Source organism: Streptomyces sp. HSS9-12, assembly GCF_054963655.1.
The window spans coordinates 171,593-227,281 of record NZ_JBUEGC010000003.1; the positions used below are offsets into that span (position 1 = coordinate 171,593).

The window sequence follows — 55,689 nt, forward strand, 5'->3', positions numbered from 1 at the left end:
GCGAGCGCTGGGTAGGCGGCCGGCGGCGGGGTCTGGCCCAGCCACAGCGCCGCGATCAGGGCCGCTCCCGGCGTCTCCAGCAGGATCGCGGTGGAGGTGACCGCCGGGCCCAGGCCCCGTACCACCCGGTTGATCAGTGAGTGCCCGAGCAGCTGGGCGGAGACGGTCAGCAGCGCCAGCTTCAGCCAGGTCTCGCCGTCGTACCCGGCGAGCGCCGAGCCCGAGACCAGGCAGGTGAGCAACAGCAGCACGGCGGTGGTGGCATAGCAGAGGTACGTGTACGCGGTCGTGCTCACCGCGCGCCGCACTTCGGCGCCGATCAGCACATACCCGGCCGCGGCCATGCCGCCCGCCAGCGCGAGCGCGTCGCCCAGCAGCGCCCGCGGCGACAGCGACAGATCCACGCCGGTGAGCACGACGACGCCGAGGAACGCGACGGCCGTCCCCGCCCAGACCAGCGCCGGGGGCCGGTGCCCGCGCAGCCGCAGCAGCAGGGTCGTCCAGATCGGAGTGGTGGTGACGAGCGCGGTGGAGGAGGCCACGGATGTCATGTGCAGGCTGGGCAGCCAGAGCGCGAAGTGCAGCGCGAGCAGCGCGCCGGCCGCGACCGACAGCAGCACCGCACGGCGGCCCATGCCCAGCAGCTCGGCGCGGTGCCGTACGAGGGCGACGGGCGAGAGCGCGCCGACCGCCATCGCGTTGCGCCAGAAGGCGATGGCGAGCGCGGGGGCGGCGGTGGCGGCGATGAGGGGTGCGGAGAGGGAGATGCCGGAGATCGCGACAGCGAGGAGGAAGAAGTCCAGGCGCGGGTGTGCACCGAGGCCCCCCGCGTGGAGCGCGGTCGCGCCTGCGGAGGGCGCGTGAGCCGCGCGGGGCTGGGCCGGGGGCGTGGGCACGGGGCTCCTCATGAGGCGTTCGAGACGTACCCGCCCATCGTAAGGTCCGTGCACCGGCCATGTACCTGCCCATCCGCGGGGCAGCCGGGAGCCGGCCTCACTGGTGAAGGACCGGCGCTGAGCGGCCCTGCCGGCGAGGCATAAGCTGAGCGCATGACACAGACCCCCGCCCTGATGGACCGCGCCCTGATCGAGGAGGCCACGAAGAGGTCCGGCCTCATCTGGGTCCAGGGCAGCACCGGCCCGGCGCGCGCCCTGTGGCATGTGTGGCACGACGGTGCCGCCTGCATCGTCGGCGACGGGACGGGCGAGCAGCCGATTTCCGACCTCGGGCTGGCCGACGGGGGAACCGCCACCGTCACCGTACGGAGCAAGGACAAGGGCGGCCGGCTCGTCACCTGGCAGGCGCGCGTCGCCCAGCTCGCGCCGGGCAGCGAGGCCTGGCAGGCCGCCGTCGCCGAGCTCAAGGCGAAGCGGCTCAACGCGCCCGATGCCGAGCAGATCACCGAGCGCTGGGCGCGCGAGTGCCGCGTGCTGCGGCTGGAGCCGGTCGGTACCACCGGCGAGCTTCCGGACGGCTCGCTGGCCACAGCTCCGCTGCCGAGCCCGGCCGTTACCCGCCGTCCGATCCCGGCGGCGCTGCCGAAGCTGCTGGGCCGCGGCCGCAAGCGGGCGTAGCCCCCAGGGCCGTCAGCCCGCTGTCGTGATCTGTCGGCCGTAGTCGACGATCTGGTCGCTGTCCGGGGTCTTCAGCGCGAAGTCCTTGTTCCAGTCCGCGAGTTGGACGACGCCGGCGTCCCCGGCTCGCTGCATTCGCAGCGGATACGGCGTGCCCTCCAGCGAGACGTCCAGGGTCCCGCCGGCGCCCCCGCCGGCGGTGAGCTGGATCGTACGGGTGCCGCCGACCGTGCCGCGCGCCCCCTTGGCCAGCTTGCCGTGCAGCCCGAGCAGCCAGTCGAGCAGCACGTCTTTGTACGTGAAGCCGCTGAACTGCTTGTACGCGCGGTCGCCGCTCGGCACCCGGACGTACTTGCCCTCCAGCTTGCCGGCCGCTGCCGCACCCGCTTCGGAGCTGCTCCCCTCCTGACGCTTCCAGAAGTCGGCCTGGGCCTTCACATACAGGTCGTTCTTGACGCGCAGCAGCTCGAAAGTGGCGTCCTTGCTGGTGACTCGGCCGGTCCCGCCGTCCTTCTTCAGCCGCAGGTCGAGTTTGTACGTACGCCCCTTGCTGACGAGGCTGCCCGACAGCCGTACCGCGCCGGCCCCGTCGACGGCCCTGCGCACCTTGCTCTCGATCTTCTGGGGGGAGAACTTTCCTATGCCGTTGGTCCCGGCGTCGGGGTCGTCCTGGCCCGCGCATCCCACCAGTGCCGCGGCCAGACCCGCGCACACCACTCCGACGAGCGCCGCGTTCCGTGCGCGGTGGAATGCACTCACGTCTGCTCTGCCTCCTGGATGCCGTTGACCTGGACAGCAGTACGGCAGCGTACCTGTGCCGTCCAGGGCGGTTGGACGGCAGGCGTAACCGGACCGCGCGGACGGACGCCGCACGGATGCCGCCACCGCAGCGCCCCCGGCCCCGGCACGTTAGCCTGAATCCGTTATCACCCTGTTTGCCCTGCTCGAAGGAGGCGCGCGACATGCCGTCAGGCGCTTCCCGGGTGTTCGTCTCGCACCTCGCCGGCGTCCCGGTGTTCGACCCCAACGGTGACCAGGTGGGCCGTGTCCGCGATCTGGTGGCGATGCTGCGCGTGGGCCGCCAGCCGCCGCGGGTGCTCGGGCTGGTCGTCGAAGTGGTCAGCCGCCGCCGGATCTTCGTCCCCATGACGCGGGTGACCGGTGTCCAGTCCGGACAGGTCATCACCACCGGTGTGGTCAACATGCGCCGCTTTGAGCAGCGCCCCGCCGAGACGCTGGTGCTCGGCGAGCTGCTGGACCGGCGTGTGCGCCTGGTGGAGACCGGCGAGGAGGTCACGGTCCTCGATGTGTCGATGGCGCAGCTGCCCGGCCGGCGCGACTGGGAGATCGACAAGGTGTTCGTACGGCGCGGCAAGGGCGGTCGGCTGCGCCGGCGCGGCGAGACCCTGACCGTGGACTGGTCCGCGGTCACCGGCTTCTCGGTCGAGGAACAGGGACAGGGCGCGGCCAACCTTCTGGCCACCTTCGAGCAGCTGCGCCCCGCCGATCTGGCGAACGTCCTGCACAACCTCTCCGCCAAGCGCCGCCTCGAGGTCGCCTCGGCGCTCGACGACGACCGGCTCGCCGACGTCCTGGAGGAGCTGCCCGAGGACGACCAGGTGGAGATCCTCGGCAAGCTGAAGGACGAGCGGGCCGCCGACGTCCTGGAGGCCATGGACCCGGACGACGCCGCCGACCTGCTCTCCGAGCTGCCGGAGGACGACAAGGAGCGGCTGTTGACCCTGATGCAGCCGCAGGAGGCCGCCCCGGTGCGACGGCTGCTGACGTATGAGGAGCGGACCGCCGGCGGCATCATGACCACCGAGCCGATCGTCCTCCGGCCGGACGCCACGGTCGCCGACGCCCTCGCGCGCGTGCGCGACCCGGACCTCTCCCCCGCGCTTGCCGCCCAGGTGTACGTGTGCCGGCCGCCGGACGAGACGCCCACGGGCCAGTTCCTGGGGACGGTGCACTTCCAGCGGCTGCTGCGTGATCCGCCGTTCGCCCTCGTCGGAGCCATCGTGGACACCGACCTGCAGCCCCTGCCGCCGGACGCCCCGCTGCACACGCTGACCAGCTACCTGGCCACCTACAACATGGTCGCAGCGCCGGTTGTCGACGCGGGCGGGCATCTGCTGGGGGCAGTGACGGTGGACGACGTGCTGGACCATCTGCTGCCCGGGGACTGGCGGGAATCCGCCGCCCACGACGTCTCCGGCCTGAGCGTCCCCTGGGAGGCCGCCCGTGCCCGCTGAGCGCAGAGGCCCGGACCGCGCGGATCAGCGTGCGGAACGCCTCGAACGCAGGGACCGCAGGGACAGGGACCGCGCGGAGCAGCGCATCGAGCGCATCGACCGGATGGAACGGGTGGAGCGCACCCGTCGGCTGGACCTTCCCCAGGTGCGCCGGCGCAGCTTCTTCCCGGAGTACGACCCCGAGGCCTTCGGCCGCCTCTCCGAGCACATCGCCCGCTTCATCGGCACGGGCCGCTTCATCGTCTGGATGACCGTCGTCATCACCGCGTGGGTGCTGTGGAACACCGCGGGGCCGAACAACCTCCGCTTCGACGAGTTCCCGTTCATCTTCCTGACCCTGGTGCTGTCGGTGCAGGCCTCCTACGCCGCGCCGCTGATCCTGCTCGCCCAGAACCGCCAGGCCGACCGCGACCGCGTCAGCGTCGAACAGGACCGCCAGCGGAACGAGCGCAGCATCGCCGACACCGAGTACCTCACCCGTGAGATCGCCGCCCTGCGGATGGGCCTGGGTGAGGTGGCCACCCGGGACTGGATCCGCTCCGAGCTGGTGGATCTGGTCAAGGCGCTGGACGAACGACGCAGCCGGGTCCCTGCCGAAGGTGACGAACGCGACCGCTGAGACACTTCCCGCGGTGTCGGTTGGGCGCCGTACCATCGGTGCATGGCTACTGACACGTCCGCCGTCGACAACGCCGGCCCCGCCGAGGAGGCGGTGCGCGCCGCGCTCGCGACGGTCAACGACCCGGAGATCCACCGTCCCATCACCGACCTGGGGATGGTCAAATCCGTGGAGATCGCGGCAGACGGCGCTGTGGCGGTCGCTGTCTATCTGACGGTGTCCGGTTGCCCGCTGCGGGAGACCATCACCCGGACGGTGACCGAGGCGGTCGCCAAGGTCCCCGGCGTGACGCGGGTCAGCGTCGAGCTGGATGTGATGAGCGACGAGCAGCGGCGCGAGCTGGCGGCTTCGCTGCGCGGCGGGCAGGCCGAGCGCGAGGTACCGTTCGCCAAGCCCGGCTCGCTGACCCGGGTGTACGCGGTGGCGTCCGGCAAGGGCGGCGTCGGCAAGTCCTCGGTGACGGTCAACCTGGCCGCCGCCATGGCAGCGGACGGGCTGAAGGTCGGCGTCGTGGACGCGGACATCTACGGCCACTCCGTGCCGCGCATGCTGGGCGTGGACGGCCGGCCCACCCAGGTCGAGAACATGATCATGCCGCCGTCGGCGAACGGCGTGAGCGTGATCTCCATCGGCATGTTCACCCCGGGCAACACGCCGGTGGTCTGGCGCGGTCCGATGCTGCACCGAGCGCTGCAGCAGTTCCTCGCCGACGTCTGGTGGGGCGATCTGGACGTGCTGCTGCTGGACCTGCCGCCGGGCACCGGAGACATCGCGATCTCCGTGGCGCAGCTGGTGCCGAACGCCGAGATCCTGGTGGTGACCACGCCACAGCAGGCCGCCGCCGAGGTGGCGGAGCGGGCCGGCTCGATCGCCGTCCAGACCCACCAGAAGATCGTCGGCGTCGTCGAGAACATGTCCGGGATGCCCTGCCCGCACTGCGACGGGATGGTGGACGTGTTCGGCACGGGCGGCGGCCAGCGGGTCGCCGAGGGCCTGAGCAGGACGACGGGCACGAATGTCCCGGTACTGGGCGCCATCCCGATCGACGTCCGGCTGCGGGAAGGCAGCGACGAAGGCAAGCCGGTCGTCGTCACCGATCCCGACTCCCCGGCCGGCAGCGCACTGCGGGCGATCGCGGACAAGCTCGGCGGGCGGCCGCGCGGCCTGTCCGGCATGTCGCTGGGGCTCACCCCGCGCAACAAGTTCTAAGCCCTGAGCGGGCGTTCTGCGGCACAGCTCACAAGTCGGGCCCGGGTCCAAGTGGACCTGGGCCCGGCTCACAGTCCGCGGTACCCCGGGTCAGCTCTCGTCGATGCTCTCGTCGACGTACTCGGCGAAGTCCTTGATCACTGAGAAGCCCAGGCCGTAGGCGCTGATCCCGCGCCCGTACGCCCCCAGGTGCACCCCATGGTGGCCCGAGCCGGCGAGCACCCAGCCGTACTCGGACTCGCGGTAGTGGAACGGCGTGGGCACGCCGTCCACCGGCAGCGTCAGCATCGTCCAGTCCGGTCCGGACAGATCGTCAGCCAGATCCCACGCGATCGCCGTCTGCTGCTCCAGCCAGTCGTCGCGCAGCGTCAACTCCATCTGTGTGGGCCAGGTGCAGGAGAGCAGGCCCGAGCCGGCCAGCCAGGCCGCCGACGACACCGAGGTGGCCTCCAGGACGCCCGTACCGTCCGCGCTGCGCCGTACCGGGCGGCTGGCGACGGTGACGACGACCGCGAAGCGCTGCTGATGCTGCCCGGACTCCATCCGTAGCGAGGGCTCCTCGCCGTGTCCGGTCGCGCCGTGCTCCACGATGCCGTCGGCGGCGCAACCCACCTGCATCAGCCAGCGCGGCCCGGTGAAGGCCTCATCCAGCCCGTACCAGGGGAAGTTCGCCCGTCTATAGTCGTCGACCGCCTGGCCGGAGGCCGAGTCCTCCGCTGCTGTTCCGGCCTCCACGTCATCAGACGTCCTGAGCGCACTGGGCGTTTCCTGCGCCCCTACCCGACTCGTCGTCTCCATGTGCGTGGTGCCTCCTCGTTGCCCCGTCGTCTTGGAGGACCCGCCCCCGGACGACCTCACCCTGGACACTTGGAGGATAGCCACACTGGTCGGTCCAGTCGGACATACTGAGGATCATGTGGCGTCGGCGTCGAAGGGCGGATGCTCGCCCGGGCCGGTCTGATCATGCTTACGGAGCAGATCGGAGCCGCCGGAACCGGCCTCGGTGGACTTGCTCAGAGTGACGCTCGAGGAGGTGCCGCCGGACGCGTCGTCGCGGTGGTGCACCGCGTCGGCGACCTCGGACATCTCCTTGCGGAGATCGAAGCCGTTGCGGATCTCCTGCAGCCCCAGCTCGTCGTTGTTCATGAGCTGCTTGCGCACGAACGTCCTGGGGTTGAGGTCCTCGAACTCGAAGTCCTTGAATTCCGGGCCGAGCTCGGAGCGGATGTCGGCCTTGGCGCTGTCGGAGAATTCGCGGATCTTGCGGATGAACCGCGAGACATCCTGCACGACCTTCGGCAGCTTGTCGGGGCCGAAGACGAGTACCGCAAGGATCACGAGCGCGACCAGCTCGAGTGCGCCTATGTCATTGAACACCTTGCAGCTCCTTGAGATGTCCACGCCCCGCAGGTCGGATGGCGTCTTCCCGCCGAAGGAGGGGACGGGTCGGGGCCCGGTCCACGGTACCTGCCGGCGCGGCGTGGACGGTACCGCGAGGGGATCCGGGCGGGGCCAGGGACGCCCCGCCACAGGATTTCATCGGCCCGTACAGCGGCCGTAAGCCTGCCCGGGGGCCTGATGCGGGGCCAGGGGTCGTCGGTCGCCGCTCATCGGTCGCCGCCGCTCGCGGAGCCGAGAGTCAGCTGCACGGTGTGCCGCTTGCCGGCGCGCTTGAGGGTCAGCGTCAGCTTGTCTCCGGGGCGGTGGCTGCGGATCTTGACGATCAGCTCCTCGCCGCTGTGTACCGGCGTCCCGTCCACCGCGGTGATCACGTCGCCCGGCCGGATGCCCGCCTTGTCGGCGGGGCCGCCGGGGGTCACCGGCGTGTTGCCGTTCCCCTTGGTGCTGACGCGGGCGCCGTCACCGGTGTAGCCCATGTTCAGGGTCACGCCGATCACCGGGTGCGTCGCCTTGCCCTTGCTGATCAGCTCCTCGGCCACCCGCTTGCCCTGGTTGATCGGGATGGCGAAGCCGAGACCGATGCTGCCGCCCTGGCCGCCGCCGAAGCCCGAGCCGTTGTCCGCCGCCCGAATGGCGCTGTTGACCCCGATGACGCGCGCGTTGGAGTCCACCAGGGGACCGCCGGAGTTCCCGGGGTTGATGGGCGCGTCGGTCTGCAGGGCGTCGACATAGCTGACGTCGCTGCCGCCGCCGGTCTCCCCGCCCGCGGTGATGGGCCGCTGCTTGGCGCTGATGATCCCGGAGGTGACGGTCCCGGCCAGGTCGAACGGGGCACCGATCGCGACGACCGGATCACCGACCTGGACCGAGTCGGAGTTGCCCAGGGCGAGCGGCTTGAGCCCGGAGACGCCGGAGACCTTGACGACAGCCAGGTCGTATCCGGCGTCGCGGCCGACGACCCGGGCCTTGGCCACATCTCCGCCGTTGAACGTCACCGATATCTCGCCGCTGGACCCGGCGGCCGGCTGCACGACGTGGTTGTTGGTGAGGATGTGGCCCGTCCTGTCCAGCACGAAGCCGGTGCCGGTGCCCTGCTCGCTGCCACCGCGGACATGGATGGTGACCACGCCGGGCAGCGCCTTGGCGGCGATTCCGGCGACGCTGCCGGGGGCGCGGTTCTGGGACTGCAGGGGGGCCTGCGGCAGCTCGACCGGCGAGACCCCGCCGCTGCGCTCCAGGGACGCCCCGATGCCGCCTCCGATGCCGCCGGAGACCAGGGCGAGGACCAGTGCCCCCGCGAGCAGATTGCCGCGGGACACTCGTCGGCCGCCGCCCGTATCCGGCGCTGTACGGGGCGGGGACCACGGGTCGTACTGCTGCCAGTGCCCGGTCGGGGCCGGGGGCTGGGTGGGGGCCGGCGGGACGTACGTACCGTGCGGGGGTGTCGGCCCGGGCCGCTGCACGGGCGGCGCGGGAGCCCACGGGCCGGGCCGGCCGTACGGGGGCGTCGCGTACGGATCCGGCTTGTGCAGCGGCTGCCCTGCCTCGGAAGATGCGTCGCCGGGGCCTTCGGGCAGCTCACCCTGCGGGCTTTGACCGGACTCGGGCAAGCCCGCCTCCGGCTCCGCACCGGTGTCTACGGGCCCCTGCGGATCCGGCTCCGGAGCTGCGCCCTCGCGTGCCTCCGGCTGCGATGCGGCGTCCGCGCTCACCGGCGAGTCCGGTGCCGGTACCGGGCCGTCGGCCGATCCCGCGGCAGAGGGCGCTGCCGCGGGATCCACGCCCGGGGAGTCGGGTTCGGCGGCCGGCGTGTCCCAAGGCTCGCCCGCAGCCGGCGGAAGGCCGGAGAGCGGCGTCGGCGCGTGAGTGGTGTGCGCCTCGCTGGTCGTCGCCTCCGGGGTCTCGTCCGCGGCCGCGTCAGGCTCCGGCCGGGCGGTGTGCGCACTGTCCGTCGGCCGGCCGTCGAGGCCACGCCGCGGACGGCTCCACCACCTCGGCGGCTTCGGCCCGGCGTCCTTCCCCTCGTCCATGCTCTCCCCAGAGTTCGCCCGTGCACGGCGCGGGCTGGGCCACCTCGCGGCCGCGACCCGCCCGCGCGGGAGATCACGGTCCACAGGCGATTCAACCAGGTCCGTGCTGACCCTCGCAGTGCGCCATCAGTGCGCGGAGGCCGTCCTGGAGGCAGCAGGGGTGGTGGCGTCGGCGATCGGGGATGCCCGGTCGGCCCGGTAGGACTGGCCCGTCGGCTCCGTCGATGCGGATGTCTTCGCCCCGCCCGCCGGCGTTGGGCCGAATGGGGCACCCTGCCCCAGCAAACCTGCCTGGCCCATGAGCGGCGCGAGTGCCGTCGCCGTCGGCAGCATCGGCGCGGTGTAGGGGGCCAGCGGGGACGTCGGGGCACTGGTCGCCGCCGGAGACAGCGGTATCGCACCCGTCGTGGGCGCGCTGAGCAGGAAGGGACGCACATCGTCGCTGACGGCCAGCACTCCGGAACCGCCGCTCACGATCCCCGCGCGGTCCGCCGAGGCCGTGGCCAGCGGTATGGCCGCGGCGCCCGCACCGTCCGCGCGCCCGCCGGGAGACTCGATCGCGGCCTCCAGCGGAAGCGCGCCGCCGAGCGCGAGAGCCGCCAGCGATACCGCACCGGCGGCCGCGAAAGCGAAGCGGCGGCCGCGCGACGACGACCGTTCGACGTCGTGGATCCTGAAGCCACCGGCCCGGCCACCGGCCAGAACGCCCGCGGAGTGGCCTCGGCTCGGGACGTACGCGAAACCGGTCATGCGGCCACCCGAGCCGGCCCATGCGCCGAACGGGCCGTCCCTGCCGTCCCCGCTCTCAGCGCCGCCCTGTGCGTCCCCGCCGGTACCGTCGCCCGAAGCGGGCAGGCCCTGCAGCCGGGCCAGCAGCCCTTCCGAGGGCGGCGGCGGGGCCACCGTGGCGAAGACGCTCTTGAGCTGCCGCTGCGCATCGGCCTCGGCTTTGCACTTGCTGCAGGTCACCAGGTGTGCCAGGACGCGCTCGCGCGTGTCGTGCGCCAGCTCTCCGTCGACCAGCGCGGCGAGGTGGTCCCCCAGGTGCTGCTCGGCGGGACTGGGGCCGCCAGATCCGGTCACGCCGTTCCGCCCTCTCCTGCGAAGTCCGGGACGACGGCGGCGAAGGTGCGCTGCTGCTCCGCGCGGGCCTCGGGCGACCGGTGCTTGAGCGCCTTGCGCAGATGCGAGCGACCGCGGTGGATACGGCTGCGCACCGTGCCGAGCTTCACGCCGAGCGTCGCGGCGATCTCCTCGTACGACAGTCCCTCGATGTCACAGAGCACGACCGCCGCGCGGAACTCGGGCGCGAGGGTGTCCAGGGCCTGCTGCACATCGGCGTCGAAGTGGCTGTCGTGGAAGTGCTGCTGGGGCGAGGGCTCCCGGCTGGGCAGCCGCTCGGCCGCGTCCTCGCCGAGCGCGTCGAACCGGATGCGCTGCCGGCGGCGGACCATGTCGAGAAAGAGGTTGGTGGTGATCCGGTGCAGCCAGCCCTCGAAGGTCCCGGGCGTGTACGTGGACAGCGAGCGGAACACTCGGACGAAGACCTCCTGCGTGAGGTCCTCGGCGTCGTGCTGATTCCCCGTCAGACGGTAGGCGAGACGGTAGACGCGGACGCTGTGCGTGCTGACGATCTCCTCCCAGGTGGGAGGGGCCCATGCCGGCGATTCCGACGCATCACCGAAAGACGCAGTCGACGCAGGAGCGGCAAAGGTCGCGGTGGTGGGGGCGGAGTCGGTGGCGGGGGAACGGTCAGCAGTGTCGGTCACGGATTTCGGCTCGCCGGCCGACCTGCGAAAGCGCCTCAGCACTCCCCGGTCACCGGCCGCAGCCGCACCTCCCCTGTCGGCTCTGGTGGTGTCCAGTAGAGCCCCTACCATAGCCACCTCGCCCGTTAGCTCCAGATAAGGATCTTTGACCCTCTTTTTGGCCACCCCTGCGCTCCCCGATCTCTGTTCCCCACCCCCCATTTAACGCCCGGTCCCATCTGCGGGTTCCCGGGCCAGCGGATACAGTCACGGTTGCGTCAACTACGGGGACAGGAGAGGGCCATTACCGGCAACCGGCAGACGAGCTGGGCATTCGCGGACGCGTTCGCCGATGCCTTCGTCGCCGAGGACGAGGCGCTGCACTGGGCCCGCGAGCGCGCCCGGGAGGCAGGCCTGCGCGCGGTGTCGGCCGCCACCGGTGCCGCACTGCGCCTGCTCGCCGCCGCCGTGGACGCCAAGGCCGTGGCCGAGATCGGTACCGGCACCGGTGTGTCCGGAATTCATCTGTTGCACGGGATGCGCCCCGACGGGGTGCTCACGACCGTGGATCTCGAGCCGGAGCGGCAGCAGTTCGCACGCCAGGCCTTCCGCGCGGCCGGCTTCGCCTCGAACCGCGCCCGCTTCATCCCAGGCCACGCGCTGGACGTCCTGCCCCGGCTCGCGGACGGCGGTTACGACCTGGTTTTCTGCGACGGCGACCGGATGGAGTGCCTGGACTATCTCGGCGAATCGTTGCGCCTGCTGCGCCCGGGCGGTCTCGTCGCCTTCGAAGGGGTCTTCGCGGACGGCCGCACCGTCGACGCCTCACTCCAGCCGGCGGAGGTGCAGCGGCTGCGTGAGCTGCTGCGGACCGTACGGGAGAGCACGGCGGTGGTGCCTTCCCTGCTGCCGGTGGGGGACGGGCTGCTCTGCGCCGTCAAGCGGGGCTGATCCTGCGCCGCGGGCGCGGTCCCGGTCGTGCGCCGCGGATACGGGCCCCGGTCCTGCGCCCGCGGGCACGGCCCCGGTCCTGCGCCCGCGGATACGGGCGCCAACGTGCCACTGCCCCGGCAGCCCCCGCGCGCCGAAGTACGCGGGGCCTGCCGGGGCAGTGCACGTGATGCTCCGGTCGAGCGCCTCAGCCGACGACCTTCTTCAGGGCGTCGCCGAGCGCATCGGCCTCGTCCGGGGTCAGCTCGACGACGAGCCGACCGCCGCCTTCGAGCGGAACGCGCATGACGATGCCCCGCCCCTCCTTGGTCACCTCGAGCGGGCCGTCGCCCGTCCGCGGCTTCATGGCCGCCATGCTCGTTCCCCTTCCTGAAACCAGCTCATCGTCAGCCGACGACCACATACAGGCACCGTGTCACCGGCATCGAACACATTGCTTCCAGGCCATTATCCCGCATCGCAGGACCCGATGACCAACATCGGTAGGCATCGCTTGTACAACGCGCAAGCCCAAAGCCACCCAATTCGGGGATCGGGCTGTGATACTGCGCAGCCGTCGTCCTCGCGGAGGACAGCAGATCATTTGACGCAGCTCACATGTCGGGCGTCGATGATCTCCGCCATGCTGTCCCCTGGCTGTCGGACGACAGCCCGAGCCGCTACCGAGGGGACCCCGCCATGGCCGACACCGTGCTCTACGAGGTGACCGACGGACTCGCGACGATCACGCTCAACCGTCCCGACGCGATGAACTCGCTGAACACCGACACCAAGGCCGCCCTGCGGGACGCCCTGCGGCAGGCCGCGGACGACCCGGCCGTACGGGCCGTGCTGCTCACCGGCAGCGGCCGGGCCTTCTGCGTGGGCCAGGACCTCAAGGAGCACGTCAGCTTGCTGGCCTCTGACATCGAGGCCGGCACCAGGCACACCATGAAGACCGTTCGGGAGCACTACAACCCGATCGTCGAGGCGATCGCCGGCATGCCGAAGCCGGTGGTCGCGGGCGTCAACGGGGTGGCGGCGGGTGCCGGGGCAGGCTTCGCCTTCGCCGCCGACTACCGCGTCGTCGCCGACACGGCCTCCTTCAACACCTCTTTCGCCGGAGTCGCGCTGACCGCCGACTCGGGCGTCTCGTGGACCCTTCCCCGGCTGATCGGCCACGGCCGCGCCGCTGACCTGCTGCTCTTCCCCCGCAATGTGACCGCGCAGGAGGCGCTGGAGCTCGGCATCGCGAACAAGGTGGTCCCGGCCGCGGACCTCGCCGCCGAGGCGGAGTCGGTGGCACGGCGGCTCGCCGAGGGCCCGACCAGCGCCTATGCCGCGATCAAGGAGTCGCTGGCCTTCGGCGCCGCGCACGGGCTGGCCGAGACCCTGGCGAAGGAGGACGAACTGCAGACGCGGGCCGGCTCCTCCGAGGATCACCGGATCGCGGTGGAGGCCTTCGTCCGCAAGGAGAAGCCCAACTTCCTGGGCCGCTGACGATACGCGGCCGCCAGGCCGCATCTGGGGCCCTGACCGACCTCCCCCAAGCCACCACTCGGGGAGGTGCCCCCAACCTCCGCCCCAGTCAGCTCGCTTGCGGCGAGCCTCTCCCCTGACCCGCCCTCCCCCTGGAGGCACTCCCCCAGGCTGGGGCCACCCCCACCCGGGCCGCCAGGCCCAGGGGACTACCGCTGGGAGGTACGCCCACCCCGAAACCGGGGCTCCGCCCCACACCCCGGTCCTCAAGCCCCGGACGGGCTGAATCTCAGCCCGTCCGGGGCACTCCCCAGCGGTGGGTGGGGGAGCTTGAGGACAACGCCCGTAGGGCGTTCGGGGCCTGGGGACCTGCCCCCTTTCGGGAAGCGGGGCAAGCCCCCGGCGGCCTACGCGTACGTGTCGCGGACGAAGCAGTCCGCGAGGTGGTCGTTGACCAGGCCGCAGGCCTGCATCAGCGCGTAGGCCGTGGTGGGGCCGACGAAGCGGAAGCCCCGCTTCTTGAGGTCCTTCGCCAGCGCCGTCGACTCGGGCGTGACCGCCGGCACGTCCGCGATGGTCCGAGGCGCGGGCCGGCTGCCGGAGACGGGCGCGTACGACCAGATCAGCGCGTCCAGCTCGCCCTCGCCCAGCTCGGCCGCCACCCGCGCGTTGGTGATCGCGGCCTCGATCTTGGCCCGGTTGCGGATGATCCCGGTGTCCGCCAGCAGCCGCTCCACGTCGGCCTCCGTGAACGCGGCGACGGCCGCGATCGAGAAGTCCTTGAAGGCGGCGCGGAAGCCCTCCCGCCGCCGCAGGATCGTGAGCCACGACAGGCCGGACTGGAACGCCTCCAGGCACAGCCGCTCGTACAGCGCCTCATCGCCGTGCACCGGGCGGCCCCACTCGGTGTCGTGGTAGGCGGTGTACTCCTCGGCGGACAGGCCCCAGGCGCAGCGCAGCAGCCCGTCCGGGCCGGGTACGGCGCCGCTCATCGCGCCTCACCGCCGAAGCCGCCCGCTCGGCCGTCCAGGCGGGGAGCGGCGTTCCACCGAGGACCCGTGTCCGCTTCCCGGCCCTGGTACGGGTCACCGTTCCCGTGCACCGCGCCGCCGTCCGTGGCGGGGGCAGCGGCGCCGGCAGCCCCCGGGCGGCCGGCGCCCCGCCCGCTCTCGGCCACGGGCGACGACCCCAGCGCCGCGGCCTGGGCGCCGGCGAGCGCCGCCTCGAGTTCGGCGATCCGGGCGTCGCGCTCGGCGAGCTCCGCGCCGAGCCGGCCGAGCACGTCGTCGACGTCCGTCATGCGGTAGCCGCGCGCCGTCATCGGCAGGCGCAGCGCCTCAAGGTCGGCGCGGCCGACCGGCCGGTCGGCAGGCAGCGCGGCGTCGAGCCGGTCCGGCTGCGCCTCGGGCAGCACGACTCCGTCGTCGCCTCCGACCACCACCAGCGTGACCGCGGCGACGACCACGACCAGCGCCACGAGCAGGAACCAGAACACGACCATCTCCCCAAGGTCTGTACGCGACGGGTGCGCGATGCGTCTGCCCCGATCGTGCCACGCCCTGCCGTCTGCCGGTCCGCGCGGCCGCTAGGGTCGTGACAAAGGGGCCCCGCCGCGGACGGTCCGGGCGGCCCGAGGAGGATACGGACAACGTGGTGCTGCGGCTGGGACGGCGCGAGTTCGGCGAGCACGAGCCGGTGATCATGGCGATCGTGAACCGGACACCGGACTCGTTCTACGACCAGGGCTCGACCTTCAGGGACGAGCCCGCGCTCACCCGCGTCGAACAGGCGGTGGCAGAGGGTGCCGCCATCATCGACATCGGCGGGGTGAAAGCCGGCCCCGGCGAGGAGGTGACCGTCGAGGAGGAGGCGCGGCGCACGGTCGGGTTCGTCGCCGAGGTCCGCCGACGGCATCCGGACGTGGTGATCAGCGTCGACACCTGGCGGCACGAGGTCGGCGAGGCCGTCTGCGCGGCGGGCGCGGATCTGCTGAACGACGCCTGGGGCGGGGTCGACCCCAAGCTGGCCGAGGTCGCGGCCCGCTACGGGGCAGGCTTGGTGTGCACGCACGCGGGCGGGGCCAAGCCGCGTACGCGCCCGCACCGGGTCGCGTACGACGACGTGATGGCGGACATCCTGCGCGTGACGGCCGGGCTGGCGGAGCGCGCCGTCGAGCTGGGCGTACGGCGCGACGGAATCCTCATCGACCCGGGGCACGACTTCGGCAAGAACACCCGGCACTCGCTGGAGGCCACCCGGCGGCTGGGCGAGATGACCGCCACCGGCTGGCCGGTGCTGGTCTCCCTCTCCAACAAGGACTTCGTCGGCGAGACCCTCGACAAGCCGGTCAAGGAGCGGCTGCTGGGCACGCTCGCCACGACCGCGGTCTCGGCCTGGCTCGGCGCGCAGGTCTACCGCGTGCACGAGGTGGCCGAGACCCGGCAGGTGCTGGACATGGTGGCGTCGATCGCGGGTCACCGGCCCCCGGCGGCCGCGCGCCGGGGACTGGCGTAGCGCCGCACCGAGCCCCTGGAGGCCCCTAGAGGCCGGTCTCCTTGGTGACCAGGGAGACGGCCTCCTCCACATCGTCGGTGAGGTGGAAGAGCTCCATGTCATGCGGCGAGGCCTTGCCCTGGCCGACCAGCGTGGCCCGCACCCAGTCGATCAGGCCCTGCCAGTAGTCGGAGCCGAACAGGACGATGGGGAAGCGGGTCACCTTCCGGGTCTGGACGAGGGTCAGCGCCTCGAAGAACTCGTCCAGCGTGCCGAATCCGCCCGGCAGCGCCACAAAGCCCTGCGCGTACTTCACGAACATCGTCTTGCGGACGAAGAAGTAGCGGAAGTTCACGCCGATGTCGACGAAGCGGTTGAAGCCCTGCTCGTAGGGCAGCTCGATGCCGAGGCCGACCGAGACGCCACCCGCCTCGCAGGCACCGCGGTTCGCGGCCTCCATCGCGCCCGGCCCGCCGCCGGTGATCACCGCGAAGCCGGCCCTCACCAGCGCCTTCCCGAGCCGTACACCCACCTCGTACTCGGGCGAGCCCTCGGGCGTACGGGCCGATCCGAACACACTGATCGCGGGCCCGAGCTCGGCCAGCGCGCCGAATCCCTCCACGAACTCCGACTGGATGCGCAGGACCCGCCACGGGTCCTCATGGACCCAGTCCGTGGGCCCCTGGGTGTCCAGCAGCCGCTGGTCGGTCGTGGTGGGCGGGACCTGCCCACGACGGCGGACGATGGGGCCGAGGCGCCGCTCCATCCAGTGGTCCGGGTACTCTTCCCGGTCCGTGCAGCCCAGAGCCGTGTCGTCCTGAGCGGTGTCCTCTTGAGCGCGCCGGTCTCCCTCAGCGTTGTCAGTGGTCACGTCTCGCTCCCTCCGCATGAGGCCTCCCCGCCGGAAGGCAGGGGTGGATCGTTCAGTGCAGCGTACGCACCCGGCGGTGACGAAAAGCGGAATTCAGCTGGTCAACCAGGCATGCAGTTTCTGTTCAGCCTCCAGCACGGCTGCGACCTCCACATGCTCCTCCCGAGTGTGGGCCAGCTTGGGGTCGCCCGGCCCGTAGTTGACCGCCGGCACACCGAGGGCCGAGAAGCGCGCCACATCGGTCCAGCCGTACTTGGGCGCGGGTTCGGTGCCGATGGCCTCGGTGAACGCGGCGGCGGCGGGGTGGGACAGGCCGGGCAGCGCACCCGGGGCCGAGTCGGTGAGGACCACCTTGAAGCCGTCGAAGACCTCGCGGACGTGCTCCAGGGCCTCCTCCTCGCTGCGGTCGGGCGCGAACCGGAAGTTCACGGTCACGGCGCAGCTGTCGGGGATGACATTGCCCGCGTGGCCGCCCTCGATCATCACGGCGTTGAGGCCCTCGCGGTAGGTGAGGCCCTCGATGTCGACGCGGCGCGGCTCGTACGCGGCGAGGCGGGCGAGGACCGGCGCGGCCTTGTGGATGGCGTTGTCGCCGAGCCAGCTGCGGGCGGAGTGCGCACGCCGGCCCGTGGTCTCCACCCGTACCCGCAGGGTGCCCTGGCAGCCGCCCTCGACCTTGGCGTCGGTGGGCTCCAGCAGCACCGCGAAGTCGCCGGCAAGCCAGTCGGGGTGGTTCTCCGCCAGCCGCTTCAGACCGTTGAGCTCGGCCGCCACCTCCTCATGGTCGTAGAACACGAAGGTCAGGTCGCGGTTGGGCGTGGGAACCGTGGCGGCGATGCGCAGCTGCACGGCCACGCCGGACTTCATGTCGGAGGTGCCGCAGCCCCACAGCACGCCGTTCGCGTCGAGCCTGGAGGGCACGTTGTCGGCGATCGGCACGGTGTCGATGTGCCCGGCCAGAACGACCCGCTCGGGCTTTCCCAGGTTCGTACGGGCCACGATCGCGTCGCCGTCGCGGTCAACGGTCAGGTGCGGCAGGTCGCGCAGGGCCGCCTCGATCGCGTCGGCCAGGGGCTTCTCCTCGCCGCTGACGGACGGGAAGTCGACGAGCCGGGCGGTGAGCGCGGCGGCGTCCAGGGACAGATCGAGCGTCGGGTGGTCGTCCATATCCGCGACCTTAGCCCGTCAAGGCCGCGGCTCGGGGTGCCCGGTACGGTGGGCCCGTGTCCGAACCCACGTCCTCCGCCCGTCGCGGCCGGCTGCTGCGAGTCGCCGCTGCCTGCGCCGTGCTGCTGGCGCTGGCCGGGTATCTGTACGTGCACTTCGCCACCGGCGGCAAGGCCGCGCCACGCTGCACCGTAAGAGGCGCGGGCCAGGACGGCGGTTCTTACGAACTGCAGCCGGAGCAGGCGATGAACGCGGCCACCATCGAAGCGGTGGGCTCGGCACGCGGGCTGCCGGAGCGGGCGATCACCATCGCGCTCGCCACCGCGATGCAGGAATCGGAGCTGCGTAATATCGACTACGGCGACCGTGACTCGCTGGGCCTGTTCCAGCAGCGCCCCTCGCAGGGCTGGGGCAACGAGAAGCAGATTCAGGACCCGGTGTACTCAGCCGGGCGATTCTACGACCATCTGGTGAAGGTTCCCGGCTATTCGCGGCTGCCGCTCACTGTGGCAGCGCAGAAGGTACAGCGCAGCGGTTATCCGCAGGCCTACGCCAAGCACGAGCCGGAGGCCTTGCTGCTGACCGCCGCGCTCACCGGCCGCAAGGCCGCTGCCTTCAGTTGTACGACGGCCTCGGGCGGCGGCACGCCGGGCGACCCGGGCCGGGTCCGGGAGAGGCTCGTGAAGGAATTCGGCCCGGACGTCCTGCCGCGGCCGCAGGCGGCGACCGGCGGGCAGCAGGCCGCCGGCGGCCGCGACAAGGGCGTTTCCGACCCGACGGTGGCGGTGCCGGTGGCACCGGCGGCCGACGGCGGCGGTTCCGCCCGGCGCGGCTGGGAGCTGGCGCACTGGGCCGTGGCGCACTCGTCCGAGCTGGGCATCGCACAGGTCTCCTACGGCGACCGGATGTGGAGTTCGACGGATTCCGGGAAGGGCTGGCAGCAGGCGGACGCGAATTCCGCGGCAGAAGAGGCACGGGCCGCAAGCCAGGTAGTGATCACCACCGCGCAATAGTGCGACCACTCCCCCGACAGAGGCATCCGCGTCAATTTCCGGTGACGCTTTCCCCGGGACGGCGATGCGGTCGGCAATGAACCGGCAATCGCCTTGGAATTGCTGGGCAGTGACGATTCGGCAGGCGGCCGCACAACTTCACGTTTGCCCGTTTTTATCCACAGCCGATAATGCGACACATTGCGAACTCTTTACCCGCAGCGCCGCAACCTTCCCGCTTCTCGCGCGGTAGTCACTGCGTCCGCCCGGCGGACATGTCACACCCGTCAGAAGTCCCAGCCTTCTCCGTCAAAGGAGCACAATGTCCCTCCCCTTCACGCGTCGGATCGCCCGAGCCGCGCTGCTGGTCGCAGCGGGCGCCGCTCCCATCGTCGGCGCGGTCGGTTCGGCGAACGCCGCTGAACTGCCGACCTCCGGCCTGAGCGGGATTGCCAACCTCGACGGCGCCGGCGTCGGGGACTCCGTCGAGCACGCTTCGCGGAGCGCCACCGACAAGGCCGGCACCACCGGCGGCCACGCCGTGAAGTCCACGCTGCCGAAGGCCGGCAAGACGGTGGGCGGCGTCGGCAAGAAGGCCGCCCCGGCCGCTGAGAAGACCGCGGGTACGGCCGAAGGCCTGCTGGGCGAGGCCGCTCACAAGGCCACCCGTAACGCCCCGAAGGGCGGACTGCCCACGCCCGGCGCCGCGAACGGGCACCTCCCCACCGAAGCCGTGACCGGCAGCCTGCCCACTGGCGGAAACCTGCCGGCCGGCCACGTGCCCTCCGGCAACCTGCCGGTCGGCGGCATCGGCTGACGCTCCGGGCCGAACACGGGGCGGGGCCCGGGGAACTTCTCCCCGGGCCCCGCCGCGCATGCCGGTATCTCTGCCCTGCCGGGCTCCGGACGCATCGCATTTCCGGCGCGCCGGCCGGCCGTACTGCCCGTGCGGTCCCGTCGGCTCGCCGTCAGGCGAGGCGGCGCACCGCCTCCTCCACGCGCTCGTCCGTGGCCGTGAACGCCACCCGTACGAACCGCTCACCCGCCGGCCCGTAGAACTCGCCGGGCGCCACCAGGATGCCCCGCTTCGACAGGTCCTCGACCGTGTCCCAGCACGGCTCGTCGCGCGTCGCCCACAGGTAGAGGCTCGCCTCGCTGTGCTCGATGCGGAAGCCGTTCGCCTCCAGCGCGCCGCGCAGTGCCGACCGCCGGGCCGCGTACCGCGCCCGCTGCTCCGCGACATGCGCATCGTCGCCGAGCGCCGCGACGGTCGCGGCCTGCACCGGGGCCGGCACGATCATTCCGCCGTGCTTGCGGATCTGCAGCAGCTCGCCCAGCACCGCCGCGTCACCGGCGACGAACGCTGCCCGGTAGCCCGCCAGGTTGGAGCGCTTGGACAGCGAGTGCACCGCCACGATGCCCTCGTAGCTCCCGCCGCACACGTCGGGGTGCAGCACCGAGACCGGGTCCGCCTCCCAGCCCAGCTCGAGGTAGCACTCGTCGCTGAACACCAGCACGCCGTGCTCGCGCGCCCAGACGACCGCTGCGCGCAGCTCCTCCGGGCTCAGCACCCGGCCGGTGGGGTTCGACGGCGAGTTGAGCCACAGCAGCCGCAGCCCGGCCGGATCCAGGTCCGTCACGGAGTCGTAGACGACCGGCTCCGCCCCGGCCAGCCGCGCTCCCACCTCGTACGTCGGGTAGGCCAGCCGCGGGTAGGCCACCCGGTCGCCGGGGCCGAGGCCCAGCTGGGTGGGCAGCCAGGCCACCAGCTCCTTCGAGCCGACGACCGGCAGCACATTCGTGTGCGCCAGGCCCTGCGCTCCCAGGCGCCGGTGCGCCCAGCCGGTGATCGCGTCACGCAGCGCCGCCGTGCCCCACACGGTCGGGTAGCCCGGGCTGTCGGCCGCGGCCACCAGCGCGCGCTGGATCAGCTCGGGAACCGGGTCGACCGGGGTGCCCACCGAGAGGTCCACAATGCCGTCCGGGTGGGCGGCGGCGGTCGCCTTGTACGGCTCGAGCCGGTCCCAGGGGAAGACGGGAAGGCGGGTGGAGACTGCGGGCACGGTGCTCAACTTCTCTCGTACAGATGGTGCGGGCTATATGCCTCGGTCCCGTACAGCCGGTGGCCGTACGGGACCGAGGCTCCCTGAAGCCTTACTGGTTCTGCGGCGGCAGCGCGGCGATGAACGGGTGGTCGCGCTCGATCAGCCCGAGCTTCGACGCACCACCGGGGGAGCCGAGCTCGTCGAAGAACTCGACATTCGCCTTGTAGTAGTCCTTCCACTCCTCAGGAGTGTCATCCTCGTAGAAGATGGCCTCCACGGGGCAGACCGGCTCGCAGGCCCCGCAGTCGACGCACTCGTCCGGGTGGATGTACAAGGACCGAGAGCCCTCGTAGATGCAGTCGACGGGGCACTCCTCGATGCACGCCTTGTCCTTGACGTCGACACAAGGCTGCGCGATGACGTAGGTCACGCTGTCGTTCCTCCTCGTTAGGGCTGGGCGGACCGATATGTGGCTCCGCCGCGGGCGCGCGGGAGCGCGGCGTCGTCGATGCCCGCATCTAGTATCTCCGTTCCGGCTCACGAGACGAACAGGAGGGGCGGGCACAGCTGTGGATTTCACCACCGGCGGACGACTCGAAGTCCGTATCACCGCTGCTGACGTGGGAAAAAGGGTATCGGTACGGTCTCTGAGCGGGGCTGGAGTGTCGGGTGAGAAGTTCACCGACACGGTCGGCGTGCTCACTTCGTGGGACCGCGGAGTGCTACGGATCACACGCCGGACCGGTGAGACCGTCCACATTCTGGAATCCGCCCTCGTGGCGGGCAAAGTGGTGCCCCCGGCTCCGGCCCGCCGCCGGGGCCCCGCGGCCACCGCGGCGGAGCTGGACCGGGTCGCGGCCCGGGCCTGGCCACCCGTGGAGAGCGAGCGACTCGGGGACTGGCAGCTGCGGGCCTCCGGCGGGTTCACCCGGCGCGCCAACTCCGCGCTCGCCCTGGGCGACCCCGGCCGGCCGCTGGACGAGGCGCTGCGGTACGTAACCCAGTGGTACGCCGCCCGGGAGCTGCCCGCCTATCTGCAGGTGAGCACCGGAGCCGAAGGGACGCAGGAGCGGCTGGCCGCCGAGCTGGAGTCGCGCGGCTGGATCCGGGAGGTCACCGCGGACATCCGTATCGCGGCGCTGGCTCCGGTCGCGGACGCCGCCGAGGACGTGTCCTCGGTGGTGCCGGCCCGGTCGGTGGACGAGATGTGGCCGGCCCGCTACCAGCGGTTCGAGGCGCCGGGCCCCGAGGTGCTGAAGGTGCTGGGCGGCGGGCCGTCGGTGTGGTTCGCGACCGTGCCGGGTGGCGCGGAGGGAGCACCCGCGGCGATCGGGCGGTGCGTGGTGGACGGTCGCTGGGCCGGGTTCACGGCTGTCGAGGTGGATCCCGGGCGCCGGCGGCAGGGCCTGGCCACCGCCGTGATGGCCGCGCTCGCCGGCAAGGCCCTGGAGGAGGGCGCCTCCGCCGCGTACCTCCAGGTCGAGGAGGACAATGGTGGAGCCCGTGCCCTCTACGACGAGCTGGGCTTCAGCACACACCACTCCTATTCCCACTGGCGGGCTCCGGAGGGTACGAACGAGTTGGCGGGCGGCCACTGAGCGGGTACGAGGCTCGTATGCAGGACAGTGCGGCCAGGCGGCGGCAATTCGCGGAGGCGGCGCGCGCGGAGCGCTCCGACCTGGCGCTGCTGTGTCTGCTGGTGGGTGCGGAGGCCGATCCGGCGCTGGGCGAGGCGGGGATCGACGAGGCGCAGATCGAGTTGGACCGGCTGGCCGGGATGCTGCCGTTCCGGCCGGCGGGGGGGCCGAGGGGGTGGGCGCACGCCGTCGGCGAACTCCTCGGCGACCGCTGCGGCTTCCACGGCACGCCCGCCGACTACCGGCGGCTGGAGTCTTCGCTGCTGCACCGGGTGCTGCGGCGGCGCCGCGGCCTGCCGATCCTGCTGTCGGTGGTGTGGATGGAGGTCGCCCGGCGGGCGGGCGCGCCGGTGTACGGGGTGGCGCTGCCGGGTCACTTCGTGGTCGGCTTCGGCGATCCGGGCGCCGCGGACGGGCCTGTGCTCGCCGACCCGTTCGCGGGGGGCCGTGTGCTGACCGGGGCGGACGCGGAGCTGCTGGTCGTGGGCGCGACCGGCGCGCCGCTCACGCCCACGATGCTCTCCCCCGCCCAGCCGCTGGAGATCATCCTGCGGGTCCTCAACAACATCCGGGCCTGGGCGGCGGCCCGGCCCGAGCGCTCGGACGTCCAGCTGTGGGCGCTTGAGCTGTCCCTGCTGCTGCCAAGCCACCCGGCGCGGCTTCGGTACGAGCATGCGCAGCTGCTCGTACAGCGGGGGGACTTCACGGGCGGCGCGGACGAGCTGGATGACTACGCGGACGTTGTCGCTGCGGTGGATCCGCAGACGGCGGCGTCCGTCCGCCACCAAGCACTCGCCGCGCGGTCCATGCTGAACTGACCCGGCGTTTCTCCCGCCCGCCCCTTCGGAAAGGGGGGCGGGGGCGGGCTACTGCGGGTTGGTCTGGATCACGCCGACGCGCTCAGCGGGGGTCTTCCCCTTCAGGGCCTGCCGTAGGGCGCCGACCACATCCTGCGGCGTCACGGGCGTCTTCTGCCCGTTGGCCCGCTGGATCAGCACGCCGTCGAACGTGCCGCCGTACAGCTTCTCCAGGACCTTCAGGTTGTAGGTGTCGACCAGCTTGCCGTTGACGGCCTTCATCGACAGGAACTTCGGCAGCGAGTTCTCCGGGCTGAAGGCGATCTGGTGCGCCGCATCGGTCTGGACGGTGACCAGCCCGGACATCGCCGGCTCGGCGAACTGCTTCATCGCCCGGGCGATCTCGGCGTCATTGACCGACGGCTTCTGCATGCCGACCGGCAGCACGACGGACGCCGTGCGGCCGGTAGCGGCCCGCTCGCGGTACGCCTTGCCGACGGCCGCGACGGCCTGCTTGACGTTGATCGCCTTGTGCGTCTTGCCCGGTACGGGGACGGCCTTGCCGCCCACGAACTTGATCCCGCCGTCCTGGCCGGCGCCGGTCTCCCCGGCGACCGCCTTCAGCGCGGCCGCCATCTTCTCCTCGTCGACCGTGATCTCCGGCTCGGCCTCGCGAGTGCCGCCGAAGAGTGAACCGATCACCGAGACCGGGTTGTAGTCGCGCCCGGCGGCCTTCTGGACGGTCGTCTCGATGTCGATGTCCAGGCCCGCCGCGGTCGGCTTGAGCTGCTGCTCCTTGCCGTCGACGGTCACCTTCAACGGAGCGTTCGTGCGGACGCTGAGGCCGTTGTCGAGCTTTCGGACGGCCTCTTCCTTGGAGGTGCCGCCGATGTCGATACCGAGGACGGTGGTGCCGTTGGGGACGTCCGCGTGGTCGAGCAGCAGGCCCGCGCCGTACGCCACGCCGACGATGCCGAGCAGCCCGGCGCCGGCGAGAACCAGCTTGGAGCGGCCCTTCTTCGCGGCCCGCGGGGCGGGCGGGGCAGACGGCTCCGCGTAGGCGTCGTCGCCGCCGGAGCTCGGCGGCGGGGGGAACGGCGAGCTGCTGCTGGACGGCACCGCGGGGATGCCGCTGACCAGCGTGTCGCCGGAGACGTGGTGGGGCTCGCTGAACTCGGGGGCGCTGATCGGACCGGAGGCGGGGGTCGTCCCAGGAGCGGGGACGGGTCCAGTGCCGGGGCCGGCGAAGCCGCCGCTGACCGCCCCGATGCCGGGGGCCGGGGGCTGCGTGGGCACCTGGGCACCGCCACCCGAGAGGAACGCCCCGGGAAGGTTCGGAAGATCCCCCGTGCCGCCGGGGCCACCCTGGCCGGGGCCACCCTGGCCGGGGCCACCCTGGCCGGGGCCGCCGGGACCGGGGACACCGGGACCGCCCTGGCCTGGGACGCCAGGACCACCAGGGCCGCCCGGACCGCGGAAGTCGGGCGGCGTGACCTGGGGTCCACCTTCCCGCAGACCGGGTGCGTCACCGCTGGCCGGGCCGGTGGTCGGCCCGGCAGGGCCGGATCCGATGCCCGCGCCGAACGGTGGGATGGAGCCGTGGGGGCTTCTCCCGGCCTCGGCCCCGAGGGACCCCGCGGCTGCGTCGGGGGAGCCTGCGCCCTCCGAGAAGTACGGCAGGTCGGAACGCTGCCGGTCCCCTTCGGCCGGAGCGGAAGGCCCGGCGGAGGCGCCCGGGTTGCTCGACGGCACCGACGGAGAAGGAGATGGAGCAGGAGTGGCGGTGGACGGCTTGCGCGGCGCGAACCAGTCGCTGGTCTTCGGCCGCTCACCCCCGCCCTCGGGGGCGGTCCTGGGCTTCGGAGGTTTCTGCGGGGCCGGGGCGGACGTGGGCGCGCCGACGACACCCGAGGCCCTCGTGGTAGCGCCCGTTGCCGTGCCGTCCTGCCCGGCAGCCCCCTCCTCGACCGGCTTGCGCATCACCAGCGGCGGGATGGGCCGCGACCCCGGGATGTTGATGCGGACCCGGGTGGTCAGCGTGGTCTCGGTTCTGGGCTCCTCCGGCGCCGGCGCCCGCTCGGCCTCTGCCGCCTCGCGGCCGTCGTACGCGGCGTCCTGCGGGTGCAGCGACGGGTACTGGCGGGATCCGTACGGCGGGGTTCCCGAGGGATATGCGGCTCCACCGCGACCCTGGGCCCCGGAGGACGAACTGTCAGATTCACGACTCAAGGCAGGTTCTCCCGGTTAGCTCCGCCGCCTGTCCGACCGTGCGCAGGGATTCCCCATTCCGGAGTCCACTGCCTTTCCGGTATGGGGTAGCCCAAGGAAGCTCGGCGGCGCGCACCACCATACTGGCCACCGTCGTATGTCAACCCGGGGCTGCTGAACCGCAGACCCCGGCAGATGGTTCAGCCGGCACGTACGTATGGTCACGTCACTTGCCAAGCCGCACGCCAGGCCCGCCCGGTGGCGGCAGATGCGGCAGCGTGGCACACATCACAGCGATCAGCATGCCACCCAGCAGGAAAACGTAGGAACCCATGCCCGCGCCGAAGAGGAAGTCGCCCTCCGGCCTCGAGGTGGTGAGCAGCAGCACGGCGAGCAGCCAGCCACCGGCGGCCGCGGCCGCGCCGACCCGGGTCCCGGTCGCCTTGACGGCGGCGTAGCAGAGCGAGCCGATGGCGAGCAGCGCGAGCAGCAACCCCACCGGGAACCAACCGGCTTGGATAAGCGCGCCCGCGCCGCCGACCAGCGCCCCGACGACAGCGAACCCCACATAAGCGCCGAAACGTGCCTTCGTGTGCATCATGCGACCACCCCGGCGAACAGGTCGTTCTCCGGCAGTCGATCGCCCGGCTTGCCCTGCACCAGCCGGTAGTGCTCCACCACGAAGAGCGGCTGGCCCAGGTCGTTCGAGAGCGCGAAGAAGGGGCCGTCGACGGCGATCTGGGTGGCGTGGGCGCGCATCGCGGCCGCCTTCTTGGCCGCGTACGGTCGTCCGTCGATCGCCGCGGTCACCTCGGCGTCGTCGACGACACCCGGCAGGTCGTCGGGGTCCGCGACGCCCGGGAAGGAGCTGCCCATCTCGCGCAGCCGCTGGAACCCGGCCTCGACCGCCGAGCGCGGAAGGCAGTTCCAGTACACCTTCTGCACCTCGTGCGGCTCGCCGAGGTCGCGCCGGAAGGCGCGCTCACCCGCGAGTTCGACGGCGCGCATCGCCACCCGGTGGGCCTGGATGTGGTCGGGGTGGCCGTAGCCGCCGCCCGGGTCGTACGTCACCAGCACCTGCGGCCGGACCTCGCGCAGGACCTCGACGAGGTACGCGGCCGCCTCGTCGACATCGGCCTGCCAGAAGCACTGCGGGCGGTCGTTCTGCTCGGCGCCCATCATTCCGGAGTCCCGGTAGCGACCGGGGCCGCCCAGGAAGCGGTGGTCGGTGACACCGAGTTCCCGCATGGCCGCGGCGAGTTCGCCCAGGCGATGGGCTCCGAGGGTGTCATCGCGGTCGGAGGCCAGATGCGCGAGCTCGGCCGGGATGACTTCGCCCTCCTCGCCCAGCGTGCAGGTCACCAGGGTGACCTGGGCCCCCTCGGCCGCGTACTTGGCCATGGTCGCGCCGTTGTTGATCGCCTCGTCGTCCGGGTGCGCGTGCACCAGCAGCAGACGACGGGAGGGAACGTCGGTCATGCCTACAGCGTACGAGCCGGGGGTCGGGGCCGGCGTCAGAACTTGATGTCGCCGATCATGCCCGCGATGTTGGTGGTCAGTTCGCTGATCGTCGGGGCGACGGACGAACTGGCCATGTAGAAGCCCAACAACATGCAGACGATGGCATGTCCGGCCTTCAGCCCGGCTTTCCGGATCAGCAGGAAGACGATGATCGCCAGCAGCACCACCGCCGAAATCGAGAGTGCCACGGCGGTTCACCTCCAAGTACGTCGGTCGGGCAGGCGGACGGACAGGAAACATATGCCCCGGGGTTCATACCCACGGCGCGCGACTGATCATAACTTTCCGTGCCTGTGCATGAATCGGGGCACGGAAGCAGAGGGGGGCGCACGGGCCGCCTCGCCGGCGAGGCGGCTCCGCGGCGTCCGTCCTCCGCCCCGGCCGGATCCTTTCTGCCCACCCACCCCGGCAGCGCAAACCCGCACCTCAGGCACCAGGCGGGCGCCCACCCAGCAGGCGAAAACCCTGTCCCTCGAGAGGCCTCGGAAGACCCGCCCAGCGAGCGGACGAGAAGTTCGCCACATTGCGACGCCACACCGAACTGACCGCGTAGCAAGGGCGGTTGGAGGAGTTGGAGGGGGAACCCGGCCCCGGGCCGAAGGCGCCTGGCGCTCGGCTCGCGTAAACGCCCGGAGGCTCGCTCGCGGGGCGGCAGCCGGGACCGCCCGCGGTGCCAGACCCAAGCCGTCCGGAAAACCCGCGCAGCGGGAATTGCACGGCGGAGCGCGTGACCCGTGTGCGCGGACGCGGGCCCCGCATAAGGTCAGGCCATGACCGGACAGCTCTCCTTCCCGCGCCAGCACGCCCGCACCCAGCGCTTCACCCTCGGCGCCCCGCGCGCCTTCACCGTGTCGCCGGATGGCACCCGCGTCGCGTTCCTCCGCTCCCGGACCGGCACCGACCGCGCGAACCTCCTGTGGGTTCACGACCTCGATGCCGCACAGGAGCGCATCGCCGCCGACCCGGTCGCCCTGCTCGGCGGCGCGGACGAAGAGCTCTCCCCCGAGGAGCGGGCTCGCCGCGAGCGCAGCCGGGAAGGATCCGCCGGTGTCGTCGGCTACGCCGTCGACGATGCCGTCGAGCTGGCCGCGTTCGCGCTCTCCGGCCGCCTGTTCACCGCCGAGCTGCGGGCCGGCACCGCCCGCGAACTCCCCGTCCCCGGGCCCGTTGTGGACCCCCGGCCGTCCCCCGACGGGCGCCGTATCGCCTACGTCGCCGCCGGCGTACTCCGCGTCGTCGACGCCGACGGTACGGGTGACCGGGCCCTCGCCGCACCCGGCGACGGTGACAGCGAGCGCACCACCTACGGCCTCGCCGAGTTCATCGCCGCCGAGGAGATGCACCGCTCCCGCGGCTTCTGGTGGTCCCCCGACAGCGCCCACCTGCTGGTCGCCCGCGTCGACGAGTCCCCCGTCCAGCGCTGGTGGATCGCCGACCCCGCCAACCCCGGCCAGCAGCCGGCCGAGGTGGCCTACCCCGCGGCCGGGACCGCGAACGCCGACGTGCGGCTCATCCTGGTCGGCCTGGACGGATCGCGCACCGAGGTGCAGTGGGACCGCGCGCGCTACCCGTATCTCGCGCGCGTGCACTGGTCCCCCGCCGGCCCCCCGGTCCTCCTCGTCCAGGCCCGCGACCAGCGCAGCCAGCTCTACCTGGCCGTGGACACCGAGACCGGCCGTACCCGCCTGCTGCACGCGGACGAGGACCCGGTGTGGCTGGAGCTGTTCCCGGGCGTGCCCGCCTGGACCCCGGACGGCCGGCTCGTACGGATCGCCGACGAGGGCGGGGCGCGCGTGCTCGTGGTCGGCGACCGGGCGCTGACCGGCCCCCAGCTGCACGTACGCGCCGTACTGGACGTGGCGGACGACGACGTCCTGATCTCGGCGTCCGGGGGCCCCGAGGCGGCCGCGCCGGAGACCGGTGAGATCCATGTGCTGAGGGTCAACGAGCTGGGCAGCGAGCGGATTTCGCACGGCCAGGGCGTGCACGGAGCGGTCCGCTCCGGGCCGGTCACCGTCCTCACCTCCACCTCGCTGGCTTCCAGTGGCGCCACCGTCGACGTCCGCCGTGACGGCAAGTCGGTCGCCTCCATCGCCTCGTTCGCCGAGCAGCCGGTGCTGACGGCGCGGCCGCGGCTGGCCGAGGTGGGCGCGCGCCGCATCCCGTGCGCCGTCCTGCTCCCGACGGGCTACCGCGACGGCGACGGCCCGCTGCCGGTCCTGATGGATCCGTACGGCGGCCCGCACGGCCAGCGCGTCGTCGCCGCGCACAACGCGCACCTGACCTCGCAGTGGTTCGCCGACCAGGGCTTCGCGGTGCTCGTCGCCGACGGCCGCGGCACGCCCGGCCGCTCGCCCGCCTGGGAGAAGGCGGTCGCTCACGACTTCGCGGGCGTGACGCTCGAGGACCAGATCGAGGCGCTGCACGCCCTGGCCCCGCACTATCCCCTCGATCTCGGGCGGGTCGGCATCCGCGGCTGGTCGTATGGCGGCTATCTCGCGGCACTCGCGGTGCTGCGCCGCCCGGACGTCTTCCACGCGGGCGTGGCGGGCGCGCCGGTCACCGACATGCGGCTGTACGACACGCACTACACGGAGCGCTATCTCGGCCACCCGGACGAGCAGCCCGCGGTGTACGCCAGGAACTCGCTGGTGACGGACGAGGGACTGTCGGGCGCGGCCGGGCAGAACCGCCCGCTGCTGCTCATCCACGGCCTGGCGGACGACAACGTGGTCGCGGCGCACACCCTGCGCCTGTCCTCGGCGCTGCTGGCGGCGGGCCGCCCGCACGAGGTCCTGCCGCTGTCCGGGGTGACCCATATGACGCCGCAGGAGCAGGTGGCCGAGAACCTGCTGCTGCTCCAAGTCGCCTTCCTCAAGCGCTCACTGGGACTTAGCTGACGCGCCATCAGCAAGATCCGGCAGCAGCGGACAGATAACCGGCCGGAGCGTGGCAAGCGCACACGCTCCGGCCGGTCACGGCACCCGCACGGCCGTACGCTCTCGAGTGTGCATCGTTCGTATATCGGTGTTGCGTCAATGAAGTTGCCTATGTGTTAAAGAGGTTGAGGGGCATTTAAGCCGGAAAATCCGGTAAGGCCGCACGCTGTCAAGCACGCCCAGACGTCAATCTGCGAAATCTTCGCTCAAGAAGCGAACGACCGTCACATCTGGGCTCATCACCCCCTTGACTGAGGCGTAAGTCACTTGCCAAAGTCCGGGCCATCAGCGGTGCTACACGCGTCGCATCGCATTCCACGAGGATCACGAGAACCCAGTGCGGGGGGCACACGCATGCCGAGTCCATCCCAGGCTGCAGCGGCCGGGACAGGGACCTCCCTGTCCGCCGATGACAGCGGCATAGCCAAGGCCGCCGCGGCCGGTCCGGGTGAGGAGCTCACCGGCCGGTCGCCCGGCCGGCTGATGTGGATGCGCTTCAAGCGGGACCGCACCGGTGTGACCTCCGCTTTCATCGTGATCTTCTTCTTCGCCGTGGCCGCACTGGCCCCGGTGATCTCCTGGGCTTACGGCAAGGACCCGTATACGCTCTATGCGCAGGAGCCGGACTACCCCGGCCTGCTGAACGACTTCGGCATGCCGGCCGCTCCGTTCGGCGGCGTCTCCGGCGACTTCTGGTTCGGCATCGAGCCCAACGTGGGCCGCGATGTGTTCACCCTGCTGATCTACGGCATGCGGACCTCGCTCTTCATGGCGCTGGCGGTCACCCTGACCACGGTGCTCACCGGCGTCGTCATCGGCCTGGTCGGCGGCTACATGGGGGGCAGGGTCGACTACTGGCTGGGCCGTGTCACCGACTTCTTCCTGGCCTTCCCGCAGCAGCTGTTCTTCATCGCGTTCATGCCCGTGGTGACCGCGCTCTTCGTCTCCCCGAAGGACGAGACGCCGGTCTACCTCCGGGTCGTGGTCATCACCCTGGTGCTCTGGTTCCTCGGCTGGATGAGCATGGCCCGGCTGGTCCGTTCCACCGCACTCAGCCTGCGTGAACGGGAGTTCGTCGAGGCGGCCAAGGTGTCCGGAGCCTCGCCCGGGCGGATCGTCCGCAAGGAGCTGCTGCCCAACCTGGTCACGCCGATCCTGGTGCAGGGCACCTACATGCTGCCCAACAACATCCTGACGATCGCCTTCCTCTCCTTCGTCGGCGTCGGCTTCGTGGAGCCGACACCCGACTGGGGCCGGATGTTCGCCATCGGTGCCGACATCTACGAGCAGGACCCGGCGTTCATGTTCTTCCCAGGCGCCGCGATGGTGATTTTCGTCCTCGCCTTCAACCTTCTCGGCGACTCGGTGCGGGACGCGTTCGACCCCAAGACCGGACGGTGACCGTCCATTGGTGGGGGGTGGCTGCCGCCCCCGCGCCGGGAGACCGGATGCGTCAGGCAGCGCACATGGATAACAACCAACAGGTAGGTGGGACAGTGAGACCCATTCGATCGCGCCATGCGCGCGCCATAGTGGTCGCCGCCGTGGCCGGCGCCCTCGCTCTGACCGGCTGCTCCGGCAAGAGCGGTGACACCTCGGACAAGTCCGCGAAGCGGGAGGAGGCTGCGAAGCAGCAGCAGCCCGTGAAGTACGGGGACGAGGCCGCTTCGACCGGCCCGGCCAAGCCGGTGCCCGGCGCCAAGGAAGGCGGCACGATCACCGCCTACATGCAGTCGGACTTCTCCCACCTGGACCCGGGCCAGATCTACGTCAGCGACGCCAACCAGCTCGGCAACCTGATCCACCGCGGCCTGACGAACTATCAGCAGGACAAGGACGGCAACCTGACGGTCGTCGGTGACGTCGCCGCCGACTCCGGGAAGTCCTCCGACAACGGCAAGACCTGGACGTTCACCATCAAGAAGGGCGTCAAGGACGAGGACGGCAACGTCATCACGTCCAAGGACGTCCGCCACACGATCGAGCGCCTCTACGCGAAGTTCATCTTCGACGGCCCGACCTACGTCCAGACCTGGCTCTCCGGCGACGACTACCGCAAGGCCCTTCCGGACGGACCGTTCAAGGGCAAGCACCTGCCGGACTCGGTCCTGGAGACGCCGGACGACAGCACGGTCGTCTTCCACTTCAAGCAGCCCCGGCCGGACCTCCCGCAGGCCCTCGCCATGCCCGGCTACTCCATCGTGCCGGAGAAGCAGGACACCAAGGAGAAGTACGACAAGGCACCCGCCGCCCTCGGCCCGTACAAGATCGCCGAGTTCAAGCCCGGCAAGTCCATGAAGCTGGTCCGGAACACCCAGTGGGACCCGAAGACCGACGCGGTGCGCCACCAGTACGTCGACGGCTACAACTTCCCGCTGACCGTCGGCATCCCCAGCCAGACCAAGCGTCTCCTCGCCGACCAGGGCGAGGCCAAGAACGCCATGCAGTTCATCGACATGGTGGACACGGCGCAGATGCAGGAGGTCGTCACCGACAAGACCGCCTACGCGCGGACCGTCAGGGGCTACCAGCCTTACGTCTGGCAGATGAACTTCAACCTCTCCAGCGACAAGATGAAGGACAAGAAGGTCCGGGACGCCATCACCTACGCGATCCCGAGCGCCTCCATGGTCCAGGCGGACGGCGGCAAGTACGGCGGTGAGGTCGCCGGTGGTCTGCTGGCCCCGACCCTGCCGGGCTTCGACTCCACGTACGACCCGTACGGCAAGCTCAAGAAGCCGGCCGGTGACCTGGCCAAGGCCAAGCAGCTGCTGAAGGAGGCGGGGGTCAAGCCGGGCACCAAGCTGACCTACGCCTACTCCAACACCCCGCGTGGCCAGAAGCAGATGGTCATCATCCGCGACATGCTCAAGAAGCTCGGCTTCGACCCGCAGACCAAGGAGATCGACCGGGCCACGTTCTACGAGCAGGTCGGCAAGATCAAGAACCCGTACGACCTCTACATCACCGGCTGGGGCCAGGACTGGCCGTCGCCGTCCACCGTCATCACCCCGGTCTACGACGGTGACCTGATCTCCGACGGCGGCTCGAACTACTCGCACGTCGACGACGAGATCGTCAACAAGGGCATCGACGAGGCCACCGCGCTGAAGCCCGAGGCGGCCGCGAAGAAGTGGGAGGAGATCCACCACCGCATCGTGGAGGAGCTCAACCCGGCCGCTCCGATCTACTTCTCCAAGACGATCCAGCTGTTCGGATCGAACATCGGAGGCGCTCGCTACGACCGAGAGGCGAGCAACATCGACATCAACGATGTGTACCTGAAGAAGCCGTAACCGGTCCCAGGTTCGGCCCGTCCGCGGGGGTGTGCGCCAGGCGGAGCGCACCCCCGCGGACCCGCACCCCCCATGACTCTCCCGCCTCCTTAAGAGAGCAGCAGCCCGCCATGCTTCCGTTTCTGATCCGCAGGGTGACCGGCGCCGTCGTCATCATGTTCCTGATCGGCGCCTTCACGTTCTTCCTGTTCTATTCGATCCCGCAAGACTTCGCCGAGCTCGCCTGCGGCAAGAACTGCAGCCCCCAGAACATCGCGGTGATCCGCGAGAACCTCGGCCTCGACAAGCCCATCACCACCCAGTTCTGGGAGTTCATGGCGGGAATCGTGGCCGGCCGTGACTTCCCGCAGGGCCACTGCCCGGCGCCCTGCCTGGGCGTCTCCTTCGCCAGCGGGGACTTCGTCTGGGATTCGATCATCGACCGTTTCCCGCTCACCCTGTCGCTGACCATCGGCGGCCTGATCATCTTCCTCCTCTTCGGTCTCGGCACCGGCCTGGTCGCCGCCTGGAAGCGCGGCACCGCCGTCGACAAGGTCCTCAGCGGCGCCTCGATGGTGCTCAGCTCCTTCCAGATCTACCTGCTCGGCCCGATCGTGCTGGGCCTGCTGGTCTACAGCACGGGCTGGATGGAGAACCCCAGGTACGTCTCGCCCTTCGACGATCCTGTCGCGTGGTTCATCGGGATGCTGATCCCCTGGGCGGTCATGGCGACGATCTTCACCGCCCAGTACACCCGTATGGCGCGCTCCACGATGATCGAGCAGCTCCAGGAGGAGCACGTCCGTACCGCGCGCGCCAAGGGCATGGCACGGAAGTACGTGTTCTTCCGGTACGCCTGGCGCGGCTCGCTGATCCCCATCGTCACCATCATCGGCATGGACCTCAGCTCCCTGCTCTCCGGCGCGGTGGTCACCGAGTTCACCTTCGACCTGGCCGGAATCGGCCGTCTCGCGGTGCAGTCCTCTCTGACCAAGGACATCCCGCTGACGATGGGCGTGATGCTGTTCGGCGCCTTCTTCATCCTGCTCCTGAACATCGTCGTGGACCTCGCCTACGCCTACATCGACCCGCGCGTGCGGCTGTCCTAGGAGAACGACCGTGACCACACTCACCAAGACCGAGGGCGCTGCGGCCCCGACCGGGTCGGACCCCTTCCTCTCGGTGCGCGATCTGTACGTCCGGTTCACCACCGAGGACGGCATCGTCAAGGCCGTGGACGGCCTGTCGTTCGACCTGGAGCGCGGCAAGACCCTGGGCATCGTCGGCGAGTCGGGATCCGGCAAGTCGGTGACCAACCTCACCGTGCTGGGTCTGCACAACCCGAAGACCACGCAGATCGCGGGCGAGATCATCCTGGACGGCCAGGAGCTCACCGGGGCCCGCGAGCGCACCCTCGAGGCGCTGCGCGGCAACAAGATGGCGATGATCTTCCAGGATCCGCTGACGGCCCTGTCGCCGTACTACACGGTGGGCCGCCAGATCGCCGAGCCGTATATGAAGCACACCGGCGCGAGCAAGCGCGAAGCCCGGCAGCGGGCCATCGAGATGCTCACCAAGGTCGGCATCCCGCAGCCCAACCTGCGCGTGGACGACTATCCGCACCAGTTCTCCGGCGGTATGCGGCAGCGCGCGATGATCGCGATGGCACTGGTCTGCAACCCCGAGCTGCTGATCGCGGACGAGCCGACGACGGCGCTGGACGTGACCGTCCAGGCGCAGATCCTGGATCTCCTCAAGGACCTCCAGCAGGAGTTCGGATCCGCGATCATCCTGATAACGCACGACCTGGGTGTGGTCGCGAACACCGCGGACGACATCCTGGTCATGTACGCGGGCCGGGCCGTCGAGCGCGGTTCCGTCAGGGAGGTCCTGAGTGCGCCCCACCACCCGTACACCTGGGGGCTACTGGGGTCGATGCCGCGACTGTCCTCCACGGTGGACGAGCCGCTGATCCCCATCCCCGGCGCCCCGCCGAGCCTGCTCACGCCGCCCTCCGGCTGCCCCTTCCACCCGCGTTGCGGTTTCACTGCGGAGGTGGGCGGCACCCGGTGCGCCGACGAACGTCCGCTGCTGCCGCCCGGACGCGGCGCCGCCTGTCATCTGACGGCCGAGCAGAAGCAGCAGTTCTTCGCCGAGCGGATCAAGCCCCGCCTGGGCTAGGGAGAGACAGACCATGAAGGACACCAACGTCACCCTGCCCGCACCGCGCGACACTGCCGCGGGGAAGGACGAGCCGTTGCTCGTCGCCGAAGGGCTGGTCAAGCACTTCCCGATCATGGGGGGCTTTCCGATCAAACGGAAAGTCGGCGCGGTGCAGGCCGTCGACGGTATCGATCTGGCCGTGAACGCGGGCGAGAGCTTCGGCCTCGTCGGCGAGTCCGGCTGCGGCAAGTCCACCACCGGCCGGCTGCTCACCCGGCTTATGGAGCCCACCGCCGGGAAGATCCTCTACCGGGGCCAGGACATCACGCACGCGGGCCGCAAGAAGCTGGCACCGATCCGCTCCGAGATCCAGATGATCTTCCAGGACCCGTACTCCTCTCTGAACCCGCGGCAGACCGTCGGCACGATCATCGGCGGCCCGATGGAGATCAACGGGATCAATCCGCCGGGCGGTCGCGAGAAGCGCGTGCGCGAGCTGCTGGAGATCGTCGGTCTCAACCCCGAGCACTACAACCGCTTCCCGCACGAGTTCTCCGGCGGCCAGCGGCAGCGCATCGGCGTGGCCCGCGCCCTGGCGCTCGAACCGAAGCTGATCGTCGCCGACGAGCCGGTCTCCGCACTCGATGTCTCCATCCAGGCCCAGGTCGTCAACCTGCTCCAGGAGCTCCAGCGCGAGCTGGGCATCGCCTTCCTCTTCATCGCCCACGACCTGGCCGTGGTACGGCACTTCTCGCACCGCGTGGCCGTGATGTACCTGGGCAAGGTGGTGGAGGTCGGCGACCGCGACTCGATCTACAACCGGCCGCGGCACCCGTACACCCATGCCCTGCTGTCGGCGGTGCCCGAGGCGTCGCTCAACGACGCGGAGGACGGGGAGGGCGGCGAGCGTCGGGAGCGGATCCGCCTCGCCGGCGACGTGCCCTCCCCGATCAATCCGCCCTCCGGATGCCGGTTCCGAACCCGGTGCTGGAAGGCACAGGACCGGTGTGCGGAGGTAGAGCCGCCCCTGGTAAAAATCGAGGGCAACCAGGAAGGGCACCTGACCGCGTGCCACTTCCCTGAAGAGCCGACGACCGCCGCCCGCGGCGAGGACGTCATCCTCGACCCCGCACTGGCCGCGATCGAGGAGGCGTCCGACTCCCATTGACCCGAGTCGCAGCGGCCTCCGCTCGGGCCGGAACCCGCGTCCATACACCCCAGTTCCACACGGGCGCGGGTTCCGGCATTTTCCGGGGCCGGTGCGCTGCGCCTGCGGCGGGCTCTCTCCCCTACCCCGCCCCTTCCCGTAACTGCGGGCACCCCCAGACCCCGAACTCCCCCTACGCCCGCAGGGCGTAGGGGGAGTGTCCTCAAGCGCCGGAGGGGCTGAATCTCAGCCCCTCCGGGGGTACCTCCTGGGGGCACCCCCAGCGGTGGCCGGGGGAGATTGAGGACCAGGGCCCGGGGCGGAGCCCGGGTTACGGGAAGGGGCGGGTAAGGGGAAAGACCCGCCTACGCGCTGGACTGCTCAGTCCGCATCTCCCCCGGGTCCGCACGCCCCAGCGGCAGCGTCTCCGCGAAGTGGCACGCCGACGCGTGCGCGACCGGGCCCCGCACGGAGCGGAACTCCGCCGGCACCGCCAGCCGCGGCACCTCCACCGCACACCGCTCCTGCGCTTTCCAGCAACGCGTACGGAAGCGGCAGCCCGATGGCGGATCGGCCGGCGACGGCACATCCCCGTACAGCAGGATCCTCCCCCGCCGCTCGCGGGCTTCCGGGTCGGGTACGGGGACCGCGGACAGCAGCGCCTGCGTATAGGGGTGCGTCGGGTGCTCGTAGATCTCCTCGTCCGTGCCGATCTCGGCGAAGCGGCCCAGGTACATCACCGCCACCCGGTCGGAGATGTGCCGGACGATCGACAGGTCGTGCGCGATGACGATGTACGACAGACCGAACTCGTTCTGCAGCCGCTCCATGAGATTGACGACCTGCGCCTGCACCGAGACATCCAGCGCGGAGACCGGCTCGTCCGCGACGATGATCTCCGGGTTCAGCGCCAGCCCCCGAGCGATACCGATGCGCTGCCGCTGCCCGCCGGAGAACTGGTGCGGATACCGGTTGATGTACTCGGGGTTGAGACCGACCACATCGAGCAGTTCCCGCACCTTGCGCCGCCGGTCGCCCTTCGGCGCGACCTCCGGGTGGATCTCGAAGGGCTCGCCGATGATGTCGCCGACCGTCATCCGCGGATTGAGCGAGGTGTACGGGTCCTGGAACACCATCTGGATGTTGCGCCGTACGGCCTTCAGCGCACGGCCCGACAGCCGGGTGATGTCCTCGCCCTTGTACCGGATCTGCCCCGACGTCGGCTGCTCCAGATGCACCAGCATCTTCGCCACGGTGGACTTGCCGCAGCCGGACTCCCCCACAATGCCCAAGGTCTCGCCGCGCCCCAGCTCAAAGGAGACCGTGTCAACCGCCCTGACCGCCCCGACCTGCTTCTTGAGCAGCACCCCGCGGGTCAGCGGATAGAGCTTGGCCAAGTCCCGTACTTCGAGGATCGGCTCAGAAGGCATTCAGCTGGTCCTTCCAGAAGTGACAGGCACTGGCGCGGCCCGGAATCGGCGTGCCGTCGTTCTCCGCGACGGGATACAGCTGCGGGCGGTCCGTACGGCAGAGGTCCCGGGCTCGCGGGCAGCGGGGGTGAAAGGGGCAGCCGGAGGGGATGGCCATGAGATTCGGCGGGAGGCCCTTGATGGCGTAGAGCTCCTGGCCCTTCTGGTCCAGGCGCGGGATGGAGTCCAGCAGACCACGCGTGTACGGATGCGCCGGCCGCTTGTACAACTCGAAGACCGGGGCCGCCTCCACGATCCGCCCCGCGTACATCACCGCGATCTTGTCGGCCACATCCGCGACTACACCCAGATCATGAGTGATCAGGATCAGACCCATGTTGTACTCGCGCTGCAACTCCGCGAGCAGGTCCATCACCTGCGCCTGCACCGTCACATCGAGCGCCGTGGTCGGCTCGTCCGCGATGATCAGATCCGGCTCCAGCGCCAACGCCATCGCGATCATGATGCGCTGCCGCATACCCCCACTGAACTGGTGCGGATAATCATTCACCCGGTTGCGCGCCGCGGGGATCCGTACCCGGTCCATCAGCTCAACGGCCCTGGCCCTGGCCTCTTTACGGGACAGGCCCCGGTGCACCTGGAACATCTCGCCGAGCTGCGCGCCCACCGTGTGCACCGGATTCAGCGCGGACAGCGCGTCCTGGAAGATCATCGCCATCTTGGCGCCGCGAAGGCTCCGGCGCTCCTCAGCGGGCATCGTCAGCAGATCCCGGCCCTGGAAGACGATTTCGCCGCCCGTGACAAAGCCGGGCGGGCTGTCGAGAATGCCCATGATCGCCTGCGCGGTCACCGACTTGCCCGAGCCGGACTCGCCCAGCACGGCCAGGGTTTCGCCCGCGCCGACGCTGTAGGAGACACCGTTCACGGCCTTGACGACACCGTCCCGCATCCGGAATTCGACGTGCAGATCGCGTACGTCCAGCAGCGTGGTCACCTAGGCCCTCCTCAGCGCAGCTTGGGGTCGAGGGCGTCGCGTACGGCGTCGCCGAGCATGATGAACGCCAGCACGGTGATGCTCAGCGCGCCCGCCGGCCACAGCAGCATGTGCGGCGCGTTGCGGATCTGCGGGGCGGCGTTGGAGATGTCGATGCCCCAGGAGACGGTGGGCGGGCGCAGCCCGACACCCAGGAAGGACAGTGTCGCCTCCAGAGCGATGTACGTACCGAGCGCGATCGTCGCCACCACGATCACCGGGGCGATGGCGTTGGGGGCGACATGGCGCACCAGCATCCGGGCGTTGCCGGCGCCGAGGGCCCGGGCGGCCTGGACATAGTCGTTCTGCTTGGCGGTGATCACTGATCCGCGGGCGATGCGCGCGACCTGCGGCCAGCCCAGCAGCACGATGAAGCCGACCACCGGCCACACCGTGCTGCCGGTGACAACGGAGAGGAAGACCAGTCCGCCGAGGACGACGGGGATGCCGAAGAAGATGTCCGCGACCCGGGAGAAGAGGGCGTCCCACCAGCCGCCGAAGAAGCCGGCCAGGCCGCCGATCAGGCTGCCGAGGAGGGCGGCGCCGAGCGTGGCACACACGCCGACGGTGACCGAGGCACGGGCGCCGTACACCGTGCGCGTGTACACGTCGCAGCCCTGGGTGTCGAAGCCGAAGGGGTGCCCGGGCACCGAGCCTTGCTGGGACCGGGCCAGATCGCACTTCAGCGGATCGCGGCTGGCGATCAGCTCGGGCCAGATCGCGATCAGGACCAGAAAGACGATCAGCAGCCCGGAGATGACGAAGACGGGGTTGCGGCGCAGCTCGCGCCAGGCGTCCGACCACAGGCTGCGCGGCCGGGCGGCCGGGCCGTCGGGGACCTGGCCGGTGCCGGGTGCTTGCTCCAGCGTCTGTGCCTCGCTGAGGGCGAGGTCCATGGGGCCACCGGTGCCGGTCGGCGCGATGGCTTCCCGGTCGTAGTGCGCGTCAGGCATAGCGGATCCTCGGGTCCAGCACGGCGTAGAGAAGGTCGACGACGAGGTTCGCCAGCAGGAAGACGATCACCAGGATGGTGACGAAGCCGACGACGGTCGGGGCGTTGTTGCGCAGGATGCCCTGGTAGAGCTGGTAGCCGACGCCGTGGATGTTGAAGATCCGCTCGGTGACGATGGCCCCGCCCATGAGGGCGCCGATGTCCGTACCGATGAAGGTCACCACGGGGATCAGCGAGTTGCGCAGCAGATGACGGGTGATCACCCGGCGCCGGGGCAGGCCTTTCGCGATGGCCGTCCGTACGTAGTCGGCGCGCACGTTCTCCGCGATCGCGGTCCGGGTGAGACGGGTGACGTACGCCAGGGACACCAGCGCCAGCACGACACCGGGCAGGATCAGCTCGTCCAGCCGTGCCTCTGAGGAGACAGACGGACGGACGAGGCCCCACTTGACGCCGAAGACGAACTGCAGCAGATAGCCGGTGACGAAGGTCGGGATGGAGATGACGATCAGGGTGAGGAAGAGCACCGTGGTGTCGACCGTCCGGCCCCGGCGCAGCCCGCCGACCACGCCGAGGACGATGCCCACGATCATCTCGATGACGATGGCGACGATGGTCAGGCGCATGGTGATGGGCCAGGCGTTCGCCAGCAGCTCGGTGACCGGCTGGCCGTTGAAGGCGGTGCCGAAGTCGCCCTGGAAGATCTGCCCCATGTAGTGGAGGTATTGCATCCACAGCGGCTCGTCGAGCAGAAGGTCCTTACGGATCTGCGCCGCGGTGGCGGGGTCGGGGGCGCGGTCGCCGAACAGGGCGGCGACCGGGTCTCCGAGCGCGTACACCATGAAGAAGATCAGGAAGGTGCTGCCGATGAACACCGGGATCATCTGGAGCAGCCGCCGGATCACATAGCGTCCCATGGGGGCTCCGGGGGTCGGGGACGGCGGGTCAGCTGACCTTGATCTCGTTGTAGACGGGCACGCTGAACGGGTTGAGGGTCACGTCGGAGAGGCGGTCCGACCAGCCGGCGCTGCCGTTCTGGTACCACAGCGGGATGGCGGGCATCTGGTCGGCGAGGATCTTCTCGGAGTCCTGGAACGTCGCGATGGCTGCGGAGCTCTTGGTCTCGGCGTTGGCCGCGTCGATGAGCCGGTCGAACTTCTTGTTGCTCCACTTGCCGTCGTTGGACGAGGCGTTGGTGTAGTACAGCGGCTGCAGGAAGTTCTGGATCAGCGGGTAGTCCATCTGCCAGCCGGCGCGGAACGGGCCGGTCATCTTGTGGCTGTGAATCCTGTTGCGGTAGTCCGCGAAGGTGCCGACCGGGCTGACCCTGCACGCCCGGTCGTTACGCAGGGCGTTGTTGATGCTGTTGCAGACGGCGTCCATCCACACCCTGTGGGAACCGGTGTCGACGTTGGAGGTGATCGTCACCGTGCCGCCGGGGAGGCCGCCGCCCTTCTTGATCAGCTTTCTCGCCTCCGCCGGGTTGTATTCGCACGCCGTGTTGCACAGCCCGGCCTTGTAGCCGCCGTCCTTGCCGAGGACCGGGGAGGTCCAGTCGCTGGCGGGGGTACGGGTCTGCTGGAAGATCTGATCGGTGATCTGACGGCGGTTGATCGCCATCGACAGCCCCCGGCGGATCAGCTCCTTGCCCGCGCCCCAGTTCTTGTCGTACGAGGGGAAGGTGAGGGTCTGGATGATGCCGGCGGGCTGGTTGAGGTAGCGGTCGCCGAGGTCGGACTTCACGTTCTTCAACTGGGAGGCGGGGATGTCGTCGACGAGGTCCAGGTTCCCCGCCTGGAGGTCGGTGTAGGCGGTGTTGCTGTCGGTGTAGACCTTCAGATCGACGCCGCCGTTCTGCGCCTTGTCATCGCCCGGGTAACCGTCCCAGGAGCGCAGCTTCATCTGTGAGCCCTTGGTGTACGACTCGATGGCGTACGGGCCATTGCCGATCGGCTTGCGCAGCCAGGCCGCGTGGTCGGTGTAAAACGCCCGGGGCAGCGGGACGAAGGCGGCGTATCCCAGGGTGTCGGGCCAGGTGGAGAACTTCTGGGTGAGCTGGACGGTGAAGGTCCGGTCGTTCTTGACCTCGAGCCCGGACATCGTCTTGGCGCTCGGGCTGCCGGACTCCGGGTGCACCTGGTCGTAGCCCTTGATGGCGGAGAAGAAGGGTGCGTTGCGCTGTTTGTTGGAGAGGAGAGCCCCGTAGTTCCAGGCATCGACGAAGGACCGTGCGGTGACCTTCTCGCCGTTGCTGAAGGTCCAGCCCTTCTTGATCGTGACGGTGAAGTTCTGCGAGTCCTTGGTCTCGATCTTCTCGGCGAGCATGTTCTCGGCCTGGCCGGTCTTCGGGTTGTACCGCTTGAGCCCGCGGAAGACCATGTCGAGGACCTTGCCCCCCTGCACCTCATTGGTGTTGGCGGGCTCGAGGGGGTTCTGTGGGTCGCCCCACGAGGCGCTGAGGATCCCCTCACTGTCACCGCCCCCTCCGCCGCACGCCGTCGTCGTCGCCAGCAGGGCGACGGCCACCGCGCGGGCGGCCCACCTGGCGTGCGTGGCTCCGCGCATGGGGTGCCTCCTCATGAGTGCCGGGTCATCAGTAGACCCAGATAACACCCCGAACCGCCCCATATTGCGTCATATCTTCAGAACAGCCCCCAGAACCGCCCGAACGCGTGACACGGCACGCGGCGGGACGGTTTTCCCGTGCCGGATGCGGGCAGTGCCGCCCGAAAGGAAGCGGAATGCTTCCGCCGGATCGCTTACTCCGCCAGGTGATCGAATTCGCCCGCCTTCACGGCACGGATGAACACGCCGAGCGCGGGGGGATGTGGTGACGACCGTGTCGGGGTCGTCGCTCGCCGTCGTCCCCGAGGAACTGGCCAAAGGCGGAGACGCCCTGCTGCCTGACCAGACACTCCTTGTGGTGGAGGTGACCTCCGAGTCCAACGGCGAGACCGGCCGCGTCGCCAACAAGCGGAAGCGGTACGCGGAGTACGGCGCTCCGATGTACCTGCTGGTGGACCGGCAGGAGCGGAGCTGCACCCTGTTCTCCGAGCCCGGCCGGTTCGGCTACACCCGCGTCGACGGACCACACCCCTTCGGGACCTCGATCACTTTGCCCGAGCCATTCGGCCTGGAGCTGGACACCAGCAATCTGTAGTCACGCTGACCCACCCCTGCCGGGGCGGCTCAGCGGGGAGATCAGCCGGGCACCCGGTGCCGGGCGCGTACGACCGGGCCGGGAAAGCCCAGCGCGGCGTCACGCGTGCTTGGCGCGGGACGCGGTGCGGGCGCGCTCCTTCTGGTCCAGCACGACCTTGCGGATACGGACCGCCTCCGGAGTCACCTCGACGCACTCGTCGTCACGGCAGAACTCCAGGCACTGCTCCAGCGACAGCTTGCGCGGCGGCACAATCGACTCGGCCACATCGGCCGTGGACGACCGCATGTTGGTGAGCTTCTTCTCCTTGGTGATGTTGACGTCCATGTCGTCGGAGCGGGAGTTCTCACCGACGATCATGCCCTCGTACACCTCGGTGCCCGGCTCGACGAACAGCACGCCGCGCTCCTGGAGGTTGGTCATCGCGAAGGCGGTGACGGCGCCGGAGCGGTCGGCGACCAGAGAGCCGTTGTTACGGGTCGTCAGCGTGCCGAACCACGGCTCGTGGCCCTCGTGGATGGAGTGGGCGATGCCCGTACCGCGGGTGTTCGTCAGGAACTCGGTACGGAAGCCGATGAGGCCACGGGACGGGACGACGAACTCCATGCGGACCCAGCCGGAGCCGTGGTTGGACATGTTGTCCATCCGGCCCTTGCGGGTGCCCATGAGCTGTGTGACCGCGCCCATGTGCTCCTCGGGAACGTCGATGGTGATGCGCTCGACCGGCTCGTAGACCTTGCCGTCGACCTCCTTGGTGACCACCTGCGGCTTGCCGACGGTCAGCTCGAAGCCCTCCCGGCGCATGGTCTCGACGAGGATCGCCAGCGCGAGCTCACCACGGCCCTGAACCTCCCAGGCGTCGGGGCGCTCGGTCGGCAGGACGCGCAGCGAGACGTTACCGATCAGCTCGCGGTCCAGGCGGTCCTTGACCAGCCGGGCGGTGACCTTGCGGTCCTTTACGGCGGACTTGTCCGCGCCCTTGCCGGTGGAGCCGCGGCCGACCAGCGGCGAGGTGTTCGTACCGATGGTCATCGAGATCGCCGGCTCGTCGACCGTGATCAGCGGCAGCGCGATCGGGTTCTCCGGGTCGGCCAGGGTCTCGCCGATCATGATGTCCGGGATACCGGCGACCGCGCAGATGTCGCCCGGCCCGGCTTTCTCGGCGGGCTTACGGGTGAGCGCCTCGGTCATCATCAGCTCGGTGATGCGGACGTTCTGGATCGAGCCGTCGCGCTTGATCCAGGCGACGGTCTGCCCCTTCTTCAGCTCGCCCTGCTCGACGCGGAGCAGCGCGATACGGCCGAGGAAGTTGTCGGCGTCCAGGTTGGTCACGTGCGCCTGGAGCGGGGCCGAGTCGTCGTACTCCGGAGCCGGGACGTGCTCGAGGAGGGTGGAGAAGAACGGCTCGAGGCTGTCGCTGTCGGCCGGGACGGTGCCGTCCTCCGGCTGGGTCAGGGAGGCGATGCCGTCACGGGCGCAGGCGTAGACGATCGGGAACTCGATCTGCTCCTCGGTCGCGTCCAGGTCCAGAAACAGGTCGTAGGTCTCGTCGACGACCTCGGCGATCCGGGAGTCCGGGCGGTCGGTCTTGTTGATGCACAGGATGACCGGCATCTTCGCCTGCAGCGCCTTGCGGAGCACAAAGCGGGTCTGCGGCAGCGGGCCCTCGGAGGCGTCCACGAGCAGGACGACCGCGTCCACCATCGACAGGCCGCGCTCAACCTCGCCGCCGAAGTCGGCGTGGCCGGGGGTGTCGATGATGTTGATGGTGACCGGGTCGCCACCGTCCTTGGGGTGGTACTTGACCGCGGTGTTCTTCGCGAGAATGGTGATGCCCTTCTCGCGCTCGAGGTCGCCTGTGTCCATCACGCGGTCGTCCACCTGCTGGTGGGCGGCGAATGCGCCGGCCTGCTTCAGCATGGCGTCGACGAGGGTCGTCTTGCCGTGGTCGACGTGGGCGACGATGGCGACGTTACGAATGTCGTGGCGCGTGGGCATACTGCGCGGCTTCTCCCGGAATCGTGGATGGCTGCGCGCCCGGTCCGGTACGCGCGCTGCCGGGCAGATCATCGCCACGGCCTCACCCCATGGTACGGGGCCGGGCCGTGGCGCAAGCCCGGGACCATGGTCCCGGCCCCGGGGGCCGGTGGGCCCCAACCCGGAATCGCCCACCCGCCCCTGATCAGGGGCGGGTGGGCGGGAGAACTCCCCCGGCGGAATCGCCGGAAGGCCGGCGACTACCGCATGAAGCCGATGTCCTGGTAGCGCGGCGTAGCGAACCCGAACGCACCCACGTTCACCAGATTCGACTTGGCCGCCACCAGCTGCGGCCGCGGGTAGAGCGGAATCGATCCGGCCGCCGCCCAGATCCGGGCATCGGCCCGCCCCACCAGCTCCCGCGACGCCCCGGCGTCCAGCTCGGTGACCGCCTGGTCGAAGAGCTGGTCGATGTAGTCGCTGCCGACCCGGGTGTAGTTCTGCTCGACGATCAGCGAGCCGTCCGACGCCGGCCGCGGCTTGGCGAAGATCGGCCGGCCGTCGGTCGCCGGGTAAGCGCTGCCGGGCCACGAGTAGAGCGCGAGATCGTAGTCGCCCGAGGCGACGTGGTCCTTGAAGTAGCTCTCGTCGTCGACCTTGGTGATCTCAGTGGCGACCCCGATCGACTGCAGCATCTTGGCGATCCGGTCGCCGACCATCCGCAGCTGCTCCGAACCGGGGTCGGACGGCAGCACGAAGCTCAGGGTGAGGGACTTGCCGTTCTTCGTGAGCACCCGGGCCTCCGAGGTCTTGGCCTTGCTGCCGTCGGCGACGTCCGCCCGCTTCGGCTGGTTGGCCCCACTGCCCGGGTGCCAGCCCGCCTCGGCGAGCAGCCCCTGCGCGGCCTGGGTGTCCTGGTCGCCGAGCGCGGCACTGTTGTCCTCGTACCCCGGCTGCCCCACCATCAGCAGATGGCTGCCCTGTGGTTCGGCGGGCAGACGGAGTGGTTTGAGGACGGCCTTGGCGATGGCCTTGCGGTCGATCGCGCGGGCGACGGCGCGCCGCACCCGCTCGTCGGCGAGCGGGCCGGACTCGCCGTTGAGCGCGAGCTGGGTGTACGCGGGCTCGAGGGACTTGCGCACCACGTAGCCGCGCAGCGCGGCTTCCTGCGGTCCGGCGAGCCCCGGTCCCTCGTGCTTGCGGCCGTCCTGCGGCTTGGCCGCCTGGTGGATCTTGTTGACGGTGGGGCGGTCGATCTCGGCGATGTCCAGCTCGCCCGCGGCGAGCGCCGTGGCCCGCCGCTCGCGCGGCACGGCCGTGAAGACGAGCTGGTCGGCCTTGGCGCGGTCGCCCCACCAGCGTCGGTTGCGTACCAGCGTGATGGTCTCGGCGCCGGTGTCGCGGCCCTTGATCTGGAACGGCCCGGCTGTCACCTTCAGCGTCTTGCGGGCGCCGTCATTGAACGCGTCGGCGCTGCCCATGACCTCCAGCGGGTAGAGCGGGCTGAACAGCGACCGCCAGTCGGTGTAGGGCTTGTCGAACGTGATCCGCACCTCCTGCTGACTGGCGCCCTGTTCCACCTTCGCGATCCGGTCATAGCCGGCGTTGCGTGCCGTCCAGTAGGAGTGGTCCTTGCCGCTGAGCGCCCTCGCCTGGGTCAGGAAGTCCGCGACGGTGATGGGCCGCCCGTTGCTCCAGGTCGCGGACTCATTGATCTTGTAGGCCACGACCTGCTTGGGCTCGCGCTCGACGACGTCGGCGGAGTCCAGGTAGTCGGGGTTGCGCTGCGGCCGGCCGCGGTCGTCGAGGGTGAACAGCGTGGGCAGCACGGCAGCCGCGATGCGGTCGCCGGCCGCGTCGGCCCCGGACTGGAAGGTGTTGAGGGTCTCGGGCATGGCGTCGACCGCCCAGCGCACCGTGCCGCTGTCGCGGACCTGGGCGCGCGGGGTGGCCGCGATGTCCGGCGGGACCGCCGCCCCCTCGGACCCGCTCCCGGAATCGCTGCATCCGGCCAGCAGGGGCAGCGGCAGCATCAGGCCCCCCGCGAGCAACGCCAGGCGGCGCATACGGCCAGGCGTACGAGGACGGATACGGGAACGTGTGCGAGCGGTCGTAAGGGAAGCCGCCCCGCCTCGGACGCCGTCGATGGACATGGCTGGTACCTCCGGGCTGCACACGTTCGGCCGCTTTTGCCGCTCATCACACCTATCGCGGACCCACTGAAATCGACCGGTTCCGCTCGGGCACGCCGACACGGCGGCGGACCCCGGCATCCCACCCGTACGCAGCAACCCGCCGCCGGCGCGGCGGGGCGCGCTCGCGGCGACACGAACGAGGCAATCGTGGTAGTTCCCTTCACAAGAGCAGATGTGACGCGCGACACTCTCTTGGTCGTCAGCGTTGCCACCCGGCCTCCTGGCCGCTTTGGCGAGGAGGGCCCACGCGGAGGTGAGGACTCAATGTCCCTGCAGGACGATCTGACAGCCGCTCAGCGCTGTCTCGACGATTTGGGCCGCTCCGTCGGCCGACTGGAGCAGCATGTCGGAGGCGGCCTGGAGATCCGCCGGGTGCGCACCGACGCCGAGCATCTGCGCGACAGCCTCGCACTGCTGCGGGAATCCGCCTCCCAGGGCACACCGCAGCCGGCGCCCGCGCGCCCCGAGCTGGTCACCATCCCCGACACCCCGTACAACAGCGCCCTGTGGGCGGACGCCGAGGACGAGGGACTCGGGGCACGGGACCGGCGCGCACCGTAGCGGGACGCCCTGCTTCGCACGCAGTACCGCGTCCACCCGCCGACCCCACTCCACCACGGAGTCCCCCTTGGCCACTGGCACCGAACCCCGAACGGACACCGACGAACCCAGCGGCGCGCGTGGCGGAGTGCACTCCGCCGCGCGCGCCGCCATCTCCGCCAAGCATCTGCGCACCGATCGCTGGTGGTTGGCGCCCGCCGTCACCGCGGCCGGGCTGCTCGCCTTCATCGTGTACTCGACCTGGCGGGCCTTCGCGAACGAGCACTACTACTCCGCCCCGTATGTCTCGCCGTTCTACTCGCCGTGTCTGGCGGAGAACTGCGCGACGATGCGGGACGGACCCAATATCGAGATCTTCGGCAGCTGGTGGGGCCTGTCCCCCGCCCTGCTGATCCTGATCTTCCCGCTCGGCTTCCGGCTGACCTGCTACTACTACCGCAAGGCGTACTACCGCGGCTTCTGGGCCTCACCCCCGGCCTGCGCCGTCGCCGAGCCGCACCAGACGTACAGCGGCGAGACCCGCTTCCCGCTGATCCTGCAGAACATCCACCGCTACTTCTTCTACGCGGCGCTGCCGGTGGCCGGAATCCTCACCTACGACACCGTGCTCGGCTTCCGCAATGAGCAGTACGAGTGGGGCCATATGGGACTGGGGACGCTGGTGTTCCTGGTCAATATCGTCCTGATCTGGGCGTACACGCTGTCCTGCCACTCCTGCCGGCACATCGTCGGCGGCCGCCTCAGGCACTTCTCCAAGCACCCGGTCCGCTACAAGCTGTGGACCTGGGTGGGACGGCTCAACGAGCGGCACATGCTGCTCGCCTGGGCCTCACTCATCAGCGTCGCGCTCGCCGACTTCTACGTCTATCTGCTCGCGACCGGCGCCTTCGACGACCCGAAGTTCTTCTGAGGGGGATGCGAAAAACCATGACGCAACTGGAACGGCAGGCGTGGGACGTGGTCGTGGTCGGCGCGGGCGGCGCCGGCCTGCGCGCCGCGATCGAGGCCCGCGAGCAGGGCCTGCGCACCGCCGTGATCTGCAAGTCGCTGTTCGGCAAGGCCCATACGGTCATGGCCGAGGGCGGCATCGCGGCCAGCATGGGCAACGTCAACGAGGGCGACAACTGGCAGGTGCACTTCCGCGACACCATGCGCGGCGGCAAGTTCCTCAACCAGTGGCGGATGGCGGAGCTCCACGCCCGCGAGGCCCCGGACCGGGTGTGGGAGCTGGAGACGTGGGGCGCGCTGTTCGACCGTACGGCCGACGGGCGCATCTCGCAGCGGAACTTCGGCGGGCACGAGTACCCGCGGCTGGCCCACGTCGGCGACCGTACGGGCCTGGAGCTGATCCGCACCCTCCAGCAGAAGGTCGTCTCGCTCCAGCAGGAGGACCACCGGGAGTACGGGGACTACGAGGCCCGGCTGAAGGTCTTTCAGGAGTGCACCGTCACCCGGGTCCTCAAGGACGGGGGGCGGGTCTCGGGCGTGTTCACGTACGAGCGCGAGTCGGGGCGCTTCTTCGTCATCGAGGCCCCCGCGATGATCCTCGCCACCGGCGGTATCGGCAAGTCCTTCAAGGTGACCTCCAACTCCTGGGAGTACACCGGCGACGGCCACGCCCTGGCCCTGCTCGCCGGCGCCTCGCTGGTCAACATGGAGTTTGTGCAGTTCCACCCCACCGGGATGGTCTGGCCGCCGTCGGTCAAGGGCATCCTCGTCACCGAGTCCGTACGGGGCGACGGCGGGGTGCTGCGCAACAGCGAGGGCAACCGGTTCATGTTCGATTACATCCCGGATGTCTTCAAGGAGAAGTACGCACAGACCGAGGATGAGGCGGACCGCTGGTACGAGGACCCGGACCACAACCGCCGCCCGCCTGAGCTGCTGCCCCGCGACGAGGTCGCCCGCGCCATCAACTCCGAGGTGAAGGCCGGCCGCGGCTCCCCGCACGGCGGGGTGTACCTGGACGTCTCGACCCGGATGCCCGCCGAGGTCATCCGGCGCCGGCTGCCGTCCATGTACCACCAGTTCAAGGAGCTGGCGGACGTCGACATCACGGCCGAGCCGATGGAGGTCGGTCCGACCTGCCACTATGTGATGGGCGGGGTCGCCGTCGACTCCGACACCGCGGCCGCCGTGGGAGTGCCGGGCCTGTATGCGGCCGGAGAGGTCGCCGGCGGTATGCACGGCTCCAACCGGCTCGGCGGCAACTCGCTGTCCGACCTGCTGGTCTTCGGCCGCCGGGCCGGACTGCACGCCGCGCAGTACTCCGCGAACCTCACGGCGGACGAGCGCCCGGTGGTGCACGACAGCGAGGTGGACGCGGCGTCGGCCGAGGCGCTTCGCCCGTTCAGCGCGGAGGGACCGGACGCCGACCATCCGGATGGCCGCCCGGCCGAGAACCCGTACTCCGTGCACCAGGAGCTGCAGCAGGCGATGAACGACCTCGTCGGCATCATCCGCCGCGAGCCGGAGATGCGGCAGGCCCTGGAGAAGCTGGCGGAGCTGCGGGTACGGGCCCGGCGGGCCGGGGTCGAGGGGCACCGGCAGTTCAACCCCGGCTGGCACCTGGCGCTGGACCTTCGGAACATGCTGCTGGTCAGCGAGTGCGTGGCGCGCTCGGCGCTGGAGCGCACCGAGAGCCGCGGCGGGCACACCCGCGAGGACTGGCCGGCGATGGACCGCACCTGGCGCAGTGTGAATCTGCGGTGTGAGCTGGCCGATCCCACGCGCGGCCTGGCGGCGACCGACCCGGAGCGGGGCCAGATCCGGCTGGTACGGGTCACCACCCCGCCCATCCGCGCCGACCTGCTCGGTCTCTTCGAGAAGGACGAACTGCTCAAGTACCTGACGGACGAGGAGCTGAGCCAGTGAGCTACACAGCCCACTTCAAGGTGTGGCGGGGCGACGCGGACGGCGGCGGTCTGGACGACTTCAAGGTTGAGGTGAACGAAGGCGAGGTCGTCCTCGACATCATTCACCGCCTCCAGGCGACGCAGGCTCCGGACCTGGCGGTTCGCTGGAACTGCAAGGCGGGCAAGTGCGGTTCGTGCAGCGCGGAGATCAACGGCCGCCCCCGGCTGATGTGTATGACCCGCATGTCGGTCTTCGAGCGGGACGAGACGGTCACGGTCACGCCGCTGCGGGCCTTCCCCGTCGTACGGGACCTGGTGACGAATGTGTCCTTCAATTATGCGAAGGCGCGCGAGATCCCGTCCTTCGTACCGCCCTCGGACCTTGGCCCTGGCGAGTACCGGATGCAGCAGGAGGACGTGGGGCGCTCGCAGGAGTTCCGCAAGTGCATCGAGTGCTTCCTGTGCCAGGACACCTGCCATGTGGTGCGCGACCACGAGGAGAACAAGGCGGTGTTCGCCGGCCCGCGCTTCTTGATGCGGATCGCGGAGCTGGACATGCATCCGCTGGACGCGGCCGAGGAGACCGGTCTGGACCGCAAGCGCACGGCCCAGGACGACCACGGCCTGGGCTACTGCAACATCACCAAGTGCTGCACGGAAGTCTGCCCTGAGCACATCAAGATCACCGACAATGCCCTGATCCCGCTCAAGGAGCGGGCAGTGGATCGTAAGTACGATCCACTGGTCTGGCTGGGGACCAAGATCCGACGCCGCGGGCGGTAGCCCCTTCCCGCGCCTCCGGCGCGTGGTTTCCGGCCACTCGCCTCCATTCCGGGGCGGGTGGCCGGGAGGGTTGTGGCGCGGAACGCCGGGGGCAGTCTCAGAACAGGCTGAGCAGGGCCTCCACCGGGTCCGCGGCCGCCGTCTGCCCGTCCGGCAGGGCGAGTTCGAACCAGACCGTCTTGCCATGGGGGGTCCGGCGGCTGCCCCAGCCGGCGCTGAGCATGCCGACCAGTTGCAGGCCGCGGCCGCCCTCGTCGGTGTCGCGGGCCCGGCGGCGGCGCGGCTGTACGAGACCGCCGTCCCAGACCTCGCACACCAGCGTGTGGTCCAGCAGCAGCCGCAGCCGGATCTCGCCGTCTCGTTTGGCCGGCGGCACCCCCACATCGCCGTAGCGCAGGGCGTTGGTGACGAGTTCACTGACCAGCAGCTCGGTGGTGTCCGCCAGTGACTCCAGGCCCCAGGCCGTCAGCTGTTCGCGCGCCAGCTCGCGGGCGCGGGCGACGGACTTCGGCTCCGAGTCGAGGATCCAGTCACCAACCGACTGGGTCGGCAGTCCCTGCACGCGGGCCATGAGCAGGGCGATGTCGTCCTCTCCATGGTGGGTGTCGAGGGTGCCCAGGACGTGGTCGCACACATCCTCCAGGGGCCGTGCCGGGTCCCTGAGGGCCGTACAGAGCGCCTGCAGACCCTCGTCCAGCGGGTGGTCGCGGGACTCGACGAGGCCGTCGGTGTAGAGGGCGAGCAGAGCGCCGTCGGGCAGCTCCACCTCGATCTCCTCGAAGGGCTCGCCGCCCACGCCGAGCGGCATGCCGGTGGGGACCTCCAGCATCAGCGCGGGCTCGCCGGGCTCGACGAGGACGGGCGGCAGATGCCCGGCGTTGGCGAACGTACAGCGCCGGCTGACCGGGTCGTACACGGCGTACACGCAGGTGGCGAGGTAGACCTCGGAGAGGTCGGACGCGCTGCCCCGGTTGCTTCGGGAGGCGCGCGCGGCGGCGTGCGCGCCTCCGTGTGTTCCGGCGGGCGCCCCCAGCCCGCGGGCGATCTCGTCCAGGGCGGCCAGCACCTCGGCGGGCTCCAGGTCGAGCAGCGCGAGGGTCCGTACGGCCGTGCGCAGTTCGCCCATGGCGACGGCAGCGCGCAGCCCTCGGCCCATGACGTCGCCGACGACCAGGGCCGTGCGGTGACCAGGCAGCTGGATGACGTCGAACCAGTCTCCGCCGACCTCGGTCGCGGTGTTTCCGGGGAGGTAGCGGCAGGCGATGTCGAGCCCGGCGGCCTCCGGGTCACCGGGCGGCAGCAGGCTGCGCTGGAGTATCAGGGCACGCTCGTGCTCACGGCGGTAGAGCCGGGCGTTGTCGATGCAGACGGCGGCGCGGGCGGCCAGTTCGGCGGCGAGGGCGATGTCGCGCTCGCCGAACGGCTCACTGCCCTTCGTACGGGAGAACTGGGCCAGCCCGACGACGGTGTCGTGGGCGACCATCGGCACGGCCAGGGTGGACTGCACGACCGCGCCGAAGGGGGCTCCGTCGCCCTCGTCGCCGTCCCGGCCGGTGATGACCTGGGTCTGGGCGGTGCGCAGGGCGTTGGCGCAGGGCGAGTTGAAGGGGTAGCGGTGCACGGCGCCGACGGCGACGGGGGCGGGCTCTTCGCCGTCGGGCCCGCAGCAGGTGGCGATGGCGACGGGGGCGTCGGAGACGGCGCTGGCGAAGGCGACGCGGCGCAGCTCGGCGCTGCCGTCGGCGAGTCCCGCCGGGGTCTCGTCCCCGGCGAGCAGACCCTGGTAGAGGTCCACGGAGGCCAGATCGCAGAACTGCGGTACGACGACATCGAGGAGCTGGCGGGCGGTGGTCTCGGTGTTGAGGGAGTTGCCGATCCGGGCACCGGCGGCGTTGAGCAGCGCGAGATTACGGCGGGCGCTGGCGGCCTCGCGCTCTGCGTTGCGGCGGCTGGTGACGTCGGTGCCGAGCGCGGCCACGCCGATGGGGCGGCCACTGGCGCTGTGCAGCCGGTAGAGGTTGAGCGACCAGCGGCGCCGCTCGGCATGGCCGGGGACGCCGCTCATGAGCTGAATATCCGTCACCGGGTTGCCGGTTTGCAGGACTTGGCGGAGGGCGATTGTGAGCCGTTCGGCCTCGCCGCTGGGGAGGTAGTCGAAGGGGCCACGGCCGCGGTGGGACTCGACACTGCCGCCGAAGACGGTCGCGAAGCGCTCGTTGACGCGCAGCAGCTTCAAGTCCGGGCTGAACAGCATGAAGCCCATGGGAGATTGACCGAAAACAGCCTGCGAGGCGGCGAGGTCGGTTTCGATGCGCCGCAGGGCTCGTACGTCCACGACGATGCACAGGGCGCCGCGCTCGCCGTCATCGGTCTGAGTGGGCATCACATAGACCTCGGCGAGGCCACCCCGCCGGGCGCCGTCGACGGCGCGGAACGGCACCAGGCCGATCCATTCCCGTCCGTCCATGATTTCCGCGATCTTGCGGTGCCCGAGGTCCCGCAGGTCGGACGGGACGAACGTCATGGGATCCTTGCCCACGGCTTCGGCCGCGGGGATGCCCAGCAACTCGGCGGCGCGCTCGCTCCAGTGGTCGATGCGGCCATCGGGGCCCAGCGAGAACGAGGCAACCCGGATGTAGTCATAGAGCGACCCCGGCGGGCTGCTCTGCCACGTCGGGGCAACAGCTCTCTCGTCGGGCGTCTCCGCCCCCGCTGGTATGTCGCTCACGCGCCCGTCCCCTCCAGCTCACCTTGCCCGGGCCGGCCTGCGCCGAGTATCCAGCATCGAGGGCCTTCCGGAACACGGCCTTCACGATCACAGCACGGTCTCAACCGCCTTACCGGTTCCGCGCAGACGGCACCGAGCGACGGCATTCGACCTGATCACAACCATGATCGCCACAACGTTGATCAGCATTCCCCCTCTCTCCTAACCCGGCAAGCCCAGCTCGAACCACACCGTCTTCCCCGCCCGGCTGTGCTGGGTCCCCCAGCGCCGGGACATACGCGCCACCAGCTGCAGGCCTCTGCCCCCCTCGTCGTCCAGCGCCGCACTGCGCGTCAGCGGCAGATCGGGCACCGGGTCGGACACCTCGACACGCAGGACGTCACTCCCGCGGCGTTCGAGACGGACCCCGATGGGACCCCTCGCGTGGCGCAGAGAGTTGGTGACCAGCTCGCTGACGAGCAGTACGGCCATGTCGGCGATGACGTTCAGTCCCCACTCATTGAGGGTCGCGCGCACGACAGCGCGGGCATTGCGTACGGCACCGGGCTCTGCGGGGAAGCTCCACTCGGCAACAAATCCGCCCCGGGACGGGGGCCGGTCGGGGAGGGCGTCGCGGGCCGCGGGGCGGCGGCGGGTGGCAGCGGGAGTCGACTCGTGGGCCCCTGCGGTATCGCTCACGCCGACCACTTCCTGACGAATGGCAGGCCCCGCTGTCCGATTTCGGGGGGATTTTCGGGCGGACTACTGACCACATACCCGATATCAGATCCGTACTATCGCCATATAAGGCGCACTGTGGCACGAAAGGCGTAGGCGATCAGCCGTGCGCGCCGCCCATTCGGAACCGCCGCCCCTGGCCCCAGCCAGACCGCTGTGTGTGCGCCGGTCGACCCGGCAGTCGCGGGCATGGTGATCGGTCCCGGGTCGCACGGACACCGAGGGAATCAGGGGGCGTTCAGTACGCCGGTCAGCCCGGCGGTCGCACACACGCCGGCGGAACCGGCGGCTCCGGGTGCACTGTCAGTCGTCGCGCCGCCTCCGCCACGGCGGGGCGGTCCTGCTCCAGCCAGTCGACCTCGTCGATCCGGTCCGGGGTGAGCCACCGCAGCGCGTCATGCTCCTGGAGCGCCCGCGGCTCGCCGGAGACCAGCCGCACGGTCCACACCTGCAGGACGTACCCCGGCTTCAGCTGCCACTCCCCCGGGATCCGCTCGACCGGCTCCACCTCGACGCCAAGCTCTTCGCGCAGCTCGCGCACGAGACCCTGCTCGGGCGACTCACCGGGTTCGAGTTTGCCGCCGGGCAGCTCCCACCGGCCGGCCAGGGCCGGCGGGGCGCTGCGCCGGGCGGCCAGCAGCCGCCCGGCGTGGAGCACCGCCCCGCCGACCACGATCCGCGTCTGGTCTCCCGTCACGCGGGAAACCCTATGCCCGCCCCGGCGCCTAGTGCCGCGTCACCAGGGTTTGCCCCGCTCGCCGCCCTGGCACGGCCATCTGCTGCGTTGCCCGATCGACC

General features: G+C 70.5%; 49 protein-coding genes and 1 pseudogene (1 of these 50 running past the window's edge). 22 read left to right on the forward strand and 28 right to left on the reverse strand.

Annotated features, from left to right (window positions below; genetic code table 11):
- Window positions 1–908: the 5' portion of a DMT family transporter gene (locus ACY34J_RS02830; protein ID WP_462724581.1), read on the reverse strand. 85 nt of this gene lie to the left of the window's left edge; 908 of the gene's 993 nt are visible here — the first part of the coding sequence; its start codon is at window positions 906–908; its stop codon lies off the left edge, out of view.
- 141 nt (window positions 909–1,049) lie between these two features.
- Between ACY34J_RS02830 and ACY34J_RS02835 the strand changes: the two genes are divergently transcribed.
- Window positions 1,050–1,574: a hypothetical protein gene (locus tag ACY34J_RS02835; protein WP_462724580.1), complete on the forward strand. Its 525-nt coding sequence runs from the start codon at window positions 1,050–1,052 to the stop codon at window positions 1,572–1,574.
- Window positions 1,575–1,586: 12 nt separating this feature from the next.
- Here ACY34J_RS02835 and ACY34J_RS02840 read toward each other — a convergent pair whose 3' ends face one another.
- On the reverse strand, window positions 1,587–2,333 hold the full coding sequence (locus ACY34J_RS02840) for a hypothetical protein (RefSeq protein ID WP_462724579.1): 747 nt from the start codon (window positions 2,331–2,333) through the stop codon (window positions 1,587–1,589).
- A gap of 203 nt (window positions 2,334–2,536) precedes the next feature.
- Between ACY34J_RS02840 and ACY34J_RS02845 the strand changes: the two genes are divergently transcribed.
- The 3 genes from ACY34J_RS02845 (at window position 2,537) to ACY34J_RS02855 (ending at window position 5,657) form a co-directional block, all read left to right on the forward strand.
- Window positions 2,537–3,829, forward strand: a complete 1,293-nt coding sequence (locus tag ACY34J_RS02845) for a magnesium transporter MgtE N-terminal domain-containing protein (RefSeq protein WP_462724578.1) — start codon at window positions 2,537–2,539, stop codon at window positions 3,827–3,829.
- A gap of 103 nt (window positions 3,830–3,932) precedes the next feature.
- Window positions 3,933–4,448, forward strand: a complete 516-nt coding sequence (locus tag ACY34J_RS02850; protein ID WP_462724719.1) for a DUF1003 domain-containing protein — start codon at window positions 3,933–3,935, stop codon at window positions 4,446–4,448.
- Between the two features lie 42 nt (window positions 4,449–4,490).
- Window positions 4,491–5,657: an Mrp/NBP35 family ATP-binding protein gene (locus ACY34J_RS02855; RefSeq protein WP_462724577.1), complete on the forward strand. Its 1,167-nt coding sequence runs from the start codon at window positions 4,491–4,493 to the stop codon at window positions 5,655–5,657.
- Between the two features lie 90 nt (window positions 5,658–5,747).
- On the opposite strand, the gene ACY34J_RS02860 is transcribed toward ACY34J_RS02855, so the two are convergent.
- The 5 genes from ACY34J_RS02860 to sigE form a co-directional block, all read right to left on the reverse strand.
- Window positions 5,748–6,455 carry a hypothetical protein gene (locus ACY34J_RS02860; RefSeq protein WP_462724576.1) on the reverse strand — a complete coding sequence of 236 codons (708 nt, stop codon included), beginning with the start codon at window positions 6,453–6,455 and terminating at the stop codon, window positions 5,748–5,750.
- Window positions 6,456–6,569: 114 nt separating this feature from the next.
- The gene (locus tag ACY34J_RS02865; protein ID WP_462724575.1) at window positions 6,570–7,034 is read right to left on the reverse strand and encodes a sec-independent translocase; all 465 of its coding nucleotides are present in this window, start codon (window positions 7,032–7,034) and stop codon (window positions 6,570–6,572) included.
- Window positions 7,035–7,264: 230 nt separating this feature from the next.
- On the reverse strand, window positions 7,265–9,088 hold the full coding sequence (locus ACY34J_RS02870; protein ID WP_462724574.1) for a S1C family serine protease: 1,824 nt from the start codon (window positions 9,086–9,088) through the stop codon (window positions 7,265–7,267).
- A gap of 126 nt (window positions 9,089–9,214) precedes the next feature.
- Complete coding sequence (locus ACY34J_RS02875) at window positions 9,215–10,171, reverse strand: anti-sigma factor family protein (protein WP_462724573.1); 957 nt, start codon at window positions 10,169–10,171, stop codon at window positions 9,215–9,217.
- Window positions 10,168–10,968 (reverse strand): RNA polymerase sigma factor SigE, encoded by an 801-nt coding sequence (gene sigE / locus ACY34J_RS02880; protein ID WP_462724572.1) that lies wholly within the window; start codon window positions 10,966–10,968, stop codon window positions 10,168–10,170. Before sigE ends, ACY34J_RS02875 begins: the two co-directional genes overlap by 4 nt.
- Window positions 10,969–11,109: 141 nt before the next feature.
- Here sigE and ACY34J_RS02885 point away from each other — a divergent pair, with 141 nt between their 5' ends.
- On the forward strand, window positions 11,110–11,787 hold the full coding sequence (locus tag ACY34J_RS02885) for an O-methyltransferase (protein ID WP_462724571.1): 678 nt from the start codon (window positions 11,110–11,112) through the stop codon (window positions 11,785–11,787).
- Between the two features lie 187 nt (window positions 11,788–11,974).
- On the opposite strand, the gene ACY34J_RS02890 is transcribed toward ACY34J_RS02885, so the two are convergent.
- Entirely contained in the window at window positions 11,975–12,142 is a 168-nt protein-coding gene (locus ACY34J_RS02890) for a DUF3117 domain-containing protein (RefSeq protein WP_003966491.1), read from the reverse strand.
- 323 nt (window positions 12,143–12,465) lie between these two features.
- Here ACY34J_RS02890 and chcB point away from each other — a divergent pair, with 323 nt between their 5' ends.
- On the forward strand, window positions 12,466–13,266 hold the full coding sequence (chcB, locus tag ACY34J_RS02895) for a 2-cyclohexenylcarbonyl CoA isomerase (RefSeq protein ID WP_462724570.1): 801 nt from the start codon (window positions 12,466–12,468) through the stop codon (window positions 13,264–13,266).
- Between the two features lie 386 nt (window positions 13,267–13,652).
- Here the strand turns inward: chcB and ACY34J_RS02900 are convergent, their stop codons facing one another.
- Both ACY34J_RS02900 and ACY34J_RS02905 read right to left on the reverse strand, forming a co-directional pair.
- Window positions 13,653–14,237 carry a DNA-3-methyladenine glycosylase I gene (locus ACY34J_RS02900; protein ID WP_462724569.1) on the reverse strand — a complete coding sequence of 195 codons (585 nt, stop codon included), beginning with the start codon at window positions 14,235–14,237 and terminating at the stop codon, window positions 13,653–13,655.
- Window positions 14,234–14,740, reverse strand: a complete 507-nt coding sequence (locus ACY34J_RS02905) for a cell division protein DivIVA (protein WP_462724718.1) — start codon at window positions 14,738–14,740, stop codon at window positions 14,234–14,236. The genes ACY34J_RS02900 and ACY34J_RS02905 overlap by 4 nt, the downstream gene beginning before the upstream one ends.
- Window positions 14,741–14,898: 158 nt before the next feature.
- Here ACY34J_RS02905 and folP point away from each other — a divergent pair, with 158 nt between their 5' ends.
- On the forward strand, window positions 14,899–15,759 hold the full coding sequence (folP, locus tag ACY34J_RS02910) for a dihydropteroate synthase (protein ID WP_462724717.1): 861 nt from the start codon (window positions 14,899–14,901) through the stop codon (window positions 15,757–15,759).
- Window positions 15,760–15,784: 25 nt separating this feature from the next.
- Here the strand turns inward: folP and ACY34J_RS02915 are convergent, their stop codons facing one another.
- Window positions 15,785–16,504, reverse strand: coding sequence for an LOG family protein (locus tag ACY34J_RS02915; RefSeq protein WP_462724716.1), 720 nt, complete (start codon window positions 16,502–16,504; stop codon window positions 15,785–15,787).
- 198 nt (window positions 16,505–16,702) lie between these two features.
- A complete protein-coding gene (gene dapE, locus ACY34J_RS02920; protein ID WP_462724568.1) occupies window positions 16,703–17,776 on the reverse strand; it encodes a succinyl-diaminopimelate desuccinylase in 1,074 nt (357 codons plus the stop codon).
- Between the two features lie 56 nt (window positions 17,777–17,832).
- Between dapE and ACY34J_RS02925 the strand changes: the two genes are divergently transcribed.
- Both ACY34J_RS02925 and ACY34J_RS02930 read left to right on the forward strand, forming a co-directional pair.
- A complete protein-coding gene (locus ACY34J_RS02925; protein WP_462724567.1) occupies window positions 17,833–18,789 on the forward strand; it encodes a heavy metal transporter in 957 nt (318 codons plus the stop codon).
- A gap of 301 nt (window positions 18,790–19,090) precedes the next feature.
- On the forward strand, window positions 19,091–19,585 hold the full coding sequence (locus ACY34J_RS02930) for an ATP-binding protein (RefSeq protein ID WP_462724566.1): 495 nt from the start codon (window positions 19,091–19,093) through the stop codon (window positions 19,583–19,585).
- 151 nt (window positions 19,586–19,736) lie between these two features.
- Here ACY34J_RS02930 and dapC read toward each other — a convergent pair whose 3' ends face one another.
- Window positions 19,737–20,831, reverse strand: coding sequence for a succinyldiaminopimelate transaminase (dapC, locus tag ACY34J_RS02935; protein WP_462724565.1), 1,095 nt, complete (start codon window positions 20,829–20,831; stop codon window positions 19,737–19,739).
- 91 nt (window positions 20,832–20,922) lie between these two features.
- Window positions 20,923–21,243: a ferredoxin gene (fdxA, locus tag ACY34J_RS02940; protein WP_018089397.1), complete on the reverse strand. Its 321-nt coding sequence runs from the start codon at window positions 21,241–21,243 to the stop codon at window positions 20,923–20,925.
- A gap of 139 nt (window positions 21,244–21,382) precedes the next feature.
- Between fdxA and ACY34J_RS02945 the strand changes: the two genes are divergently transcribed.
- Window positions 21,383–22,411: a GNAT family N-acetyltransferase gene (locus ACY34J_RS02945; RefSeq protein WP_462724564.1), complete on the forward strand. Its 1,029-nt coding sequence runs from the start codon at window positions 21,383–21,385 to the stop codon at window positions 22,409–22,411.
- A gap of 17 nt (window positions 22,412–22,428) precedes the next feature.
- Complete coding sequence (locus tag ACY34J_RS02950; protein WP_462724563.1) at window positions 22,429–23,268, forward strand: transglutaminase-like domain-containing protein; 840 nt, start codon at window positions 22,429–22,431, stop codon at window positions 23,266–23,268.
- 48 nt (window positions 23,269–23,316) lie between these two features.
- Here ACY34J_RS02950 and ACY34J_RS02955 read toward each other — a convergent pair whose 3' ends face one another.
- The 4 genes from ACY34J_RS02955 to ACY34J_RS02970 all read right to left on the reverse strand — a co-directional run bounded on the left by ACY34J_RS02955 (window position 23,317) and on the right by ACY34J_RS02970 (window position 27,164).
- A complete protein-coding gene (locus ACY34J_RS02955) occupies window positions 23,317–25,476 on the reverse strand; it encodes a peptidoglycan binding domain-containing protein (protein ID WP_462724562.1) in 2,160 nt (719 codons plus the stop codon).
- A gap of 205 nt (window positions 25,477–25,681) precedes the next feature.
- Window positions 25,682–26,056 carry a DUF6113 family protein gene (locus ACY34J_RS02960; protein WP_462724561.1) on the reverse strand — a complete coding sequence of 125 codons (375 nt, stop codon included), beginning with the start codon at window positions 26,054–26,056 and terminating at the stop codon, window positions 25,682–25,684.
- Window positions 26,053–26,934 carry an N-acetyl-1-D-myo-inositol-2-amino-2-deoxy-alpha-D-glucopyranoside deacetylase gene (gene mshB / locus ACY34J_RS02965; RefSeq protein ID WP_462724560.1) on the reverse strand — a complete coding sequence of 294 codons (882 nt, stop codon included), beginning with the start codon at window positions 26,932–26,934 and terminating at the stop codon, window positions 26,053–26,055. The genes ACY34J_RS02960 and mshB overlap by 4 nt, the downstream gene beginning before the upstream one ends.
- A 35-nt stretch (window positions 26,935–26,969) precedes the next feature.
- Window positions 26,970–27,164: a hypothetical protein gene (locus ACY34J_RS02970; protein WP_462724559.1), complete on the reverse strand. Its 195-nt coding sequence runs from the start codon at window positions 27,162–27,164 to the stop codon at window positions 26,970–26,972.
- A gap of 582 nt (window positions 27,165–27,746) precedes the next feature.
- Here ACY34J_RS02970 and ACY34J_RS02975 point away from each other — a divergent pair.
- The 6 genes from ACY34J_RS02975 to ACY34J_RS03000 all read left to right on the forward strand — a co-directional run bounded on the left by ACY34J_RS02975 (window position 27,747) and on the right by ACY34J_RS03000 (window position 36,521).
- Window positions 27,747–29,876: a S9 family peptidase gene (locus ACY34J_RS02975; RefSeq protein ID WP_462724558.1), complete on the forward strand. Its 2,130-nt coding sequence runs from the start codon at window positions 27,747–27,749 to the stop codon at window positions 29,874–29,876.
- A gap of 393 nt (window positions 29,877–30,269) precedes the next feature.
- Window positions 30,270–31,316: an ABC transporter permease gene (locus ACY34J_RS02980; RefSeq protein WP_462724557.1), complete on the forward strand. Its 1,047-nt coding sequence runs from the start codon at window positions 30,270–30,272 to the stop codon at window positions 31,314–31,316.
- Between the two features lie 95 nt (window positions 31,317–31,411).
- A complete protein-coding gene (locus tag ACY34J_RS02985) occupies window positions 31,412–33,211 on the forward strand; it encodes an ABC transporter substrate-binding protein (RefSeq protein ID WP_462724556.1) in 1,800 nt (599 codons plus the stop codon).
- Window positions 33,212–33,321: 110 nt separating this feature from the next.
- Entirely contained in the window at window positions 33,322–34,299 is a 978-nt protein-coding gene (locus ACY34J_RS02990) for an ABC transporter permease (RefSeq protein WP_462724555.1), read from the forward strand.
- 10 nt (window positions 34,300–34,309) lie between these two features.
- Window positions 34,310–35,371 carry an ABC transporter ATP-binding protein gene (locus ACY34J_RS02995; protein ID WP_462724554.1) on the forward strand — a complete coding sequence of 354 codons (1,062 nt, stop codon included), beginning with the start codon at window positions 34,310–34,312 and terminating at the stop codon, window positions 35,369–35,371.
- Window positions 35,372–35,384: 13 nt separating this feature from the next.
- A complete protein-coding gene (locus ACY34J_RS03000; protein ID WP_462724553.1) occupies window positions 35,385–36,521 on the forward strand; it encodes an ABC transporter ATP-binding protein in 1,137 nt (378 codons plus the stop codon).
- 344 nt (window positions 36,522–36,865) lie between these two features.
- On the opposite strand, the gene ACY34J_RS03005 is transcribed toward ACY34J_RS03000, so the two are convergent.
- Genes ACY34J_RS03005 through ACY34J_RS03025 form a run of 5 tightly spaced genes read right to left on the reverse strand, consistent with a single transcriptional unit; the run spans window position 36,866 to window position 42,480 of the window.
- Window positions 36,866–37,930 (reverse strand): ABC transporter ATP-binding protein, encoded by a 1,065-nt coding sequence (locus tag ACY34J_RS03005; RefSeq protein ID WP_462724552.1) that lies wholly within the window; start codon window positions 37,928–37,930, stop codon window positions 36,866–36,868.
- Window positions 37,920–38,879: an ABC transporter ATP-binding protein gene (locus ACY34J_RS03010; RefSeq protein WP_462724715.1), complete on the reverse strand. Its 960-nt coding sequence runs from the start codon at window positions 38,877–38,879 to the stop codon at window positions 37,920–37,922. Before ACY34J_RS03010 ends, ACY34J_RS03005 begins: the two co-directional genes overlap by 11 nt.
- A 56-nt stretch (window positions 38,880–38,935) precedes the next feature.
- Window positions 38,936–39,916, reverse strand: a complete 981-nt coding sequence (locus ACY34J_RS03015) for an ABC transporter permease (protein ID WP_462724551.1) — start codon at window positions 39,914–39,916, stop codon at window positions 38,936–38,938.
- Entirely contained in the window at window positions 39,909–40,832 is a 924-nt protein-coding gene (locus ACY34J_RS03020; protein ID WP_462724550.1) for an ABC transporter permease, read from the reverse strand. The genes ACY34J_RS03015 and ACY34J_RS03020 overlap by 8 nt, the downstream gene beginning before the upstream one ends.
- 28 nt (window positions 40,833–40,860) lie before the next feature.
- Complete coding sequence (locus ACY34J_RS03025) at window positions 40,861–42,480, reverse strand: peptide ABC transporter substrate-binding protein (RefSeq protein WP_462724549.1); 1,620 nt, start codon at window positions 42,478–42,480, stop codon at window positions 40,861–40,863.
- A gap of 289 nt (window positions 42,481–42,769) precedes the next feature.
- Between ACY34J_RS03025 and ACY34J_RS03030 the strand changes: the two are divergent.
- Window positions 42,770–43,075: pseudogene (locus ACY34J_RS03030) on the forward strand (Uma2 family endonuclease); the annotation flags it as partial.
- A gap of 99 nt (window positions 43,076–43,174) precedes the next feature.
- Here the strand turns inward: ACY34J_RS03030 and typA are convergent.
- Window positions 43,175–45,073: a translational GTPase TypA gene (gene typA, locus ACY34J_RS03035; protein ID WP_462724548.1), complete on the reverse strand. Its 1,899-nt coding sequence runs from the start codon at window positions 45,071–45,073 to the stop codon at window positions 43,175–43,177.
- A 239-nt stretch (window positions 45,074–45,312) separates the two neighbouring features.
- Window positions 45,313–47,118, reverse strand: a complete 1,806-nt coding sequence (locus ACY34J_RS03040; protein ID WP_462724547.1) for an ABC transporter family substrate-binding protein — start codon at window positions 47,116–47,118, stop codon at window positions 45,313–45,315.
- A gap of 393 nt (window positions 47,119–47,511) precedes the next feature.
- Here ACY34J_RS03040 and ACY34J_RS03045 point away from each other — a divergent pair, with 393 nt between their 5' ends.
- From ACY34J_RS03045 to ACY34J_RS03060, 4 genes are all read left to right on the forward strand, one after another.
- Window positions 47,512–47,808, forward strand: coding sequence for a hypothetical protein (locus ACY34J_RS03045; protein WP_462724546.1), 297 nt, complete (start codon window positions 47,512–47,514; stop codon window positions 47,806–47,808).
- A gap of 67 nt (window positions 47,809–47,875) precedes the next feature.
- Complete coding sequence (locus ACY34J_RS03050; RefSeq protein WP_462724545.1) at window positions 47,876–48,718, forward strand: hypothetical protein; 843 nt, start codon at window positions 47,876–47,878, stop codon at window positions 48,716–48,718.
- A 17-nt stretch (window positions 48,719–48,735) separates the two neighbouring features.
- Window positions 48,736–50,682, forward strand: a complete 1,947-nt coding sequence (locus ACY34J_RS03055) for a fumarate reductase/succinate dehydrogenase flavoprotein subunit (RefSeq protein ID WP_462724544.1) — start codon at window positions 48,736–48,738, stop codon at window positions 50,680–50,682.
- Window positions 50,679–51,446 carry a succinate dehydrogenase/fumarate reductase iron-sulfur subunit gene (locus ACY34J_RS03060; RefSeq protein ID WP_462724543.1) on the forward strand — a complete coding sequence of 256 codons (768 nt, stop codon included), beginning with the start codon at window positions 50,679–50,681 and terminating at the stop codon, window positions 51,444–51,446. The genes ACY34J_RS03055 and ACY34J_RS03060 overlap by 4 nt, the downstream gene beginning before the upstream one ends.
- Window positions 51,447–51,543: 97 nt before the next feature.
- On the opposite strand, the gene ACY34J_RS03065 is transcribed toward ACY34J_RS03060, so the two are convergent.
- From ACY34J_RS03065 to ACY34J_RS03075, 3 genes are all read right to left on the reverse strand, one after another.
- Window positions 51,544–54,174 carry a SpoIIE family protein phosphatase gene (locus ACY34J_RS03065; RefSeq protein WP_462724542.1) on the reverse strand — a complete coding sequence of 877 codons (2,631 nt, stop codon included), beginning with the start codon at window positions 54,172–54,174 and terminating at the stop codon, window positions 51,544–51,546.
- Window positions 54,175–54,375: 201 nt separating this feature from the next.
- Entirely contained in the window at window positions 54,376–54,861 is a 486-nt protein-coding gene (locus ACY34J_RS03070) for an ATP-binding protein (protein ID WP_462724541.1), read from the reverse strand.
- 280 nt (window positions 54,862–55,141) lie between these two features.
- Window positions 55,142–55,567 (reverse strand): (deoxy)nucleoside triphosphate pyrophosphohydrolase, encoded by a 426-nt coding sequence (locus tag ACY34J_RS03075; RefSeq protein WP_462724714.1) that lies wholly within the window; start codon window positions 55,565–55,567, stop codon window positions 55,142–55,144.
- Between the last annotated feature and the right edge of the window lie 122 nt (window positions 55,568–55,689).

Coding starts and splice junctions, on each gene's coding strand:
- ACY34J_RS02835 (WP_462724580.1), top strand. CDS start 1,050: ATGACACAGACCCCCGCCCTGATGGACCGCGCCCTGATCGAGGAGGCC.
- ACY34J_RS02845 (WP_462724578.1), top strand. CDS start 2,537: ATGCCGTCAGGCGCTTCCCGGGTGTTCGTCTCGCACCTCGCCGGCGTC.
- ACY34J_RS02850 (WP_462724719.1), top strand. CDS start 3,933: ATGGAACGGGTGGAGCGCACCCGTCGGCTGGACCTTCCCCAGGTGCGC.
- ACY34J_RS02855 (WP_462724577.1), top strand. CDS start 4,491: ATGGCTACTGACACGTCCGCCGTCGACAACGCCGGCCCCGCCGAGGAG.
- ACY34J_RS02860 (WP_462724576.1), bottom strand. CDS start 6,455: ATGGAGACGACGAGTCGGGTAGGGGCGCAGGAAACGCCCAGTGCGCTC.
- ACY34J_RS02870 (WP_462724574.1), bottom strand. CDS start 9,088: ATGGACGAGGGGAAGGACGCCGGGCCGAAGCCGCCGAGGTGGTGGAGC.
- sigE (WP_462724572.1), bottom strand. CDS start 10,968: ATGGTAGGGGCTCTACTGGACACCACCAGAGCCGACAGGGGAGGTGCG.
- ACY34J_RS02890 (WP_003966491.1), bottom strand. CDS start 12,142: ATGGCGGCCATGAAGCCGCGGACGGGCGACGGCCCGCTCGAGGTGACC.
- chcB (WP_462724570.1), top strand. CDS start 12,466: ATGGCCGACACCGTGCTCTACGAGGTGACCGACGGACTCGCGACGATC.
- ACY34J_RS02900 (WP_462724569.1), bottom strand. CDS start 14,237: ATGAGCGGCGCCGTACCCGGCCCGGACGGGCTGCTGCGCTGCGCCTGG.
- ACY34J_RS02915 (WP_462724716.1), bottom strand. CDS start 16,504: ATGGAGCGGCGCCTCGGCCCCATCGTCCGCCGTCGTGGGCAGGTCCCG.
- dapE (WP_462724568.1), bottom strand. CDS start 17,776: ATGGACGACCACCCGACGCTCGATCTGTCCCTGGACGCCGCCGCGCTC.
- ACY34J_RS02930 (WP_462724566.1), top strand. CDS start 19,091: ATGTCCCTCCCCTTCACGCGTCGGATCGCCCGAGCCGCGCTGCTGGTC.
- ACY34J_RS02950 (WP_462724563.1), top strand. CDS start 22,429: ATGCAGGACAGTGCGGCCAGGCGGCGGCAATTCGCGGAGGCGGCGCGC.
- ACY34J_RS02960 (WP_462724561.1), bottom strand. CDS start 26,056: ATGATGCACACGAAGGCACGTTTCGGCGCTTATGTGGGGTTCGCTGTC.
- mshB (WP_462724560.1), bottom strand. CDS start 26,934: ATGACCGACGTTCCCTCCCGTCGTCTGCTGCTGGTGCACGCGCACCCG.
- ACY34J_RS02975 (WP_462724558.1), top strand. CDS start 27,747: ATGACCGGACAGCTCTCCTTCCCGCGCCAGCACGCCCGCACCCAGCGC.
- ACY34J_RS02980 (WP_462724557.1), top strand. CDS start 30,270: ATGCCGAGTCCATCCCAGGCTGCAGCGGCCGGGACAGGGACCTCCCTG.
- ACY34J_RS02990 (WP_462724555.1), top strand. CDS start 33,322: ATGCTTCCGTTTCTGATCCGCAGGGTGACCGGCGCCGTCGTCATCATG.
- ACY34J_RS03000 (WP_462724553.1), top strand. CDS start 35,385: ATGAAGGACACCAACGTCACCCTGCCCGCACCGCGCGACACTGCCGCG.
- ACY34J_RS03005 (WP_462724552.1), bottom strand. CDS start 37,930: ATGCCTTCTGAGCCGATCCTCGAAGTACGGGACTTGGCCAAGCTCTAT.
- ACY34J_RS03010 (WP_462724715.1), bottom strand. CDS start 38,879: ATGCGGGACGGTGTCGTCAAGGCCGTGAACGGTGTCTCCTACAGCGTC.
- ACY34J_RS03015 (WP_462724551.1), bottom strand. CDS start 39,916: ATGCCTGACGCGCACTACGACCGGGAAGCCATCGCGCCGACCGGCACC.
- ACY34J_RS03020 (WP_462724550.1), bottom strand. CDS start 40,832: ATGGGACGCTATGTGATCCGGCGGCTGCTCCAGATGATCCCGGTGTTC.
- ACY34J_RS03025 (WP_462724549.1), bottom strand. CDS start 42,480: ATGCGCGGAGCCACGCACGCCAGGTGGGCCGCCCGCGCGGTGGCCGTC.
- typA (WP_462724548.1), bottom strand. CDS start 45,073: ATGCCCACGCGCCACGACATTCGTAACGTCGCCATCGTCGCCCACGTC.
- ACY34J_RS03040 (WP_462724547.1), bottom strand. CDS start 47,118: ATGCGCCGCCTGGCGTTGCTCGCGGGGGGCCTGATGCTGCCGCTGCCC.
- ACY34J_RS03045 (WP_462724546.1), top strand. CDS start 47,512: ATGTCCCTGCAGGACGATCTGACAGCCGCTCAGCGCTGTCTCGACGAT.
- ACY34J_RS03055 (WP_462724544.1), top strand. CDS start 48,736: ATGACGCAACTGGAACGGCAGGCGTGGGACGTGGTCGTGGTCGGCGCG.